The sequence below is a fragment of the Maribacter sp. PR1 genome, from assembly GCF_028464145.1.
GTDB lineage: Bacteria > Bacteroidota > Bacteroidia > Flavobacteriales > Flavobacteriaceae > Maribacter.
The window spans coordinates 1-57671 of the sequence record NZ_JAQPCG010000004.1; the positions used below are offsets into that span (position 1 = coordinate 1).

Annotated in this window: 56 protein-coding genes and 1 tRNA gene (1 of these 57 running past the window's edge); 26 read left to right on the plus strand and 31 right to left on the minus strand. The window is 40.1% G+C overall.

Going from position 1 to position 57671, the window contains the following annotated elements; all coding sequences use genetic code 11:
* The 6 genes from PP182_RS08855 to alaS all read right to left on the minus strand — a co-directional run.
* On the minus strand, positions 1-2838 hold a 2838-nt coding region (locus PP182_RS08855), incomplete at its 3' end, for a cadherin repeat domain-containing protein (RefSeq protein WP_272650900.1).
* Positions 2839-2846: 8 nt separating this feature from the next.
* Positions 2847-3356, minus strand: a complete 510-nt coding sequence (locus PP182_RS08860; protein ID WP_272650901.1) for a hypothetical protein — start codon at positions 3354-3356, stop codon at positions 2847-2849.
* Positions 3357-3854: 498 nt separating this feature from the next.
* A complete protein-coding gene (locus PP182_RS08865; RefSeq protein WP_272650902.1) occupies positions 3855-4457 on the minus strand; it encodes a Crp/Fnr family transcriptional regulator in 603 nt (200 codons plus the stop codon).
* Between the two features lie 354 nt (positions 4458-4811).
* Complete coding sequence (locus PP182_RS08870; protein WP_272650903.1) at positions 4812-5423, minus strand: DUF4230 domain-containing protein; 612 nt, start codon at positions 5421-5423, stop codon at positions 4812-4814.
* Position 5424: 1 nt separating this feature from the next.
* Complete coding sequence (locus tag PP182_RS08875) at positions 5425-6393, minus strand: GSCFA domain-containing protein (RefSeq protein ID WP_272650904.1); 969 nt, start codon at positions 6391-6393, stop codon at positions 5425-5427.
* 55 nt (positions 6394-6448) lie between these two features.
* A complete protein-coding gene (gene alaS, locus PP182_RS08880; RefSeq protein WP_272650905.1) occupies positions 6449-9067 on the minus strand; it encodes an alanine--tRNA ligase in 2619 nt (872 codons plus the stop codon).
* Positions 9068-9171: 104 nt separating this feature from the next.
* Here alaS and PP182_RS08885 point away from each other — a divergent pair, with 104 nt between their 5' ends.
* Genes PP182_RS08885 through PP182_RS08910 form a run of 6 tightly spaced genes read left to right on the plus strand, consistent with a single transcriptional unit; the run spans position 9172 to position 12818 of the window.
* Complete coding sequence (locus PP182_RS08885) at positions 9172-10149, plus strand: M23 family metallopeptidase (protein ID WP_272650906.1); 978 nt, start codon at positions 9172-9174, stop codon at positions 10147-10149.
* Positions 10149-10478 carry a MerR family transcriptional regulator gene (locus PP182_RS08890; RefSeq protein WP_272650907.1) on the plus strand — a complete coding sequence of 110 codons (330 nt, stop codon included), beginning with the start codon at positions 10149-10151 and terminating at the stop codon, positions 10476-10478. Before PP182_RS08885 ends, PP182_RS08890 begins: the two co-directional genes overlap by 1 nt.
* Positions 10479-10493: 15 nt before the next feature.
* Positions 10494-11093 carry a LemA family protein gene (locus tag PP182_RS08895; RefSeq protein WP_272650908.1) on the plus strand — a complete coding sequence of 200 codons (600 nt, stop codon included), beginning with the start codon at positions 10494-10496 and terminating at the stop codon, positions 11091-11093.
* 5 nt (positions 11094-11098) lie between these two features.
* Positions 11099-11536: a TPM domain-containing protein gene (locus PP182_RS08900; RefSeq protein ID WP_272650909.1), complete on the plus strand. Its 438-nt coding sequence runs from the start codon at positions 11099-11101 to the stop codon at positions 11534-11536.
* A complete protein-coding gene (locus PP182_RS08905; protein WP_272650910.1) occupies positions 11517-12299 on the plus strand; it encodes a TPM domain-containing protein in 783 nt (260 codons plus the stop codon). Before PP182_RS08900 ends, PP182_RS08905 begins: the two co-directional genes overlap by 20 nt.
* Positions 12300-12359: 60 nt before the next feature.
* On the plus strand, positions 12360-12818 hold the full coding sequence (locus PP182_RS08910) for a hypothetical protein (protein WP_272650911.1): 459 nt from the start codon (positions 12360-12362) through the stop codon (positions 12816-12818).
* 32 nt (positions 12819-12850) lie between these two features.
* On the opposite strand, the gene der is transcribed toward PP182_RS08910, so the two are convergent.
* The 4 genes from der to PP182_RS08930 form a co-directional block, all read right to left on the minus strand.
* Positions 12851-14155 carry a ribosome biogenesis GTPase Der gene (der, locus tag PP182_RS08915; protein WP_272650912.1) on the minus strand — a complete coding sequence of 435 codons (1305 nt, stop codon included), beginning with the start codon at positions 14153-14155 and terminating at the stop codon, positions 12851-12853.
* A 123-nt stretch (positions 14156-14278) separates the two neighbouring features.
* On the minus strand, positions 14279-15175 hold the full coding sequence (locus tag PP182_RS08920) for a PglD-related sugar-binding protein (RefSeq protein WP_272650913.1): 897 nt from the start codon (positions 15173-15175) through the stop codon (positions 14279-14281).
* Positions 15176-15371: 196 nt separating this feature from the next.
* Positions 15372-16256 carry a GTPase Era gene (gene era / locus PP182_RS08925; protein WP_272650914.1) on the minus strand — a complete coding sequence of 295 codons (885 nt, stop codon included), beginning with the start codon at positions 16254-16256 and terminating at the stop codon, positions 15372-15374.
* Entirely contained in the window at positions 16243-17607 is a 1365-nt protein-coding gene (locus PP182_RS08930) for an alanine/glycine:cation symporter family protein (RefSeq protein ID WP_272650915.1), read from the minus strand. The genes era and PP182_RS08930 overlap by 14 nt, the downstream gene beginning before the upstream one ends.
* A gap of 157 nt (positions 17608-17764) precedes the next feature.
* Between PP182_RS08930 and PP182_RS08935 the strand changes: the two genes are divergently transcribed.
* The 5 genes from PP182_RS08935 to PP182_RS08955 all read left to right on the plus strand — a co-directional run bounded on the left by PP182_RS08935 (position 17765) and on the right by PP182_RS08955 (position 24933).
* A tRNA-Met gene (locus tag PP182_RS08935) sits at positions 17765-17837 on the plus strand.
* A gap of 42 nt (positions 17838-17879) precedes the next feature.
* Complete coding sequence (locus PP182_RS08940; RefSeq protein ID WP_272650916.1) at positions 17880-19160, plus strand: tyrosine-type recombinase/integrase; 1281 nt, start codon at positions 17880-17882, stop codon at positions 19158-19160.
* 453 nt (positions 19161-19613) lie between these two features.
* Entirely contained in the window at positions 19614-20987 is a 1374-nt protein-coding gene (locus PP182_RS08945; RefSeq protein ID WP_272650917.1) for a hypothetical protein, read from the plus strand.
* A 172-nt stretch (positions 20988-21159) separates the two neighbouring features.
* Positions 21160-24309 carry an HsdM family class I SAM-dependent methyltransferase gene (locus PP182_RS08950; protein WP_272650918.1) on the plus strand — a complete coding sequence of 1050 codons (3150 nt, stop codon included), beginning with the start codon at positions 21160-21162 and terminating at the stop codon, positions 24307-24309.
* A 3-nt stretch (positions 24310-24312) separates the two neighbouring features.
* Positions 24313-24933, plus strand: coding sequence for a hypothetical protein (locus PP182_RS08955; protein ID WP_027066318.1), 621 nt, complete (start codon positions 24313-24315; stop codon positions 24931-24933).
* 43 nt (positions 24934-24976) lie between these two features.
* On the opposite strand, the gene dgt is transcribed toward PP182_RS08955, so the two are convergent.
* From dgt to PP182_RS08995, 8 genes are all read right to left on the minus strand, one after another.
* A complete protein-coding gene (dgt, locus tag PP182_RS08960) occupies positions 24977-26338 on the minus strand; it encodes a dGTP triphosphohydrolase (RefSeq protein ID WP_272650919.1) in 1362 nt (453 codons plus the stop codon).
* Between the two features lie 283 nt (positions 26339-26621).
* The gene (locus tag PP182_RS08965) at positions 26622-26825 is read right to left on the minus strand and encodes a hypothetical protein (protein WP_027066316.1); all 204 of its coding nucleotides are present in this window, start codon (positions 26823-26825) and stop codon (positions 26622-26624) included.
* 6 nt (positions 26826-26831) lie between these two features.
* Entirely contained in the window at positions 26832-27860 is a 1029-nt protein-coding gene (locus tag PP182_RS08970; RefSeq protein ID WP_272650920.1) for a relaxase/mobilization nuclease domain-containing protein, read from the minus strand.
* Positions 27857-28198: a plasmid mobilization protein gene (locus PP182_RS08975; protein WP_272650921.1), complete on the minus strand. Its 342-nt coding sequence runs from the start codon at positions 28196-28198 to the stop codon at positions 27857-27859. The genes PP182_RS08970 and PP182_RS08975 overlap by 4 nt, the downstream gene beginning before the upstream one ends.
* Before the next feature lie 172 nt (positions 28199-28370).
* On the minus strand, positions 28371-28856 hold the full coding sequence (locus PP182_RS08980) for a hypothetical protein (RefSeq protein WP_272650922.1): 486 nt from the start codon (positions 28854-28856) through the stop codon (positions 28371-28373).
* Complete coding sequence (locus PP182_RS08985; RefSeq protein WP_272650923.1) at positions 28853-29635, minus strand: hypothetical protein; 783 nt, start codon at positions 29633-29635, stop codon at positions 28853-28855. Before PP182_RS08985 ends, PP182_RS08980 begins: the two co-directional genes overlap by 4 nt.
* Before the next feature lie 29 nt (positions 29636-29664).
* On the minus strand, positions 29665-30702 hold the full coding sequence (locus tag PP182_RS08990; protein ID WP_272650924.1) for a nucleotidyl transferase AbiEii/AbiGii toxin family protein: 1038 nt from the start codon (positions 30700-30702) through the stop codon (positions 29665-29667).
* On the minus strand, positions 30695-31321 hold the full coding sequence (locus tag PP182_RS08995) for a DUF6088 family protein (protein WP_272650925.1): 627 nt from the start codon (positions 31319-31321) through the stop codon (positions 30695-30697). Before PP182_RS08995 ends, PP182_RS08990 begins: the two co-directional genes overlap by 8 nt.
* 42 nt (positions 31322-31363) lie before the next feature.
* Between PP182_RS08995 and PP182_RS09000 the strand changes: the two genes are divergently transcribed.
* Entirely contained in the window at positions 31364-31597 is a 234-nt protein-coding gene (locus PP182_RS09000; protein WP_272650926.1) for a hypothetical protein, read from the plus strand.
* A gap of 18 nt (positions 31598-31615) precedes the next feature.
* Here the strand turns inward: PP182_RS09000 and PP182_RS09005 are convergent, their stop codons facing one another.
* From PP182_RS09005 to PP182_RS09065, 13 genes are all read right to left on the minus strand, one after another.
* The gene (locus PP182_RS09005) at positions 31616-31855 is read right to left on the minus strand and encodes a hypothetical protein (protein WP_272650927.1); all 240 of its coding nucleotides are present in this window, start codon (positions 31853-31855) and stop codon (positions 31616-31618) included.
* 102 nt (positions 31856-31957) lie between these two features.
* On the minus strand, positions 31958-32290 hold the full coding sequence (locus PP182_RS09010) for a hypothetical protein (protein WP_272650928.1): 333 nt from the start codon (positions 32288-32290) through the stop codon (positions 31958-31960).
* A gap of 10 nt (positions 32291-32300) precedes the next feature.
* Positions 32301-32663: a hypothetical protein gene (locus PP182_RS09015; protein ID WP_272650929.1), complete on the minus strand. Its 363-nt coding sequence runs from the start codon at positions 32661-32663 to the stop codon at positions 32301-32303.
* 30 nt (positions 32664-32693) lie between these two features.
* Positions 32694-33473 carry a PRTRC system ThiF family protein gene (locus PP182_RS09020; RefSeq protein WP_272650930.1) on the minus strand — a complete coding sequence of 260 codons (780 nt, stop codon included), beginning with the start codon at positions 33471-33473 and terminating at the stop codon, positions 32694-32696.
* The gene (locus PP182_RS09025; RefSeq protein ID WP_272650931.1) at positions 33463-34170 is read right to left on the minus strand and encodes a hypothetical protein; all 708 of its coding nucleotides are present in this window, start codon (positions 34168-34170) and stop codon (positions 33463-33465) included. The genes PP182_RS09020 and PP182_RS09025 overlap by 11 nt, the downstream gene beginning before the upstream one ends.
* A 3-nt stretch (positions 34171-34173) precedes the next feature.
* Entirely contained in the window at positions 34174-35214 is a 1041-nt protein-coding gene (locus PP182_RS09030) for a hypothetical protein (protein ID WP_272650932.1), read from the minus strand.
* Positions 35215-35250: 36 nt separating this feature from the next.
* Positions 35251-35469: a PRTRC system protein C gene (locus PP182_RS09035; protein WP_272650933.1), complete on the minus strand. Its 219-nt coding sequence runs from the start codon at positions 35467-35469 to the stop codon at positions 35251-35253.
* Positions 35469-35957 carry a PRTRC system protein E gene (locus PP182_RS09040; protein ID WP_272650934.1) on the minus strand — a complete coding sequence of 163 codons (489 nt, stop codon included), beginning with the start codon at positions 35955-35957 and terminating at the stop codon, positions 35469-35471. The genes PP182_RS09035 and PP182_RS09040 overlap by 1 nt, the downstream gene beginning before the upstream one ends.
* Positions 35958-36244: 287 nt before the next feature.
* Entirely contained in the window at positions 36245-41251 is a 5007-nt protein-coding gene (locus PP182_RS09045) for a helicase-related protein (RefSeq protein ID WP_272650935.1), read from the minus strand.
* Positions 41252-41257: 6 nt separating this feature from the next.
* Positions 41258-41623: a hypothetical protein gene (locus PP182_RS09050; RefSeq protein ID WP_272650936.1), complete on the minus strand. Its 366-nt coding sequence runs from the start codon at positions 41621-41623 to the stop codon at positions 41258-41260.
* A gap of 10 nt (positions 41624-41633) precedes the next feature.
* The gene (locus PP182_RS09055) at positions 41634-41951 is read right to left on the minus strand and encodes a hypothetical protein (protein WP_272650937.1); all 318 of its coding nucleotides are present in this window, start codon (positions 41949-41951) and stop codon (positions 41634-41636) included.
* A gap of 4 nt (positions 41952-41955) precedes the next feature.
* Positions 41956-43215 carry a hypothetical protein gene (locus tag PP182_RS09060; protein WP_272650938.1) on the minus strand — a complete coding sequence of 420 codons (1260 nt, stop codon included), beginning with the start codon at positions 43213-43215 and terminating at the stop codon, positions 41956-41958.
* A gap of 13 nt (positions 43216-43228) precedes the next feature.
* Positions 43229-44023: a M23 family metallopeptidase gene (locus PP182_RS09065; RefSeq protein ID WP_272650939.1), complete on the minus strand. Its 795-nt coding sequence runs from the start codon at positions 44021-44023 to the stop codon at positions 43229-43231.
* Between the two features lie 98 nt (positions 44024-44121).
* Here PP182_RS09065 and PP182_RS09070 point away from each other — a divergent pair, with 98 nt between their 5' ends.
* From PP182_RS09070 to PP182_RS09135, 14 genes are all read left to right on the plus strand, one after another.
* On the plus strand, positions 44122-45333 hold the full coding sequence (locus PP182_RS09070) for a hypothetical protein (protein WP_272650940.1): 1212 nt from the start codon (positions 44122-44124) through the stop codon (positions 45331-45333).
* Positions 45334-45452: 119 nt separating this feature from the next.
* A complete protein-coding gene (locus tag PP182_RS09075) occupies positions 45453-46265 on the plus strand; it encodes a hypothetical protein (RefSeq protein WP_272650941.1) in 813 nt (270 codons plus the stop codon).
* Between the two features lie 138 nt (positions 46266-46403).
* A complete protein-coding gene (locus PP182_RS09080; RefSeq protein WP_272650942.1) occupies positions 46404-47693 on the plus strand; it encodes a hypothetical protein in 1290 nt (429 codons plus the stop codon).
* A gap of 45 nt (positions 47694-47738) precedes the next feature.
* The gene (locus PP182_RS09085; protein WP_272650943.1) at positions 47739-50204 is read left to right on the plus strand and encodes a type IV secretory system conjugative DNA transfer family protein; all 2466 of its coding nucleotides are present in this window, start codon (positions 47739-47741) and stop codon (positions 50202-50204) included.
* Entirely contained in the window at positions 50204-50602 is a 399-nt protein-coding gene (locus PP182_RS09090; RefSeq protein ID WP_027066295.1) for a hypothetical protein, read from the plus strand. The genes PP182_RS09085 and PP182_RS09090 overlap by 1 nt, the downstream gene beginning before the upstream one ends.
* 245 nt (positions 50603-50847) lie before the next feature.
* On the plus strand, positions 50848-51522 hold the full coding sequence (locus PP182_RS09095; protein ID WP_272650944.1) for a ParA family protein: 675 nt from the start codon (positions 50848-50850) through the stop codon (positions 51520-51522).
* 2 nt (positions 51523-51524) lie between these two features.
* Complete coding sequence (locus PP182_RS09100; RefSeq protein WP_272650945.1) at positions 51525-51965, plus strand: hypothetical protein; 441 nt, start codon at positions 51525-51527, stop codon at positions 51963-51965.
* A complete protein-coding gene (locus tag PP182_RS09105) occupies positions 51962-52318 on the plus strand; it encodes a hypothetical protein (protein WP_272650946.1) in 357 nt (118 codons plus the stop codon). Before PP182_RS09100 ends, PP182_RS09105 begins: the two co-directional genes overlap by 4 nt.
* A gap of 7 nt (positions 52319-52325) precedes the next feature.
* Complete coding sequence (locus tag PP182_RS09110; RefSeq protein ID WP_272650947.1) at positions 52326-52607, plus strand: hypothetical protein; 282 nt, start codon at positions 52326-52328, stop codon at positions 52605-52607.
* 2 nt (positions 52608-52609) lie between these two features.
* Positions 52610-52933 (plus strand): DUF4133 domain-containing protein, encoded by a 324-nt coding sequence (locus PP182_RS09115; protein ID WP_272650948.1) that lies wholly within the window; start codon positions 52610-52612, stop codon positions 52931-52933.
* A complete protein-coding gene (locus PP182_RS09120; RefSeq protein ID WP_272650949.1) occupies positions 52918-55509 on the plus strand; it encodes a TraG family conjugative transposon ATPase in 2592 nt (863 codons plus the stop codon). The genes PP182_RS09115 and PP182_RS09120 overlap by 16 nt, the downstream gene beginning before the upstream one ends.
* Before the next feature lie 10 nt (positions 55510-55519).
* Positions 55520-56149, plus strand: coding sequence for a hypothetical protein (locus tag PP182_RS09125; protein ID WP_272650950.1), 630 nt, complete (start codon positions 55520-55522; stop codon positions 56147-56149).
* Complete coding sequence (locus PP182_RS09130; RefSeq protein ID WP_272650951.1) at positions 56149-57063, plus strand: type IV secretion system protein; 915 nt, start codon at positions 56149-56151, stop codon at positions 57061-57063. The genes PP182_RS09125 and PP182_RS09130 overlap by 1 nt, the downstream gene beginning before the upstream one ends.
* A 7-nt stretch (positions 57064-57070) precedes the next feature.
* A protein-coding gene (locus PP182_RS09135; protein ID WP_272650952.1) for a hypothetical protein crosses the window boundary here: on the plus strand, positions 57071-57671 show its 5' portion. Its footprint extends 26 nt past the window's final position; only the first 601 of its 627 coding nucleotides appear in the window; its start codon is at positions 57071-57073; its stop codon lies beyond the right edge, outside the window.

Below are 57671 nucleotides of genomic sequence, written 5' to 3' on the forward strand. Positions count from 1 at the left end.
CGTATTGTCGCCCGTTCCGTCACCATCCGTATCGGCATCCTCGTTCTCGTCCAACGGGAAGTCGTCATCCGTGTCCGGGGTACCATCGTTGTCGTCATCGGTATCCGCATTGTCGCCCGTTCCGTCACCATCCGTATCGGCATCCTCGTTCTCGTCCAACGGGAAATCGTCATCCGTGTCCGGGGTACCATCGTTGTCGTCATCGGTATCCGTATTGTCGCCCGTTCCGTCACCATCCGTATCGGCATCCTCGTTCTCGTCCAACGGGAAGTCGTCATCCGTGTCCGGGGTACCATCGTTGTCGTCATCGGTATCCGCATTGTCGCCCGTTCCGTCACCATCCGTATCGGTATCCTCGTTCTCGTCCAACGGGAAGTCGTCATCCGTGTCCGGGGTACCATCGTTGTCGTCATCGGTATCCGCATTGTCGCCCGTTCCGTCACCATCCGTATCGGTATCCTCGTTCTCGTCCAACGGGAAGTCGTCATCCGTGTCCGGGGTACCATCGTTGTCGTCATCTTCATCGCATACGTCACCCATACTATCACCGTCCGTATCGGTTTGATCTGCGTTGGCAATATTGAGACAATTGTCAGACGAATCGTTTATGCCATCACCATCTTCATCCGTATCATCTTGTATTGTGATTGTGAAACTCTTTTCAAAACTACTTCCCTCTGAATCAGTTGTCGAAATTCGTACGGAATAAGAAGATTTTGTCTCATAGTCAAATACTTCGCCAGCCTCCAGATTGCTTCCGTTTATAATAAAGGAAGTATTATTATCATCACCTGACCCTGATACAAATACATAGGTATGTGAGTCAGTTGCATCGGCATCTATCGTGCTCAATGAACCTACTACTTGATTAACTGTATTATTTTCCTGAATTGAAGTTTGGGAAATTGTGATGTCCACTGGTGGATTGCTTACATTCAATATTGGGTTCACCGTAAATTTGTAATACAATCTGCCAAAGAGATTACCTGCTCCCCCATCTATGGTCCCACTGCTTAAACATTGCATATAGACCCTTTGAAGACCTGTACCCGGTGGATTTCCAGGAGCTTCTTTTAAAACTACATAATAATCCTCATTGGCGTCTAACACCGTATTGGTAGAAAAAGTAAACTGAACCTCGGTTGCAGAAGTATTCGCCGACATAGTGATTGTCTCGGAGGTACCTAGTAGGGAGTTGAATTTTACGCCGGGACTAGCAGAAGCTGGGTCATTATCCGTTTCATGCAATTCAAGAAACAAATCATAGGCATTATTGAGGTCAGTATTGTCCAGTTTTAAGGTAACCGTACTTAAGATTCCATTTTCCGTAGGTACAAGTGTCTGCCATGCTCCGTACCATCCAGTACTACAGTTCCCCGTCGTATCCGAAATTTCAGATTCTATTGAACTTGTACCACTTTCATTGGTCAATTCAATATAAAAATCGTCAGCACCATTTGGAACAGTAATTTCAACAGTTTCTGCATCTAACACATTAAATGACGCATTAAGACCATTAATAGTAACGCCGCTTGTTGTTAAGAGATTAGCACCTGAAATTGTCACCGTTTCCCCATAGGCCGCAGTTTCGGGTGTGAAAGAGTTTAAAACTGGAGGTGCCTCCTTCGTATGAAGATCCTCACTAATAATTTCAGTAAACACATAATCCACTCCATCAAAATACTCGGAAACAAAGTAAAAATCGTAATCTGTGTAGGCGGATAGCCCCGTTAGACTAAATACATGTTCCACATCTGCCTGCATGACGGCATTTCCAGAAGTTAACACAGAAACCCCATTATAGTCCACACCGGCTTTTATCTGGGCCTCGCTAGGTGTAGTAGCCCCATCTGGAACCAATACATAGTATCCCGTACCTGCCTCTGCTGTAGTTGCTGCATAATCGGCGGATTCGTATGAGATATTATCGAAGGCCCCAATGGCAGCACTAGCCACTCTTGCGATAATCTCGTCGATTTCAGGTAGGGTGCCCGCTCCATAATACCAGATAAGCTCATCGCTTTCATTGACACCCAAATCATCAAAACGCACATAAAGAGCATAAGAACCATCACCGGTTTCAGTGATAAGGTTACTTGCAGGGTTTTGATTCGTGGCATTCGTAAAACTGCAACATCTATTAATCGTGGAATATGCCCTATCTGAATTACTGAAAAATAGAATAGCTTCTTGCGCAGTGGATATTTTGATTGCCTTTGCCTGATCGGTCATGGCCGATATGGCCACAAATTCCTCGTCAATCAAATTTCCCCGGGTTTTTGTTGGTCGATCTGTTCCCCCAACATAATCATCTCGGGTTCCGACCCATAACCTAACGTTAGAAGCGGGAGTTCCACTGATATTGGTGATTTTAACTTTTATCCCAATGTAGCCTTCAGGTTGCAAGAGTTCATAAATATTTTCTACTAAAAACGATTGGCCATTTAGAGTAATGTTGCCTGAAGTTTTTATTTGGCCGTATCCATCCCCAGTGGTAGGATTTGTTACTGTAAAATTACTATAATCAAAGGTTTGGCTGTTAAATGCAGGATTCACTACCATGGATCCATTTGTATTCCAATTATTTGTACCATCCCCACCTACAGCCCATTGTATATCCAAAGGATAGCTGCTGTATGTTAGCTTTCTATAGGTAGATCCATTATAGTAAAATGGCTGTTCCATATTTCCTGCTGAATTAATGGAGTTTTGACTACCGTTTCCTATTCTTAAACGATCGTTGTTCAATATTCTATTGGTTTGAGCCAACAGACTGGTCACATTAAAAAACAATCCAAAAAGCAGAAGAATACCGATTTTTGTAAAATTTGCTTTCATACTTTCTTTTATAATTTGTTGGTTAATAACCAAGCTAGGTTTTGCTTGGTAAATTGAAATTCGGCGTTTGCGTTATTCTCAATACGTCCATTCTTTTGAGAAAGGTAAATTCGGACCAAGGCCTTGTCATTCTCAACATTCAATGTATGAATCTGAACTAGGGGAAAATCGCCAATATTTTCAACCTGATTCTTTTGTATGACTTCAATAGGAATATTGTTTATAGTGAAATTCTCTGGCAGATCTAACACAACACCATGATCTAGCAGATAAATTTGTGATACCTCATTTAAGTTTAATTCTAATTTGTTCCAGATAATTTCATCTGAAATAGCTTTGGATAAAAGTACTTTAGTGGTGTAGTTTCCACCACTCTCCTGTGCCGATAGCTTCTGTACCCAAACAGATAGAACTAAGATAAAGGGTAGTAAGATTTTTTTTGGTTTTAGATTCATAGGGTTAAGGAATTTAGGGTTGGCCGATTTTTTGATATATCGGCATAGAATTAATTTTGGCATTACTTTCTATTTTAGAATATTAAATATCAATTGGTTAGAATTATTTTTCGATTTTACCTTTGCCCATAAGGTTTTAAAAAAGGCGTAAGAAATCCCAGGTCCCCTATTTGGGACTTTTAAAATTTATGGTATCTACATACCATTAGTCAATAAATTTTCAGGATTATAGTATAATGGTCGAGGTTACTTTATCATAAAATTTTTAATTGGTCGGTCTATAATTATATAGACATAATTTTTGAACAACATTATCGCTCAATAAATTAATTTTGATTTTGTCTTGTAAGAAAACGGCTATATTATTATCTTATTATAATATAATATTGTAAGAATTGACAAATATCAATTTAATGTATTTTCCTACTTTTTAAAATTTTGGAAAATTCGGTAAGTAGATCTTGCGTGATAATTTCAACCAATTGATAATCATTTATTTAGTCTCCAATAAAAACTAGAATATCGTTCATCTGCATACTTTTTCCGATGAATGGCAATTTTTTAACTTCCAACGTATTTTTTCAATAATCGACTTAACGTTTCTGGTCTCATGGCCAAAAAAGAGGCTAAATACTTCTTTGGAATACGATTGGCGTATTCTTTTTTACTATGTTCGATAAAGTAATTTAACCTATTTATTGCGGTTGGAATTCTGGCTAGCAATACTCTATGTTCCGAAAGTTTATAATATTTCTCCAACATTATCCTACTTATATGATTCATTTCAGGAAAATGACGAAGACAATACTGATAATCCTCATATTCTATGTAATCACAATAGGTCTCTTCTAAACACTGGATATTCTCCAAGGCCTGTCCATTTTCAAAAAATCCTGTTATCGACGTGAAAATTTCATTCTCACTATCTATCCAAGTGGTTATTTCATCTTCCCCGCTATTGAAAAAACCTCTCACCAAGCCTTCTTTAATCAAATATAATCTTTCGCATTTCCCCCCAGATTTAACGACCAATTCGTTTTTTTGAAAGTGACAACTCTTTATTTTTTTACTTAGAAAAGACCTTAATTCTTTTCCCATAGGGTAGATAGCGTTCAGAAAAATAATAATGTAAAGATTTTTTTCTGCTGAGGAAGATGCGGACATTGAAAAATAAGACTAAGTTATTTATATCAAAAATACATTAAACCTAAAATAATGCAAGGAAATCTTTGTGGTATAAAAACAATCGAAAATTAAAAAACAATTTAATTGTTAGACAAAACCTTTACCTGTATGTACCTCTGTTTCACTTTATTTGGGATACCAAAAGATAAACTCAGATTGTAACTCATTTGACTTAGAGTTTCTATAAAAGTTTTTTAAAGGCTATCTTTAGGATATAAATTATTGTTAAATCAGAGCACACGCTACCGCATACGATTTTGACGAGAATATTTTAGAAAACCTCTCGAAAATCTCATAAATAGAGGTTTTAACTAAACTCATAACTCGAAGATATTAAGGCAAAATATTGAAGTCGGTGGTGGATTCTATATTCCTATCCTGATAGACCAGTGTCCAACCCAAACTATTTGTTAACACATAAAATTTTTGAAGTTCGCTTAACAATCTGTTCTTGGCATTTGTTCTTAATGTGGAGGCTTCCACTTTTTTTAGCAGTGCATTTTTTACATTTCGTTTTATGGTATTATAATCCCCCGCATCAAATTGATTAAGATAATCGGCGGTGACATCGTAATACTCAAAGTCGGGATTTAACTTAATTTCAGGTTCCGGAATGCTTTTGATTGTTAAGGTTTTGGCGTCCTCATCCAGTTCAAAGCTCACTTTACTTAAGTCGTAGGATATACTAACATCCGCATTAACCACAACAAGAGCTTTCTTCTCTGCTGTAATTAAAGGGCCAAATAGTTCTTTAGAGTCCCTATAATTATAAACTTCCGCAAAATGCCCTTCAGTAACAATAAGTTTGGATACATTCTCAACCTGTTGCTGTATCAACATAGAGTTTTCCTCAAGAATAGCTTCAGATGTATTTTCGTCACCACAAGACTTGACAATAAAAACCACTGCCAAGGTAATTAGGACTCCATAAATAAATCTTTTCATATTAGGAGGAATTGCCAAAGTTCATAAAGGGGTACTTACTTTTAATATACGCAATTTTTTGAGTGAGCGACTTTAAAAACTTTTGATGTGCTTCAGACCCTACATCAAAAGGCCTATGGGCTAGACCCTTTTGGATTTCCGCTACTTGCTCCATAACCTCCTCCACATCCTTGGAAACCAAGACCTCTTTAAATTTTTCCCATATATAATCTATAGCCAAGGAATTGGGATGCACCATATCTCTTTCATAAAAACGATAATCCCGTAGCTCATCCATCATAATTTCGTAACTCGGGAAATAAAAACCTTTAATACCCAATGGTAGAACGCCGAGCAATTCGTGGACGGCCGTAATTAGATGTGATTTACTTCTTTGGTTCTCAACAAACCCATCTTTTAAGTGCCGAACAGGAGAAATGGTAAGCACAATACTGGTATCTGGATTTATTTCTTCAATAGCACTTGCTATACTCTGAAGACTGCCTCTAATTTCATCTATATTAAGCAGGTGTTTACCAAATTCCTTTTGTGGTACCTTATGACAATTCGCTACAAATTGATTGCTTTTCTCGTGTTGATACACCCATGCGGTACCCAGAGTTATAAAAACATGGGAAGCTTCCCTTAAAAACTGATTTGTTCGGGTAAGGGCTATATTTAAATTCTTCAATAATTCCTCCTTAGAAGCCGAACTTAGATTCGAATGCGCATCAAAACAATGCCAGCGGCCATTTAATCGGAAGATATCTTCTTCAAGATACTCATATTTATTCAGTGCTTTTTGAAGCAAATTATCAATGGCCAAGGGATTGAAAAGAATCCCAAAGGGATTCTGTAAGGTCTGAAATTGGTAGTAGTCCAATTTTGCTCCCATATTTTGTGAAAAACAAGACCCGAGCATAAGTATTTTACTGGAATAATCTAATTGACCTGAAATAGGTTCCAAAGGTATTTGGGTCTGAAGTTTCATTTTATTTGATTAAATGGAAGCCGGAATTATATTTTTAAACTAAGCTCCCAAGGAATTAACCTAAATATCCTTTGGCCTTTTCCAAGGCTTCTGGAATCCCTGCTGGATTTTTGCCCCCGGCAGTAGCAAAAAAAGGTTGCCCTCCTCCTCCTCCTTGAATGAATTTACCCAATTCCCGAACAATAGAACCCGCATTCAAGCCCTTCGAGGCTACCAATTCTTTAGAAATATAACAGGAGAGTAGTGCTTTACCCTCTTTTTCTGTGGCAAATACCAAAAATAAATCGGAATTATTCTGTCCCATTTCAAAACTCAAATCCTTGATACCAGCGGCATCCAGATCGAGTTTTTTCACTAGAAATCGGACTCCATTTTTCTCCTGCAATTCATTTTGCAGATCGCCTTTAAGATTTTTGGCCTTGTCCTTGAGCAATGTGGCGATTTGTTTCTTTAATTCTGCATTCTCATCCTGCAGGTTGGTTACCGCCTTTACAGCGTCTTGGGGATTTCCCAAAACCCCTGTAATTTCGTTAAGGGACCTATTGCTCTCTGCATAAAAGTCCTTTACGGCATCACTGGTAATCGCTTCTATTCTACGAATCCCAGCCGCCACAGCCCCCTCCGACCTGATTTTGAAATGCCAAATGTCCGAGGTGTTTTTTACATGCGTTCCTCCGCATAATTCAATGGATTTTCCAAACCGGATAGTCCTAACCGCATCCCCATATTTTTCACCAAACAAGGCCATTGCCCCATCTTCCAAAGCTTCTTTCACAGGTACATTGCGATGCTCCTCCAATTGTAAATGTCCCGAAATACGGGCATTCACAAAGGATTCCACGGCTTCCAGTTCGTCTTTTGTCATTTTTGAAAAATGGGAAAAATCGAAACGTAGATATTTTGAATGCACCGCAGATCCCTTTTGTTCCACGTGGGTTCCCAATACTTCTCTCAGGGCCTGATGCAGCAAATGGGTAGCCGTATGGTTTGCCTCGGTTCTTCGGCGTTGTTCGCTATCCACTACGGCCTTAAATGTACCCTCAAGTTTTTTAGGAAGGTTTTTTGTAAAATGTATGATCTCGTTATTTTCCCTTTTCGTGTCGATAATGTAGACCACATCGCCATCCGAAGATTCCAAATAACCTTTGTCACCCACTTGTCCACCACCTTCCGGATAGAACGGGGTTTTATCTAAAACAAATTGAAAAAGGGTTCCATCTTTTTTAGATTCAATTTTTCTATACTTAATTATACTTACATTTTCAACCTCCAATTGATCATATCCAAGAAAGTTTTCCCCGTTATATTGATGTAAAATAATCCAGTCATCTTTTGATATTTCTGCAGCAGATTTAGATCTATTCTTTTGCTCTTGCATAGCTTTATTAAAGCCTTCTACATCGATAGAAATACCATTTTCACTAGCTATCAGCTGAGTTAAATCCAAAGGAAAACCATAAGTATCATACAATTCAAACACCTTGTCACCTTCAATTTTAAGACCATCACTAAAATCCATCATAGCACTTAATCGGCTTAATCCTTGGTCCAAAGTTTTCAAAAAGCTGTGTTCCTCTTCCTTGATAACATTTTTAATGAGTTGCTTTTGCTCCCTTAGCTCCGGAAAAGCTTCACCCATGCTTTGGGTAAGTACATTTGCCAAACGATACATAAAAGGCTCCTTGGTATTTAAGAACGTGAAGCCATAACGTACTGCTCTACGCAGTATTCTTCTTATTACATAACCCGCTCCCGTATTACTGGGCAACTGACCATCTGCGATAGAGAAGGCTACCGCCCTAATATGATCTGCAATGACGCGAATGGCTATATCCACTTCCTCGTTTTTTCCATACTGGGCATCCGTAATTATTTCTATCTCCCTTATCAATGGGGTAAATACATCCGTGTCGTAATTGGATTTTACATTTTGCAATACCATACAAAGTCGTTCAAAACCCATACCCGTATCCACGTGCTTGGCAGGTAGGCTTTCCAAAGAGCCGTCTGCTTTGCGATTGTATTGCATGAATACCAGATTCCAGATTTCCACCACTAAAGGATGGTCCTGATTTACCAAACTAGCGCCTGAAACTTTCGCCTTTTCTTCTGCGGAGCGAATATCCACGTGAATTTCTGAACAGGGGCCACAAGGACCTTGGTCTCCCATTTCCCAGAAGTTATCTTTCTTGTTGCCCATGATAATTCTATCCGAAGGAACAATTTTGTTCCAAATAGCATATGCTTCATTGTCCTTATCCAATCTATCGGCATCCTGACTTCCCTCAAAAACAGATACATATAGACAATCCTTATCTATTTTGTAAACCTCTGTCAATAACTCCCAAGCCCAGGTAATAGCCTCTTCCTTAAAATAATCGCCAAAACTCCAGTTACCCAACATCTCAAACATGGTATGATGATAGGTATCCTTACCTACCTCCTCCAAATCGTTGTGCTTACCACTTACACGCAAACATTTTTGAGTATCTACTACCCTAGAATTTTTAGGGGTATTAACTCCCAAGAAAAATTCCTTGAACTGGTTCATCCCTGCATTGGTAAAAAGTAACGTGGGGTCATCTTTTATGACCATAGGGGCAGAGGGTACAATTTTATGTTTTTTTCCTTCAAAAAATGCTAAGAACTGCTTTCGTATTTCCTTGGAATTCATCTAAAATGCTAAGCTTTTACAAATTTTAACTGTTTGTAGAAAACAATTTTTATATTTGTTTGTTATGTTAAAAATAAACCACAAAAATAGGATAAAATCCCTTCATGTCTAAAGTAAAGTACTATTACGATCCGGATACGCTTTCGTACAGGAAAATCGAGCCAGAAAAATCCAAACGATATAGAAATATCACATTTTTCTTTTTAGGTTCTTTTCTTTTTGGACTTCTGGGATTGATTTTACTTTTGAATACAAATATCATAAATACCCCTCGTGAGCTTTCGTTACAGCGAGAGGTAAAAAACTACGAACTCCAATTTGAGCTCCTCAATAAAAAAATGGAGCAGATTGAAGATGTTTTGGCCAATATTGAGGACCGGGACAACAATATTTATCGCTTATATTTTGAAGCCAACCCCATACCTGAAGAACAAAGACGTGCCGGTTTTGGAGGTATAAATCGGTATAAATCCTTGGAAGGTTTCAATAATTCCGAAATGGTGATTGCCACTACACAACGCTTGGACATCATTAAAAAACAAATGGCAATCCAATCCAAATCATTGGATGAAATTACCAAGTTGGCCGAGGAAAAAGAAAAACTTTTAATGTCCATTCCAGCCATTCAACCCATTAATAACGAGGACCTCACCAGAATGGCTTCCGGTTACGGTTGGCGTTCGGATCCATTTACCAAAGCTCGTAAAATGCATTACGGCATGGATTTTACCGCACCTAAAGGAACTCCTATTTATGCTTCGGGAGACGGAAAAGTAACAAGAGCGGACAATAATTCCTCCGGATACGGAAAACACATCCGTATTGACCATGGCTATGGTTATTTAAGTCTCTATGGACATTTAAGTCAGTATAACGTAAAAAGAGGCCAGAAAGTAAAAAGAGGAGACCTAATAGGTTTTGTGGGCAGTACCGGACGGTCTGAAGCGCCTCATTTGCACTATGAAGTATGGAAAGAGGATGCTCGTATTAACCCCATCAATTTCTACTATGGAAGTTTATCTCCGGAAGAATTTGAAAATATGCTGAAATTTGCCAACCAAGAAAATCAATCCCTGGATTAATGCAAGTAGAGCTACCCGAAAAACGATATTATGGAATTGGCGAAGTTGCTCGTGCCTTTGATGTAAATACTTCGTTAATACGTTTTTGGGAAAAGGAGTTTGATGTGCTACAGCCCAAGAAGAATGCAAAAGGAAATAGAAAGTTTACTCCTCAGGACATCAAAAACCTGCAATTGATCTATCACTTGGTCAAAGAACGAGGTTTTACATTAGATGGCGCCAAAATACACTTGAAAGAAGAAAAGCAAAAAACGCTCTCCAATTTTGAAATCATTCAAAAACTGGAGCGGGTGAAAGCGGAGCTTATCAAAATAAAGAATCAACTATAAACAAAACACACGACCATGAAAAAAGGAATCATTGCACTTATTGTACTCGGGGTAATTGCCCTAGGTATTTACCAATGGGCCGTTAGTTTCAATAACACTGCCATAGCCCTAAAAGAAACCTCAACCAAAACTTGGGCCAATGTGGAGAGCTCATACCAAAGAAGAAATGACCTTATTGGCAACCTAGTTAAAACGGTACAAGGAGCAGCGGATTTTGAGCGTGGAACACTAACGGACGTTATTGAGGCAAGAGCAAAAGCAACTTCGGTAAATATTGACCCAACAAATATAACACCTGAACAACTGGCTCAGTTCAATCAGGCTCAAAGTGGGCTAAGCAGTGCCTTAAGTCGATTGTTGGTTACCGTGGAACGCTATCCCGATTTAAAAGCGAACCAAAACTTTTTGGAACTACAGTCTCAACTGGAAGGGACGGAAAATAGAATCAACGTAGCTAGAGACCGCTTCAACGCCACTGTAGAACCCTATAACCTTCACATAAAGAAATTCCCTAACTCTATTTTGGCAGGAATTTTCAATTTTGATGAACTTGCTTATTTCCAATCCGAAGCTGGTTCCGAGCAGGCCCCTGATGTAAATTTTGAATTTGATTAGTACCCATGTCCAGAGTAGAGGATTTTTTGACCCAGCCCGAAGAACAGGAAATAGTCGAGGCCATTCTGGAAGCCGAAAAAAATACTTCTGGGGAAATCCGTGTACATATTGAAGCTCATACGAGGTCTAACCATTACGAACGTGCCAAGGAAGTATTCCGTTTATTAAAGATGGATAATACAAAGGATGCAAATGGAGTTTTGATCTATGTCGCGGTCAATGACAAGAAATTTGTTATTTGCGGGGACAAAGGAATCGATAAAGTAGTTCCAAATGGTTTTTGGGACTCCACGAAAACCACCATTGAAAATCATTTTAAAAAAGGACATTTTAAGGAAGGCTTAATTGCCGGAATTTCAGAAGCCGGAAAGGAATTACAAGACCATTTTCCCTGGCAACCTAATGACAGAAACGAGCTTAGCAATGAGATATCTAAAGGCTAGCCTTAGTTTTTTATTCTTTTTTAGTTTTCTTCACGTCTGGAGTCAGTTTGAGATACCTCCAAAACCTGATGTAGAAACCAGTGTATACGATTATATAAATCTACTGCCAGCCGGGCAAAAGAGTTCCCTTGAACAAAAATTAATCCGATATTCGGACAGTACCTCTACCCAAATCGTAATGGCCATAATAGCCAGTACTGAGGGAGAAAACATTAACTATTTGGGTGCCCAATGGGGGCAAAAATGGGGAATAGGGCAAAGCGGAAAAGACAATGGTGTATTAGTTATCCTTGCCAGAGATGATCGGAAAATTGCCATCAATACGGGCTATGGAGTAGAGGGTTTCTTGACCGATGCCATGTCTCGCCGAATTATTCAAAATATTATAATTCCTGAATTTAAAAAAGGAGATTATTATAGCGGTCTTGATCTGGGGGCAGATGCTATTTTTCAAGTACTTAATGGAGAATTTACAGAAGACCGAAATATTAATGAAAATGACGCCCCTCCTTTCTCTTCATTTTTACCCTTTATTATTTTCTTTGTGATTCTATTCATTTTATGGAGTCGCAAAGGTGGGAATAATGGTCGCGGAGGTAGACGCCGGGGCTTAAGTCTATGGGATGTTATTATTTTAAGCAATATGGGACGTAGTGGTTCCTCTGGTGGCGGATTCGGCGGAGGTAGTTTTGGTGGTGGTGGTTTTAGTGGTGGATTCGGCGGCGGCGGATTCGGTGGTGGTGGAGCCTCAGGAGGTTGGTAAATAATCAAATTCCAAAGCAACCATAAGCCCTATAATCCATCTTTCCTTAAAATTCCAATTATGAAAAAGTACTTCGTACTACTTTTTGCCTTGGGTCTATCATTAGGATGTGAAGAAAATAAAATCGATTGTAGCTTGGTTCTTTGTGAAGGCCCACCCGTCTTTCTTTTTGAGGTTATGAACAATGATAAAAATGTTATCGAAAATGGTACATATTCCATTGATGATATAACTATTGACGGAACGAATGCCAATATTTTTATTTTAGTAATACAGACTTGGGAAACGGCCTCGGGCGAAAAAACGGGAGTTGTACTTGACAATAACAGTTGGGAACCAAAAGTTTATAAAATCAACTTAAACCTAGCTTCAGATTTTAAAATTCCCATAGAAATAGATATGGGCTTAAGCGAAGCCGAAAGTTGTTGTGGAGGTATTCCCCGAGTAAATGGTATTGTAATCGACGGAGAGCGTCAACCGTTGAATAATGGAATTTTTTTTACTATCGACATAGAGTAATCTCGGCCTATTGTCAACAATTACTAATAAACTTATTTCTTCCTCATAAAAACTGTCATAGGAACTCCGGTAAAATCAAATTCCTCCCTAATTTTATTCTCAAGGTATCTTTTATAAGGGTCACGAACATATTGAGGCAAATTGCAGAAAAAAGCAAATTGTGGATATGGTGTCGGTAATTGCGTACAGAATTTAATCTTTACAAATTTTCCTTTGTAAGCCGGTGGAGGATAATTTTCAATAATTGGTAGCATAACGTCATTAAAATGCCTTGTCTTTATTTTTTTACTCCTGTTTTGATATACTTCCACGGCAGTTTCAATGGCCTTGTATATACGTTGCTTGGTCAAGACGGAAATAAAAAGGATGGGGACATCTGTAAATGGTTCAATGGCCTTTTTGATTCGTTGGGTATACTGCTTCATGGTATTGGTCTCCTTATCCTCAACCAAATCCCATTTATTTACCAAAATAACAATACCCTTATTATTTCTTGCAGCCAGCCAAAAAATATTCTCTACCTGACCATCGAAGCCCCTAGTGGCATCAAATAATAGCAGACAAACATCGCAATGTTCAATTGCACGAACAGAGCGCATTACAGAGTAAAACTCGAGGTCTTCCTTAACCTTTGATTTTCTCCTTATACCAGCAGTATCGACGAGATTAAATTCAAACCCAAATCGATTATATTTTGTATCAATACTATCCCTGGTAGTTCCAGCTATATCCGTAACAATATACCTTTCTTCACCAATCAAGGCATTAATAAAAGAGGATTTACCGGCATTGGGCCTACCCACAACCGCAAATCTAGGAAGTTCACTTTCATCATTTTCTACCTCCGGTAGTTTTTCCACCAAGGCATCCAATAATTCTCCTGTACCACTACCGTTAATACTGGACAAAGTATAAAAATCCCCTAATCCAAGGGAGTAAAATTCAACAGCATCTTCTTCCCTCATGGCGTTATCCACCTTGTTCACGGCTAAAAAAACGGGTTTATTAACACGCCTAAGAAGTTTGGCGACATCCTCATCCATTCCGGTTACCCCAGTTTCTACATCGACCATAAAAATAATGGCGTCCGCTTCCAGAATGGCCAATTCAACTTGTTTATCTATTTCTTGTTCAAAAATATCGTCACTACCCAAAACGTACCCTCCGGTATCGATAAGGGAAAATTCTTTACCGTTCCAGTCGCTCTTCCCATAATGTCGGTCACGAGTGACTCCGCTAGTAGCATCGACAATAGCCTCTCTTCGCTGAATCAAACGGTTAAAAAAAGTAGATTTTCCTACGTTAGGTCTTCCCACAATAGCAACAATAGCTCCCATAACTTTATGTTAGGGTACAAAGGTAGTTTTTAAGAATTAATCAATAATAAAAATTGAAGATATATTGAATTAATAGCTGCAGCCTAATCGAAGTATGAAAAAGAAAAATAATCAAGTAAAAAATTAATCAGAATTTTTACTTAAGCTAAGTTCCAGAAATAAATTATTTCGATTGATTTTTCTTACAAATATAGCTGGACTTCCAATCCATAATTCGCCATCAGGCACGTTTTTAGTTACAAGACTTCCAGCTCCAATCATTGAGTTTTGTCCTATGGACACACCCCCTAAGATTGTTGAATTAGAACCAATAGATGCACCTTTCTTTACCCATACATTTTGAAATTCGGACGGATATTGTTTGGATCTTGGATATTTATCATTAGAGAAAGTGACATTTGGACCTATAAATACATCGTCTTCTATTCTTGATCCATCCCACAAATAAACTCCACATTTAATAGTAACATTATTACCGATAACAACATCGTTTTCGATAAAAGTATGGCTATTAATATTACTATTTTCTCCTATTTTAGCATTTTCTAATATTACACTAAATTGCCAAACTTTCGTCGATTTACCAATTTTCTCAGTTTGAACATTTGCTAACGGATGTATCAAGGAATCCACCTCTTTGGTCTGACCTATTTTTTCAGCTTTAACATAATTCGAATCAGTAGGTAAGACTTTTTTATTTTTTGAATAGGATTTTTCTACTTCGATCAATTCAATTGTAGTAAGAAAATTAAAATCAGGTATTATTTTTTTGACTCTTTCAATTAATTTTTTAACAATAAATACATCCTTGAATCCAATAATACCACCATAAATTTTATATTTTTCAACTAAAAATTGTAAATTTTTTACATTTCCCAATATTGGATAACCATTTACATAAGTACCCATTTTTTTAAATGGGTCAATAAAACCGATGACCTTGTATTTTCCTTCTTTTTCAATACAATCTAATACGGCAATACTATGTCCAGAAGCTCCAAATATGACTATATTTTGCATTTCATCGAATTTTTTAAACACTTTGTCGATAATCAAAGATAGCCAAAGTTCAATATCATCAAAGAATTAAGGTCATTTTTTCGATAAAAATTTTAACCCATATACACGAAATTTCATTATCTTAATATATGATTCTTCTCTAAATACCTCAGCAACAAAACAAAGGAAGAAATTAGCGCTAAAAATAATTTAGATATTAGTTATTGTAGCCAAATCGTTTTAACTGTCGACTGTCGTTTCTCCAGTTCTTATTTACTTTTACGAAGATTTCAATATGGACTTGTTTATCGAAGAATTTTTCCAAGTCCTTTCGAGCTTCTACCCCGACTTTTTTCAAGGCACTACCCTTGTGCCCAATGATTATACCCTTTTGGGTTTCACGTTCCACCATGATTATAGAACGGATTCTTATAATCTCTTCATCCTCAAGAAATTCTTCGGTCTCTACTTCAACCGCATATGGAATTTCCTTCTTGTAATATAATAGTATTTTTTCCCGGATAGTTTCATTTACAAAAAACCGTTCCGGTTTATCGGTCAACTGATCTTTAGGGTAATAAGGTGGTGATTCCGGTAACAATTCTAAAATACGTTCAAAAACTCCTTGAACATTGAAATTTTGAAGTGCAGATACAGGGTGTATTTCTACAGAAGGAAGTTGTTTTTGCCAGTACTGCACCTGTTCTTCCAACAATTCTTGGCTCGCTCTGTCAACCTTGTTTAAAAGTAAAAGCACAGGAATTTTTGAATTCTTTATTTTATCAAAAAACCGTTCATCCTTTAAAGCCTTCTCCCCAATTTCCACCATATAGAGAAGTACATCTGCATCTTCAAAGGCCGACTTTACAAAATCCATCATGGATGATTGTAAATCATATGCGGGTTTTATGATACCGGGGGTATCCGATAAAATAACTTGAAAGTCATCACCGTTGACAATTCCTAAAATACGATGTCTTGTAGTTTGTGCCTTAGAGGTAATTATAGATAATTTTTCACCAACAAATGCATTCATCAAGGTTGACTTACCCACGTTTGGATTCCCAATTATATTTACAAAACCAGCTTTATGATTTTTCATTCTTTAATTTTTCAAAATAAATTTTAGCTGCAGCGTTTACCTTTGGCGCCAGTAAAAGTACGGCAATCATGTTGGGTATTACCATCAAGGCATAGGACAAATCAATTAAATTCTTTACAAGCTCTAAAGAAGCAACGGCTGCAAAAACAATCATTACTACAAAATAGACATTGTACCATCTCCCAATTCTGGCATTTGTCAAAAATGATAGACATTTAACCCCATAATAGGAATAGGTGAATAAGGTGGATAGTGCAAAAGCGGAGACTATAACCATCAAAAGTTCATCACCAAAACCAAACAAGGTCTTTTGAAATGCATTTAAGGTCATAACGATACCGCTTCCCTCCTCAAGATAAGCACCGCTAAGAATAATGACCACAGCAGTAAAGGTACATACTAGAATGGTATCAATAAAGGGTCCAAGCATGGCAACCAAACCCTCCCTTATGGGCTCATCGTTTTTTGACTGACCGTGATACATAGGTGCACTTCCCAGTCCAGCCTCATTTGAAAACATAGCTCTTCGAACTCCTATAATAACCAAGCCCCAAAATCCTCCAGTAACAAGTGTTTTAAAATTCCAAGCTTCCGTAATAATCATCTTTAATGAAGGTAGAACTTGGGACGCATTCATGACCATGACGATTATAACCGCAACCAAGTAAACCATAACCATGAAGGGAACAATCGCTGTTGCAACCTTGGCAATCTTTGCCAGACCACCGAAAATTACAAAAGAACTAACAATAGCTAACACAAAACCGATGGTTAATTTCCAGTTAAAATCACTCATTTCCATTATAGTTTCCGATGGCTCTATAACACTCATAAAGGTTTCCGTGAATTGATTTGCGGTAAAGACTCCTAAAAATCCGAAAAGACCCGCCAAGGCAAAGAAAATGGCCAAAGGTTTATACTTTTTACCCAGCCCCTTTATTATGTAAAACATTGGGCCTCCCTGTAAATGACCTTCTGAATCCTCGCCACGGAACATAATGGATAAACTACAGGAATAAAATTTAATACACACGCCTATTAAAGCAGTCATCCAAATCCAAAAAACAACACCGGGACCTCCATCATGGATGGCTATCGCTACTCCAGAAATATTTCCAAGTCCAACAGTGGCCGCTACAGCTGCCGATAAAGCCTGTAAGGAACTCACATCACCTTTTGCGTTTTTGTCGTCATATTTTCCTCGAGTTACAGCTAATGCGTGCCCAAAAAACCGATAGGGCATTAATTTGGAGTAAAACATTAAGAACAATCCTCCTCCAATTAAGAGAATAAACATAGGCCATTCCGTTCCTGAAATTGCCTGGACCAAAAAATCATTCAATTGCTCCATATATTCTAAAGTAGCTATTTAAAACGAAAATATCATTTTGAATATTAACAGAGGCCACGTAACGCAATTAATAATTTTCTTTTCTTAAGAATATTAAAATCAAAGTGGTTCTTATTTGGAAATTACATCAAAAGAATTGTATCTTTGTCGTCCATATCGCGGGATAGAGCAGTAGGTAGCTCGTCGGGCTCATAACCCGAAGGTCACTGGTTCGAGTCCAGTTCCCGCTACTAGACAACCCATTGATTAACAGCTTTTTAAAACTGTTGTCAATGGGTTCTTTTTTTGATATATTGCAAAGCGCATACGCTACCGCATACAAACACGGATTGGAAAGGAAAAAATATACGGAACCGAAAATATATCATGGCGGGGATAATTTCGACCTCTCCAAAAGGTGGTATGTCTACTACTCCTTCGCCAAACCCGACCTTTTAGACAAACTCGGAAATCCCGTGCTGGTTCGCCAGACACCGGTTACCATGAGTGTCAATAAAAATTTTAAGACCAAAGCGGAAAGGTTATTGCATTTAGGAATCATCAAGGAGGTTTTGCTGGAAATGTTGAAAGAAGGATATTCTCCTTACAAGGACAAGCTTAAGCTAAATTCAAAATCCTTGGAATATACGGCGGGAGCGGCACTGGATTATGCGTATGGCATAAAGCTCAGTGAACTTTCAGAAACTTCCGTCAAAGATTACAAAAGTCGATATGGCAGGTTTAAAACTTATTTGGATAAAAAAAATCTACTTGACAAAAGTATCCTCGGCATTACCAAACAGACCGTAAACGATTATCTCCAAACTATTGTCAAAGCGTCAAGTGCAAGAAATAGAAACAATACACGTATTGTATTGAGTTCCCTATTTGGTGAACTTGAAAATAACGATGTCATCCCAAGAAATTTTATCGAGAACATCAAGGTACTTAATACCAAATCGGTAAGCCATAGGACTTATTCCTTAGAAGTTTTGGAAGGTTTGTTTGCCTACATGAAGAAAAACGACCCTATTCTGTTGCTTTTCATAAAGTTCGTTTCCTATAATTTTTTACGTCCAATTGAGGTATGCAGACTTAGGTTAAAGGATATTTTCCTTTCTCAAAAACTATTGCGTGTCCAGGCAAAGAACAAACCGGAGAAGACTAAAATCATACCTGATATCGTTCTTCGCGAAATTCAGGATTTCGACTTCTCTGTACAAAATCACTTTTTGTTTACTCCTACCGGCATTGGAGAATGGGAAGCCACAGAATCAAGTAGAAGGGATTATTTTACAAAACGGTTCTGGAAGCTCAAAAAGAAATATAACGAATATCTACTCAAAACTGGTAAAACCCTGCAATTGGGAAGTGAATATACCATCTATTCCTTTAGGCATACGTTTATCACGCTGCTTTTTAGGAAGCTTAGAAAAGAGTTTACGTATACCGAAACTTGTGATAAGTTAATGCTGATTACGGGCCATTCCACTCTAGATGCGCTTAAGGCTTATTTGAAGGATATTGATGCAGAGCTTCCGGAAGACTATAGTGGTTTGTTATCTTTAATTTGAGGCAAAAGATTGTAGAACAAGGTGATTTTCCAATCAGTAAATGCTTCTTGCCTTGTCCAAAGTTTTTCATTGTTGTTATCATGAAAAACTTTTTCGCTTAGAACTGATCCACGGAGATGTTTTATTCAGTTCTCCCTGCAATATTAAAGGAGAATTAGGATACCCTGATTATACATAATGTGAAAAATTCTTAAATCCCATTACCATAGAAGTGAATTAAACTCTTTAAAAAAAGCGGATTTTGTAAGGAGTATCACTTTCGCAAAGTATATTTGAGCTAGTTTATCACAATTTTTCAATCATTGCCATAAGGCATAATGTAAAGAGTCCATTTAAACGCTTACAGGAGTAAACTATATCGGGTTTCCCTTGTCTACAAATACTTGGGTTTTAGAACACAAATTTCAACTAAATGGAAAAATAGAATTTATGTAAAATTCAAACATAACAATTGTGTTAAGGATACCCATTAAAGAATTAGATGTACCCCAATATGACGACGATCATGTGATTCGGTCATGGAAATGGTTTATGTCGTTTATGTCCAAAAAAGATTGGCAAAGAAGAAAAGCTGATATCGAGAATAAGATAGCAGTCCATTTTAAGGCTACACAACCTTTTTCAGAGCCTATTTCAGAAGGAACTTTATTAGTTGAAAAAAACGATGTAATTGGTTGGTATCTATATCTTTTGGATATGCTGATCAATGAACCACATAAGTACGAATACTTTCAGGGATCCAGAATTGTCCCGATTTTCAAACGTTTTGGACTAGACTTCGAATTATTGAAAAATATTGGAGGAGTCGAAAAGAAAATAAAAGATTTGATAAATAAAAGAAAATCAGAAGCCGATGCTTTTCTTTTTGAAATTATGACAGCACTTCTTTGGGCCAGAAATGGATATCAAGTAGCCTTTCTTGATGAAAAAAAAGCCGGTAAAACTTCGGACATCATAGCTAAAAGAGATGAAGAGACCTGGAGTATTGAGTGCAAAAGGCAATCAAAGACTTCCGACTACACTTATAGGGAAAATACGAAAAGACAAAAGATGGTTTCTTATATCAGCAAAACACTCTTAGAAAGAAACATTTTACTGGATATTGAATTTCATGTAGAACTTGAGAACCTACCCGATACTTTTTTAAAAGACCTATTGGAAGAAAAGCTAAAGAGGCCAGTTACTGGAAAAATTGTTTCAAATACCAAAGTGGATATAGAATTATCATTTGTTGATATGTTCAAAATAAAAGAGCATCTAGAAAATAATTCCGTTAAAGATTATTCCCCTATGCTACATAGTTTGATAGGAAAAAAGCCGATAGACAACAAGGGATTTACATGTGGTATAGCTGCCGATTATTTTAGAATTGGAGAAGGTGACGTTAATAACTTATACATATCATATATCAGTAATGCTTTTGGTGTTTATTGTAGCTGTGATGCCAAGGAAGCCTTGTGGGCCAAAGCCAGAGACATTAAAAATCAGGTGCATAAAGCAATGCAACAATTCAATTCTCAAAATAATGCCGTAATTCATGTGGGCATGGAGACATTTGACGGCCCCCAAGTTGAAAAGAAAAGATTTGATAAGATTAAGAGTACAATAGCACAAATAAGCACCGAGAACACTAATTTAAAATGGATTTTTTGTAGCTTTTTTCAAGCATATTCGAGACCTCACGAATATTATATTTTTGACGAGACCGTTTCAACGATATCACCATACTTAACGCCAAAGCCACCTCTTGATACACGTTTGATGATTGTACCCGAAGATGAAAATACCGAAGATGATTTGAATCATTGGGATAGGCCGTTACCATGATAAGAATTCATGTTAGTGATGGGTATATTATAGCCTCCCCTCATCAATCCATAAATTTGGATATATTCCAACCTTTAATACATCATCGATTGTCAGAATCGCAAAATCATTTGTACCTTTAGATTTAATTTAGTAAGTAACTAACTCTCGGGTTTTTTGGACGACCTTCGCTATGATCGATTTTGATATAATAGAAAATCTAGGCTTGGACAAGGCCGTCTCTGTTACGTCGAAATCGAATCAAATTTCTGATAGTCAGTCAGTTGTAATTAATCAAGTAAAAGATTTCGGTATTGATGAGATTTACTTCAGCACCGACGAAAATCATAATAGTTATCCTGCGGTTTTTTTAAAAAGGGTTCAAAAATTTGATGACCGAGCTCTTCGACAAGTTGCAATTGCTCAAAAAAAAATCTGGAACTTCAAAAAGGTTATTTTTCTATACGTTTATTCGGAAACTGAAATTCGTATTTACAATTGTGCGGAAAAACCTCTTTTGATCAAATCAGATGATTTTGATTATAAGAAAGAACTAAAAACACTCGAAATAGAGTCTTACAAGTTCTCGGATAAAGCCAAGCTTCAACAACTTCAAAACCTTTTTTCCACTATTGCCATTGATACAGGTATCATATGGACATTGGAAGAAGCGTTCGAGATTAGAAAGAAAATAAGCCTGCAACGAAGGGTCGATAAATACCTTGTAGAGAGCCTTACATATACTGCTAGGCAACTACAGGGAGAAGGATTGGACGTAAACCTTATCCATAAAATAATAATGCGTTCTCTATTTCTTCTATATTTAGAAGACAGGGGCGCAACTGATGAGAAATTTTATTCGAAAATAAAAAAAGGAGCAAAGTCCTATTTTGATATTCTGGACGATGCAGATAAAACATATTCCCTTTTCAGGAAACTGGAAGAATATTTCAATGGTAATGTTTTTACTCTAGACAGCAATGAGTCAATTTCTAGGGACCATCTAAAAATTATACGAAAGTGCTTTATCAACGGCAATGATAATTCTTTACAGCAGAATCTTTTCGAAGACTTACGTCTTTTCGATTTTAGTATTATTCAAATAGAATTATTAAGTGAAATCTACGAGAATTTCCTTGCCGAAATAAACCCAACTTTAAAGCAAGATACAGGTACGTATTATACACCACCTTCCCTAGTTGAACTCATATTGAATGAGAAATTACCGATTTCTAGAACAGAAAAAAAATTCAATATTAAGGTATTAGACCCAACTTGCGGCTCGGGTATTTTTTTGGTTGAAAGCTTTAAGCGTTTGGTAAAACGCCACGAAAATGCCAAAGGAGAAAAACTTACGGACTTCAATGCGCTGAAGAAGCTATTGACGGATAACATCTTCGGTATAGAGATACACCCTCAGTCCATCAAGGTAGCGGCTTTTAGTCTTTACCTGGCTTTGGTGGACAACTTGAATCCCAAGACGATTTGGCAGAACAAGGACTATCGTTTACCCTATTTGATAAACGACCCTTTGGATGATACCTTAATAGAACAAGGTGGTAACTTATTTCGTAGCGATACAATTCAGAAAAATCCCGAAGTAGAGAAAATCAATTTTGATTTGGTGGTGGGAAATCCGCCTTTCGGTACAAAGAACTTGTCCCAATCTATCCGTGATTATAGTGATAAGCACGGTTTTGCCAAGGAGATGGTTCTTCCATTTCTACATAAGGCGACAGCCTTCTCCGAATACGGGGAAATTGCTTTGATTTTTAATACCAAAATACTCACCAACACTAAAATAACATATCAAAATTTCAGGAAGTGGCTATTCAATGAGTGCTATGTGGAGAAAATATATAACTTCTCAATTTTAAGGAATGCACCTAAAAATTTTGGAGGTCAATTGTTCGGTTCGGCTACTGGTCCAATAAGTGTTGTTTTTTATCAAAAAAAAGCACCCAAGAAAAAATCGAGTACTATTGTTTACTATGCGCCTAAAACTTTTATTAAATCTAATGTAATTGAAGGTGTAAGCATTGATAGTTCAGATTTAAAGTTTTTACCGCGCAAAGAATGTGAAAAGCAAGACACCAAAATTTGGAAAGTTGCAATGTGGGGCGGATTGTCCGATTTTAGACTTATAGAAAAATTAAATTCTAAATCTTACCAAACTATTGAGCAATTCAATAAAGAGCATAGTATTGAATCGGGTGTTGGATTTCAACTTCTGACTCAAAAGAAGGATGAACCCAGACATTCGGAGATATTGTCCGAGCTACCTTATTTAGATGCCAGTTCAATAGAAAGGTTCTACACACAAAGTTCACGATTGAAAGGCATAAGAGATTCTGTTAAAACACCAAAATCAATATCCTTTTACAAAACGTTTTACAATGTAGATGATATCGATGATATTGAAAATTTCTCTCACTTCAGACGTCTTGGAGATATTCAAGCATTTGTAAATACCCACATAGTTGTCAAAAAAGGATTAGAAAAGAATAGTGTTTGCTCATCCTTAATCGATGTAGATTGCTCTTTTAGAGATGGTGTTTACGGTTTTTATTCAAGTAGTAATGATAATTTGATTCTTAAGGTTCTAAATTCATATTTCAATTCCAAGCTAAGTAGTTATTTCTTATTTATGACCATTTCTTCATATGGTATAGAAAGGGAACAGATTATGAAGAACGAATATCTTTCAATCCCCATTAATCTTAAGGAATCTGAGATTTCAAAAATTCTGAAGTTATCCGAAAAGTTTATCAAGAAAATCAAAGGTTTGGATTTTTGGAATATTGAAGAAAAGCGAAATCAATTGATAACTACTTTCAGTAAAACTGTAGAGGGTATTATCAATAAAAGTTTTGGATTGAATGAAGATGAAATTAACCTTTTAAATGATGCTTTGGACTACAGCTTAGATTTGTTTCACTCAAAAGCTAAGTCAAAAGCCCTGCATCCTGTTCGCAGTATTGAGGACTATTCAAAGAAAATTAGTGAAAGATTAAATCAGTTTTTAAATAGGCAAAACCTATTTGCGAATGCTACAGTATTTGATACAAGTCATTTTTCGCCTTTATTGCTAATGAAAATTTCGTTCGAAGAAAATGAAAAAGAAGTTTTAAAATCTCAAGAGAATGTAACACAGGAATTACAAAAGCTGGACAAGCATTTATGGACTAAACAAAGCACAAATATTTATTTCAGGAAAAAATTAAATTACAAAACAGGCAACGAGATTTTTATTGTTCGACCCAATCAGAGGCGATTCTGGACTCAATCAATGGCGATTGAAGATGCTTCAGAATTAATACTGGAAATCCTTAATGAAGTATAATAAATGGGATTAAACAAAGTTATAGTTGCCAGCTTCAAAAGAGGCTTTGAAGAAAAATGCTTTCGGCTGATAACAGAATCTTATGTTTCAGCTATGGAAACTAAAGTCATCAAACTAAACTGGGATGAAAATGACATTACTTCGGAGTTACACGATCACGTAAAAAAAAATCCACTTAGATTAAAGTGGAGTATTGTTACGAATGTTGAGCAGCACTTACCAAAAGATGAAATCAAAAAAGAAAAAGGCTTTGCTGCTAAACTACCTAGAATAGACCTTAGATTGGTAACCATAAATTCATCCTTAGAGTATGAATATCATATGGAAGCCAAAAATCTTGAGGAAAATGATTCAGGTTTAAAGCGACGTTATATTGATACTGGAATCAACAACTTTGTTTCAAAAAAATATGAAAATGGATGCCTACTTGGATATGTACTTGATGGGGATTTGGAGAAAACGGTAGACGGAGTTAACAAGCTTTTAAAGAAAGACCACAGGGAGCCTGAATATTTAAAACATCGAACCTCTGATTTACACGATAAATATTACGAATCAGAACACCCAGATAATTTGCTTATAAAGCATTTTATGTTTGATTTCGCCTCTTTACATAGTGCTTAAGGAAAATGAAGGGCTGTTCTTTTTTAAAGTGCTAGGTGCAATTTTAGTTCCGCATACCAATCTCAATCCCCTTAATTTTTCTATATAATTCTGTTGCATAGATGTCCGTCATTCCAGAGAGATAATCAACTATGCCCATCACTTTATCGTAGTTGGATTCGCTTTCAGTTCGATATTGTTTGGGTATTAAGATGAGAGCTTTTTTATCGGATTTCTCTTTTTTCTCTTTTAAGATTGGATATACAAAATGATTTAACAGCTCATACATTACATTATAACCGGCATTCTCTATTTCTACAACTGAACGGTCGTTGTAAATATGCTCTACAGAAAAATCTACAATTTGTTGAAGTGCGTTACAATCCTCAGCTATCATATCGAATAATGCCTTGTTATGTTTTCCAGCCACAATATTATCAAAATGCAGTTTATAAAATTCAAAAGCTTTAAATATCAGACTATTTATGGATTTAGCTCTTAAATAACTAATTCTTTCGTTTTTATCACTTATGGTAATTAGTGTTTTATCAAACTCCGAGACATCTTCAACGCCTAAACATCGAATTAAATTATCGAGCAACCCCTCACAATGGGAAGTTTCAATAATTCTTAGCCTCTGCGCATCTTCTAAATCTATAATATAATAGCAAATATCGTCGGCAGCCTCTACTAACCATACAAAAGGATGGCGTAAATATGATAAACCTGAAACTGACGTATCGATAATCATTCCCGTTTCTAATGCAACTTTTTCAAATGTTTCTTTTTCTGACTGTAAAAACCCAAACTTTTTTCTGTGCGTAAAATCGTTATTCCTAGCAGTAGATTCACAGGGATATTTTGCTATTGCCGCTAAAGTTGAATATGTAAGCCTTAAACCTCCTTTTGGTTTTCCATTTAGTTGCTGTGTTAAAACACGTATTGAATTTGCATTACCTTCAAAATTTGTTAAATCAGAATATTCTTTATCACTAAATCTTGATTTTAATTCCTTCTCATTTTTTTTGAAAAAACTGACCATTGCATCCTCTCCCGAATGGCCAAAAGCTGGATTTCCAATATCATGACACAAGCAAGCGGAAGACAAAACATTTTTTAAATGATTTCGATAGAAAGGCTTACTTTTTGAATCTAAATCATTGGCATAGATGTCATAAATATACTTTCCAACAAGTGAACCCAAAGAACGTCCTACTGAAGATACTTCTAGTGAGTGTGTTAATCTATTGTGCACAAAAACACTCCCAGGTAATGGAAATACTTGTGTCTTATTTTGAAGACGTCTGAATGCAGATGAAAAAATGATTCTATCGTAGTCTTTTTGATATCCAGACCGTGGGTCATCATTATCCTCGGGTTGGTCAACACCTGTACGTTGGGAAGAATATAGTTTGTTTAAATCCATATGTTTTTTTCAAATTGCACCTAAAATTTGATATTTGAAACCTAAAATACTGATTTAACAATTGACTTGAAGAGATAAAGCAACTTTTTCATACGCATTGCCAGATTCTTTAGAAATCATAAACCATTTGGAGAAGATTAGATTTAGGGCTGATGTTAATACATCGAATTGTACTTCCTGAGGCCGCACTTGGATATACTCTTTACAGATCGCACCTTTTGTTAAGAGTTAATTGTGCAACCAGATTTTTAAATTCTTCCTTAAAAGTACAAATAACGACCTCCTATTTATTTAAGTGTAGCTTACCCATAGAAAGGAATAGGTTTCTATAATGTTTTTTTAGTTTTTCTTTTTCAGTCATGGGTTTGGGTTTATGGTCAGGACATGCCTTAGCTATCTTCTGGGATAGAATAGCTTCCAAATCCTCGACGGACAAGCTATCCACCAGGGCATTTAACAATTTATCGCTGACCAAGCCTCCTTCCATAATATGCTATAATCTCCTTTTTTTTCTCTTCTTCCTTCGCTTCCAGCGGTCAAAATCCTCCAACTCCATTTTGAACGGCGTAAAAGGATCGTCATCTAAGTCATTCTTTTGAGTGCCTCCCAAATCGTATTTTGGTTTTTCACTAATTTGGATTGTCCCTCCCGCAGCATCTTTTGTTTCTCCGCCAACGTTCCTTGATGAGCCTGTATCTTGAGCAACAGCTCCTTTATTTCCTTGTTCTGGATGATTATTTTCGAGAATAACTGTACGGTCTCTGATTTGTTCATAATCGATTTGTTTTATGATGTTGTTCCATGAATATTTTCGTCCCAAACTGCTCCCCTTATAAATAATCCCCTCATATCTGAAGGAGATGCCTGAGACCCTTCCTGTTGTTTTGCTGATATTGAACTTTGGGCGAATATCCCTAGACCGCAATTGATGGATGAACTCCTCTGTATTATTCGAGCGTTTTAATGCTTCGCCCAATTGCTGTTGAAGTATACTTTTGATTGGTGCGTTACCGGTTCGAAGCGATTTTTCAATCTCCTTTTGAGTGAGTGCCGCCCTTCGCTCCAAAGTTGTGTCCGGTAGCTCTGAAAGACCATACTTTATTTCCAGTTTTCGTACCAAACGTTCACTACGCTCATAGTCCTTGCTATCGCTGACCAGCTCTCCTGAGAGCTTTACCCTGTTGGCAACGATATGGATGTGTTGGTGGCTTTGGTCATCATGGCGGTACATGATATATTGGTTGTCATCGAATCCCATTCCGTTGAGATAATCCAATCCCATTGAAACGAATTCCTTATCGCTCATTTTTTCATCCGGCGGAAGGTTCAATGAAACATGATATACTGCCTTGCCCAGCCTAGGGCGTAGCTGCCTAATCACGTTGAACTCTTTGGTCATTTCGACCGCAGTGTCCAAATCTATGTTGGCATCAAGCACAACGGCCTGGCCCATTTCCACCTTTTTTTGATTGTAGGCCAACAGTCCGTAGAAATCCTTGCCCTTTATCTGTTTAGCTATCATTTGTTTTTAATATTCGATTTCAATTCTTGTAAAAGATGCCGTAGCTCTGCCAATTGCCGATATAAGCTTTCTGGCGAGTGCATTCGCAAATGGGAATTTCTCGTAAGCTGGTTGATGTTGTTGCCGATCCGGCTTAGTTCGACGAACAGTCTTCTATCTTCCGGTGTCACTTTGGTTCTTGGTAGCGGTCTGCCCGTAACCTTTTTTCGGATGTAATCCGGTATGCCCATGCCCAACGTTGCCGCATTTCCCGAAACGATTAAATATTCGTTGACCGTCATGCGTACATTGACCCGTATCGCTTTCAATGATTCAATATCCTTTTTTGGACGTGCCATAATTCAGGGGTTTGGGGAGGATACCCAACAAGACTCGCGAACGAAGTGAGCGGTTTTTGCTTGCAAAAACATGGCTTGCTACGTGACCTCCGATTAACTTAGGGCTAACCTACGGCAAGGCTATAAATAAAATGGATAGCGGTGTATATGGATTTATGTACACCGCTCGGTGTCAACAAAGGAGAATTTCCGTATAGGTCTTCTTTAGGGAGCCGACGGCCTCTTCGATTTGGAAATAGATGTGGGAATAGGACAATAGGTGGGCAATGGCCACTTTGTAATTTCCCATTTTCAGCCCGTTGTTCTCATAAAAAAGACATGGGTCTTTAGGGTGTACATCTTCAGGGGTCATGAACCTTGTCAGGGAACGCTGCGAAAACTCGAATCTCTGGGAAGCCCTTCTGTGAATTCCGTCAAGGGTCAGGTCATTGGGATATTTCGGGACATCGTAATAAAGTTCTTCCAAGATTACGATAAAAGCCCTTCTACGGGAAAGTTTCGGCTTTTGTGAAGCGATGCCGATTGCTTTTTGAAGATCTCGTACCAAACGTTCGGCCAATATAACTTGTGATTGGGAATATTCCTTTCCATTGATTTCTGGATGTTCCTCCTTGGCCAAATCTTCCAGATACCTGAGTAGTTTTTCGGATGGAATCATAACTTTGGACCGCCCCTGCGTTTGTTTATGGTTGGAAGATTCTGCAAAGCATTTTTCAAGGTCGAGGCAAGTTTTTCAGACCGTAAGGAAAGGCCCAATAGGTGTTGTTGCGTTATCGAACCCGCCAACAAATAATCTGTTAGAGCAGACTTATCTGGCCACAGCTTGGACTTCACGATAAGATGCAGCAGTAGTTGTTCATGCGCATCGAGATTATAGCGGGAATTTTCCAATTCCTTGCCAAAATTTTTGAGATAAACCTCGGGACGCGGTTTCTGTTCTTTCACGGTTTTCTCCACATTTTCCCATCCGTCCTGTATTGATAAATGCGCGGCCAAATAAGCCATAGAGAATCGACCATATTCCCATTTTCGGTACGAGGTGGTCTGGTCTAACAGTTCCATTTCCACAAAATCCACTAGCAATTCATTGGTCAATGGATTTTTCAAATCATACTCAATAATCTGGAGTGCTTCCAACTGTAATTTCGCTTGACCATCCAGGTTGTTTATCAGATGTCTTGCAAATGTTTGGGATAGGTCGAACAGCGGTTGTTTACCTTCCAGAATTGCCTTTAACAGCAGTTCCCTTCGCTCTTCGGGGACTTCGTCGTAATGAAGTCCATACGTAAATACAGTCGCGATAAGGGTTTTCAATTGACCGTCGGAAAGCGTAGAGGTATTGTGGGAAGTGGAATTCAATTCATCCATGACCTCCCCGAAAGATTGTCGATCGATAGGCCGACTAAAATCCAGTACTTTATATTGGGTTTCCGACATGGTATAAATTTAATCAATGTAAATTGTTCTTAACTTTTTGGCAAGGGAAATTCCATTCCCACTTTCCAATCCAATGCATTCATCTTTTTTAAGAAAGCTTGAATTCCCTGTACCAACTTTTCATAGGATGGGGAATCCCCATAAATCATCTGCTCCTGCATTGTTCTGTAATCCGACCTCCATGCTTCTTCAAATTTCGATGATGGAATGGGCCGTATGTGTTGAGGCTGGTGGAAATTATAATCGACCCCACCAAGTTTCGTAAAAACAAATCTATGGTTTACGATGGTTTCATATAATCCTTGGTCATGGATAGCATTGGTCGCAAATTCCGTTTTCGATAATTGAAAAATATCGTATAAATGACGGCTTAGCCTGTCTACCCTTATTTTTTCCTTGGGACGTTGGAATTCCTCATGCAGTAGGAACAGTTTTTCCAAAAAAGTTCTTTCGGGGGTTACGGAGGGAACGGATACTGGAGGTTTGACAAATTCAGCATCAGGATATTGTTCATCCACAAAAGAGCTTATCGGTTTTACATCAAAAGGTTCTCTTAGGGAGCGGCAACCTAGTTCGACCTGCACCCTTGGCTGAATATATCCGGGAGATTTCGTGATATAAGGATAGTAGATTTCAATAATGCGCGGGTCTTGGTCACTTGATTCGGCAGGAACGATTTTGAAGTCGACATCCTTAAATCCTTTTTCTTTAAATCGCTCCTGTAGCTCTGGATAAAACTGCCCTGAAATATAAGAACTCGTTTCCTTCCTCAGCTTAGTGAGCTGTTTTTTTGACAGTTCCCCCGAATACCTAAAAAACCTACGGTCAACGGCCAAGTCAACATCTTCACTAAACCGTTCTATGAGTTTCCATGCCTTGCTTAGCGAGGTCCCGCCCTTAAAGACCAAATGTTCCGCTATCCCCATTTCAAAGATGACCTTCAATGTCTGGACCACCCACCAATCTTTTTCAACGGCAAAATCGGGGATTCCCGTTTTGTTTTCTACATTTTTATAGATAGCAAGCCTGTCGGCTGCAGGTATGTCGTAAAATCTCATTTTATTCATGCTCCAAGCTCTTTTCCATAATTTTCCGAATCCATGCCGGTGCTAATGCGATATCGTGAAGCAGGTCTTTTTGGTCTTCTTTTTTCAAAAGGGCCACGATTTTTGCTTCTTCCTCATCGGTCAATCGATCTTTACCGATTTCACGAAGGGCCTGTATCACTAATCTGCTTATATCTCCCTTGGCCGATAAGTTCTTGGGGGTGGTCTTCTTTAATTTTATGCTTCGTTTTCCCAGTTTTATCTCCCGAGGAGCTCCGTCGGTAAGAAATACGAGTTTCATAGGAACTTGTGTGCTAAGCCCCAACGCACTTAGGGCATATACCCCGGTAGGCACCAACCTGATCTTGTCCCTTTTGGCAATGGCCATTGCAATCTCCTCGGCCGTTGGCAACACCTCTCCCACGTATTTACTTATTATGGGACGTACATAAATCCCTTGGGCTACCCTTTTTATAAAGCCCTCTTTTTCTATTCTGTGAAGTGCCAAACGTATTGCTTCGGGCGAACCCAGTTCTCTGAAGTCATCAGGAAATACAAGTTCTCCCCTACCCTTTTTAGAGATGGACTTTTTAATTTTGTACTCAACGCTCTCCATAGATACAAATCTATTTTGTAACAAATTTAGTAAATTTTTGTTACAAATAAGTTTAATGCCACCATTATGGAAACAAGGTCGAACGGAATAGCAAAAAAACAGTCTGAACGGATAATACAAAAGGAAAGGTGTGGAATCCCCGTAGGGGACTTCCATACGTTTCCGTTCCGTTTCGAGGGGGTTGTGCGAAAGCAAACCGTTCGGCCCCGACATCCCGCAGGGATTTCGGGGCCGAACGGTTTGCTTTCGCGCAACTTCCGCAGAAACCATGGGAAGGGAGAGAAAGAAACGGGACGATAATAGTGAAAGTTTCTATGGTCAGGAATACGACCTCGGCCATTTTTTGGCGGTATGATATCCCCATGCGGATATTTCCAATACCCCGAAGAGCCATATCAGATCCTTAATAAAGGGTATGCCGACCATAATGAAAAGAAAGAGCAAAAACGGGATTCTCAAAAAACGTTTGAACCTAAGCAATCCTTTAATAATAATGGCCATGAAAATGATAAAACCTAGAAAGGGTAATTTTTGATATAGAATTTCAAGTGATAGCATAATCTTTTAATTTTAAGTCGAATCTGTTTTTATATTCAAGGCTGACAAAATCCTTACTTTATCCCTGATTTTATTTGTTTAAGTAGTTTGAACTTTAGGAATTCATTTATAAACCATTGATTTTGATTTTCCAAGATTACCTAAAGCCCTAAGGGCTACAATCTTTAGTTTGCATGGAAAAAAAGTCTTTTTTGAAATCCCTGTTCGTATAAAGCCTATAAAATCCCGATCCGCATACTCTATTACCTTTACACCATAGAATTCATGGTCTGTACCGAAATCCAATGGTTTTCCTTTCAATTGTATTAAGCGGTAGAGGGCTTCGAGTTTTTCCCCTTGTAATCGGTTTCTATCGTTACGGTAGACGAAATCATGGATTACCCAATAGTGTTCTTTTTTAAGAAAAACCTTCTCATTTGTTTCAAAAATTTTCATAATCGGTAACCTATACTATTCTTGTTGCTTTTAGAATTACATTTTTGCACATTTCAGCCTGATCCCTTGCCGCCCCCTGATAGGATTCGGGCAATTCGGAAATACAATTAAAAAGGGTGTTTTTGGCTTTTTCCAACGCTTCCAAAAGATTTTTGGATTCGACCATTAAAAGGGCATTGGCATTGATTTGTCCTACTGTCAAAGAATAGGGGCATTCGGCTCTGTCCAACGGAAGTTTTGCGATAGTGTTGATATGGTTTTCTGATAATCTGTAATCCGTTATGATTTCTAAATACCTGTGTTCCGAACCGTTGGTAAAAATCGTAGCATTTTCCCTAATAGTCCAATTTCCTTTTGTTCCTTTAAATTCCATTTTTGTTGTTATTTTTTTTACTAAAAAAAGTCAGACCCCTATCGAATTTACCTTGCCCGATTCCAAATTCACGAACGCCCCGTGCTTCTGTATCTGCTTATGATACAACAACCGAAACAGACAATCGGACGTATGTGCGACCAATACATCGTTGATAAACAGGGATTGCTCGTTCAGCTTATCGGAGTAGGTACATCCCTCTCCCTGTAAGTTTGGTGTATCGTGCGTATCCAAATCGGGAAAGAAGTCAATGATGTTTTTTAGTTTATCCGCCATTTCAAAATCTTCCCGTTCCATTTTCCGTTCTTCATCGAAAAGCGTTCCCAAAACAAATTGCCCCGTATTTCTGCTGTTGCCCATATCCAACCAATAGAACATGGTGTCGTAATCTGTACCTTTATGGGGGTACTGAAATGATTTTGCCAATCGCACGCGAAAATTGGCATTGTCTACACAAGTGATGATGATATTTGCTCGAATATCCTTGCCACTTGACAATGCATCCATGGGAATACCCTGCCATTGCAGTCCAAAAGCCATGTTGACCTTATTGACTGCTTGGAAGACTTTATATTCCCCTACGTCAGATAGGGTGTACAATTGTCGCCCAACATTATTGGCTTCCACTCTATCGGAATCATAGGCGATTACATGAACCCCTGGGTGTCCTGTTTGCCGTAGGGCATAATCTATCCGTGCCAATCTTGCGAGCATCAACGAACCAGTACCCCCAACTCCGATCAATGCAATTGTAATGGGATGTGTTGGGTTGTAAAAATAGTTGGGTGCAAAATGGATTCTAGTTTTCATAAAGTTGGTTTAAGGTCATTTTGGTCGCTATCAATACCCTGTCATCGAAGGATGGTTTCCCGAAATTCTGTTTCATGACGTTTATGATATTGCCATCGACCAAACTAGTATGGTGCGTTTCGGTAAAAACAGAGCGGAAAAACTGTTGTTCGACAAATCCCATAACATCCTCATAGTAATCAAAGCCGTCATAATCCATAGAAGCATTGCCCATACAAACATTGCCTTGCTTACCCGTATTCAGCATCGGAGCATGGTATAAGACGGTATCGTCCGTTAGAGTGTCCTTTCGTTTTATGGCGAATATCTTTAATGAGTTTCCCTCTAGTTTAAAGACCAGTTTGGGCAAGGGGTATTTGCCTGACGGGATACCCGTTTTGGTCTCAAAATAGAGCATCCGTTGTTTGGGATGGGCGTACCATATCAATTGAAAATTGCCCTTGAAATCGAAGTGTATCAGATTTTTCGGAAGCATTCCCTTAAATCGGAACTTTATCAGTTCGCCTTCCAAGCAGGTAAAGATGTTTCGGGCGGTGTCCTTTGTCAACGGCATTCCTGCGGTCAACTTTGTTCCTGCTACTTCGTGATACGAAAAATAGTGGTCGTTGCGGTAATAGTTATCTTCCTTGGCATGCCCGATAATTGCAAACTTTGGTAGGTAATGGTCGGTTGCCTGTAATACTGCTATTCGTTCCATGTTTTAGAGTTCGTTTAATAGTTCGTTCAGATCGCTGATAAATTCTTCCAATCGGTTCAATCTATAAGGAATCTCTTCATCAAAAAGTTCGATATTGCCATCTTCGGCAATGGTATGTTGATAGGAGGAAATAATATCGTAATCGTTCGAGCAGTCGTTGAGCATTTGGATGTACCCATTGGAAAATGCGCTATCGGTACGATCGACGACTAGAAACGATTCCCAATGCTCGAACACACAATCATACTCGTCCCTGACACTCAACTGAAAAGGCACTTGAAAATCAATGTTTTCGGCCTTTAGCAATAGTTCTTTGATTTGCTTGTAAATCCGTTTTCGGGGGCGGTATTTATCTAATAAAGCTTTCCAATCCCTGATTTCGTAGCATTCCAAAAAAGTCCTGTACCTCGCATAGAAGGTTGTGGAGTGGTTCTTCATGATTTTCTTGTTGTCTCTGTAGTTCTCAACATCCTCGAAAAGAAATTCCCATAACCAACCGATTCTTGATTCATATTTTGGGAACAGACCCCCATAGGGTAGGCTCTTGATAAAGGATAAAAGGATGTGATAGAGTTTTCGGTTTCGATGTCTCAGTTCGATAACAGGGCGAATCGGAATCAAATACACCGTACTGCGGTTGGTGATGAACCGTTTCAGTATCAGCCGTAAATGTGCATCGTCATGTAACACTTCGATATGATCGATATTGCCTTTTACATAAAGCCTATTCGTACAACGAAGTATCAAATCGTCCAGACTATCGGAAACCGAGAATTGCCAATCGTCGATATTACCCGCAAAATTTCGGGTTACGTTAACCAATAATCGAGCAAGTGCCTTCTTGTCAATGTCGAATTCTTCACTTACCAAGGGTTGGGCAAGAACTGGCGCAACGCTTATGTCAGAAATGGAAAAACTTTCGGTAGCAGTACTTTGGGTCTTTGCGTTCCCCTTTGGTAATGTTTCTGTTGTACCGCCCGAAATAATCGGTCGTGGAACGGTGCGAGTTCTTTGGATGGGTTCGATCTGTATTTCGGTGTGCATTGTTCTTGTCTCAAAAATTCGTCTACGTTCATCACATCATCCTTTGGTTCCTGCCAAGGTCTTAAAGTGGATTTCATGGTAACCATCTACAATACCCTTGTCCATGATATTGGCGTTGGTCAGTTCGGCATACAACTGTGCGTAGTGTTCCATGACCTGCTCGTGGCTCAATTCGTAATCAATGTCGTCCAACTCAATGGAGTTATTGTTCCCGTCTTGGTAAACGTACTTTCGTGTGATAGTCGCTACTTCCATTATCTGAACAGATTTGGGGATTCATATACTTCCATGTCCTTGACGACCCTCTGCGCTTCTTTGTGGTTCGTGTCTATCTTCAAAATTGCTTTGGCAAGGTCGGTCGCCTTTTTGTGGTCTTCCATCGGGTTAAAATCCTTCTCCTTTAAAAGCTTTTTTAACTCGGTCGCCTTCTTGGAAACGGATTCCTTTTTCTTTTTGGCCTGTTGGGTCTTTTGTTCGGTTTCCTTCAATGCTTGCTCAAAAGCAAGGGTGTTCCTGAATAGGGAATTGGTCTGTTCCAAAGGTTTTTGGAGGATTTGAAAGAATTTTTCGTCCACTTCTTCAATCGTTCCTCTAAGGGTAAGTGGTTTCAGGGTTTGAAGTGCCTTGTCCTTCGCATTCGTTTTGGGCAGAACAGATACGCTGACCGTCTCATCATCGAACAGAATGCTGATGCCGTACTGTTCGATACCCATCTGTTTTAAGGTCGAAAAAAAATTGCTCATCTTGAAGTAGTATTTACTTGTTATACAGTCATTTAACTACTTTCAAGATACGCCCAAACCTTCGGCAATACCCGAAAAACCGGACAAAATTCCACCCTTGACTTCTTTCTCCCTATCCACAAAAAAGCGCCCCGAAGGGGCGTTGGAACTATGGTCTATATATTGGAATTGGGCAGGCTTGCCGAACTAACCTGAATCTCAGTTGCACTTTAAGGGTGTTCGAAGTATTAATCGATCATAATCTTGTCAAGCTTGAAAAGGACTATAGGCCTAGCATCAATTTATACTTAACCCGCCCGTTTTCGTTTGAGCGTTTTAATTTCATCTTTTAAAACCTGCATTTTCGCGATCTTGTCATCAGGAAAACCGACGGCCGTTTTTTTACGATGGGTTTCCAAAGTACGTAGGTTATAGTTCAGATCAAATTTTTTAGATTTGATTTCACGCTGTACCTTCTGACATAACTTGATAAGTTGCATGGCCACTTTTTCAGGGTCGAAGCGCTGCTGCTTTCTACCTGAAATGTGTATATTTTTAAACTCCAATCTAAAAGAGTAAAGATAATGCTCGTTTGAAGGTACATAGTCCGCCTGAAAAGCGAGATTCGCATTTAACGATGGAAAATGGGCGACCCTCTTGTGCTTTTGAACGTTCAGATTTAGCTTTGACCGTTCTACGATCGTGAAACCTAGATGCTTAATAAACTCCTTGGGGGCCTTGGTCGCTAGTTCTTTGGATACAAGAACGGAATTTGAAATTAGATCGTGCAATCCTTCTTTTAATCGGGACGAATCCTCGAATGCATCTTCATCTATCGGTAAGTTGAAAGTTTGTATTACTTTTTGTGCGCCTTCAAGCTCGACCAATTGTGAGACGATTTCTTTGTTCTCCTTTTCGATCCGTTCAACGGCCTTAAAGGAATTGGCCTTGTTGAGTTCGTGCAATCGCTTCTGCGACTGCAAAAACTTGAGATCGTCGGAAAGCTTTACCAATTGAAACTGGTCCATATCCCCAATAAGGGCGGCCTGCATCTGCTCGTAGGAGAGGCTTTTGTCATCGGGTACCAAATCATCATAAACACGTTTGTTCGGGTCGGCTTCCCGAATCTGTTCCCGAAACTTTTCTTTATGTGTATTGAGCGAATAGGAAAAGATATCGGTGGAATCCTTGATGCCATAGAACCGTTCTACTACCGTATTGCCATAAATTTGCGCCACTTCATTGCCCTTTCGTAGACCGCGTCCGGCCCGTTGGTCAAAAGCATCGGGGGAATAGGGAATATCCATATGAAAAATACCGACGACCCTTTTCTGAATGTTGGTGCCAGTACCTAATACTTGGGTACTGCCCAGAGCCACCCGTATTTCGCCGCTTCGGATTTTCTGCTGCATTTGATCGGTTCTGTTCCTTGCCTTTTCCTCTTGTGCCAAAGCGATTTCATTTGCAGGGATGCCGTATTCTTCAAGAAGTATCCCGCGCACCGTATCGTAGGAATTGTACTGGCCCGGTTTCCAAACGTTCAAGTCGGAGAATACCAAACAGACCCCTTTATGTTCCGATGTTTTTTTGTAAAGTTCGGCTACATCGCGACACAGCCTTTGCAGTTTGAACTGGTCGAGTTCCGTAAATTTCACGGCCATATTATCCTTGGCAAGTGGATCAATCAAAAGCGACCTATTGATGTTCAATGCGGTAATATGAGCGGATTTCATTTGCTCATCATCATATATGGGCAACTTGAAAAGTGCTTTTTGGTTTCGGTTCTTGGTAAATTCCAAGGATGCCTGCTTGAGTTCCTCGTATGCCGGAGTGGACTCTAGAATCACAAACTCCCTATCGGCTTCCAAGTCATGTGTCTTGAAATGTTTGTCTCGGCAGATGTGCGTAAAGGAATTGTACATCTTGCTCAATTCGGGGAGGTTGGTATAATATCGAAAACGGGCATGCATTCTAGGGTCCCCGAAGATATTGGGTTCAATACTTACACTTTGCTTCAAAAATATAGAGGCCCAGGCATCGAAATTAAAAATGTTCTTGCGTTTCAATGCCGATGGCGTCAGGTAGCGTTGATAGGCGTACAATTCCGTGACGGAGTTTTTTAAGGGCGTACCGCTATAAAAAAAGATATTATTGTCCGTTCCCATCCGCGCATGAACGGATTTGATACTGATCTCAAGGTCGAGGTTCCGTTGACTGTCCGAATGACTGTTAAGACCTGAAACGTTCTGATGCCGGGTCGTGAAACCGATATTTTTGAAATAATGCGCCTCGTCTATCATCAGAGCTTCGATACGCAAATCGGTCAAAGTGGTTTCGGTTTCCGTCGAACGCTCTTTTAACTTTTTCAGGGTGGCCTGTAGCTTGTCTTCCAAGTGTTCCTTTCTCTTGATCATCCCCTTTATCAATTTCTTGGATTCCTTCCCGTTTCCATATTGCTTCGCAGTTTCCAAATCCTGCTCTATCATCTCGATTTTTTCTTCCAAGGTCTCCAGAACAAAACCCCGTTCTTTCGGTATTTGCTTTAAATGTCCATGTTCGGCGATAATCAGGTCAACGGATTTATTGTCTTTTATAGTGCGTAAGGTTTTGGGGCGTTTGCTCTTGGCCATATTCTTGGAACTCAACCGTAGGATGTTCAGTTCAGGAAAGTTGGCCCTGATTTCCGCTTCGATTTGCGGGGCTACACTTTTTAGCGTGAGTAGCATAGTACGCTCACTTTTCCCGTGCTGTTTCAATTTATAGCCCAACATTGCCATAGAAAGGGTCTTGCCCTTGCCGACCTGATGGTCGTTCAAGGCACTTCCCTTTGTGAGACCGAACAGGGTAGAATCGATTTGATGCTGATAGGGCGGGTACACCAAGGTTTCGGGAAACGTGAGCCAACCCTTGGGTACGGTAATATTGATGTCGGCCAAAAAAGCCTGGTAATAGTTATCCTCAATGGTAGCTTTCAGTTCTTGGCGCCCTTCGATAAAGGATTTGAAATGGAGCTGTAGTTCCTCGTACAGATTTTGGGCCATCAAGGTTGCGTCCTTATCCAACTTTCTAATGGTCTTTCCTGAACTATCCTTGTAAGAAGTGAAAATGACGGGATACCTGTTTTCCGCGAAATGCTGTAATATTCTTTTGTAACCCGCCTTGACCTCATTATGCAGTACTACACTAAAACGTTCATGGGCCTCCAGATTATAATCCCTTGGAAATAGGAGCGTCAAAGTTGAATTGAACTGACCGACGTTGATTCGCACTTTTTCGTTTATGAGTTCCTCTAAAAAAGATTCCTTTGCGGTAATCGGGATAAAATGGCTTTCGAAATTGAACTCGATGTCGTTCAGATCCAATTTAACGGGCAACAGATCCGATAAGGTCCGCTCCATTTTAGCCGATTCGATTGCGTACGGTGGAGGATTGTTCTTAAGGTAATCGATCTTATCTTGGATGTAGCCGCTGGAAAAGAGAAAATAGGGAACCGTTCTATATCCGATTTCGGACTGCGGATCGGGTTCCAAAAAAAACGAACGGGTTTCGAGCGCGGTCAACAACAGGTCCTTTTCATTGGTCTTGAACGCTTCCGCTATTTTTGATAAATCGATTATCCCATTTTGGTCGAACTGGTAGCGGGCCATTTCTTCAGGATTCTCAAACCGTTTTTCTTCTGGCGCTGTATGTAGTTGCTCGCTGGTTTCCGGTATCTGTTCCTCTACCCGTTTTACGGGTTTCGATCGTAAAAATCGTTGCAGGGTAAACTCGGGGTTTTTACCATAGCTTTGGCCTTCCAATTTTTTCTCGAACTGTTGACGGATCTGCTCAAAGTAATGGTCTTCTTTCAGGAAAATGAGGTGTTGTTTCAACGAACCCCACTTGAAATGGAAAGTGTCCAACTGGTAATCAATATCCTGAAAGCGTTGGGTAATATACTGTTCCGAAAGTCTGCCCTTATCTATATTCAGGTTCAAAAGCACCAGGTCGTTCCGCATTCGGGCGTAATCCTGTATCAGCTCCGTGATCTTGTTCGGCACCTTCCTAAAGCTATAAGGGTCCGTGTAAAAGAATACCGCTCCCTTTTTGTCAAAGTTGTAGCTGCCAAAAAATAAGCGGGTAAACTGTTTGGCATCGTTGTCCTGCAATTTTATCGGCACGGGACCAACTTCCAATTCAGGAACTGTGGCTACTATAGGTTCCTCTTTATCGATAGCTGATGCTTGGGTAATGGTTTCCTGAACTTTTTGGGTCGTTCGAGGTGGAGCGATTTGTACAAAATCGAAATTATTGGACTGCCGTTCCAGAAACTCCGACAAGGATGTACCATCAGGTTCGATTACCATACTCGGTCGGTTATGGAAAAAACCAAGTTTCGGACTTCCGTTGACCTGTTCGGTATGCTCCTTAAAGAATTGATTGGTCATAAAACTTTGGCCTTCTATTTCAATGGTATCGGTTTCGACAAATTGCATTTCAACTTTGGAAAGGGCGTTTTTGTTCGTTGTCCTTCGATAGACCAATAGATCCGATACGACCTTTGTCCCTTCTTCGGAGAACAAATCCGTGTTAAAACGATTGGCCAGGAGCAAATCGTTCTCCATTAAGATCCTTTGTCTGAAATCATTATAGGCACTTCGTTCGGCAAAGGCCGAGGAGGTAATCAAGGCCGTAATACCCCCTGGTCGTACCATTTTAGGGGCGTGTAGATTGAAATAATTGCCTACGTTCTTTAGTGTGGGTTCGGTAAGATAATCGTGGCGGTAGGCCTTGGTGATCGGTATATCCCCAAAGGGAATATTGGTCATGACCAAATCAAATTTCCCCTGTTTTGCATGATTCAAATAGAATTCCTCGAAAGGGATGTTGAGCATCGTTACATTCGGACTTTTGATATTATTGGCCTTTAAAATTTCAAAGGACAGGATATTCGGTTCCAAGGCGGTAATTCGGGCATTGGGGAAGGCTTTTTTTAGCTGCTGAACGTAGGCCCCGTTTCCAGCCGAAGGTTCCAAAATGGTCTTTGGATCGAAACCATTTTTTTTCAGCAGATTGATCTTATACTCGATTACGGTTTTTGGTGTATAATAACTGGTCAGATGGTATCGTTTCAGGGAATCGAGAATTTCTTTCGAGGTTTCCGGAAATGCTTTTTCAATAGTTTGCAAGAGCTCATGTCCTACTTTCTCCTTTCCTTTTGGAGGATAGAACAATAGCTGCCCCAATTTTGCCAAGCCACCATTATTGATATAAAAATTACCGGGATTAGCAGCTTTTATCGTATCAAGAATGCGCGTCAAAATATCATTTTGCATCGCGAATTATTGAAGGGTTTTTACAATAGCTGCCCGTCCTACGGGCCCTTTTTCATTGAGCGCACTATAGATATTCAACAGTTCGTTGTTGGCGTGTTCAAGGGCGATCGGCCCGGTATGCCCATCGTCGAGAAACTGTTCCTGTAATCGGCCATGAAGGATATGGGCATTGATGGCGAAATCCAGTCGGTACTCGGCAGCGTCAAGATGTGCGATCAGGTTGGGGTATTCCTCCAAGGCGTGATAGCAAAAATGAAGGTCGGCGGCACATTCGTCCATGGCGAGTTGACGTTCCCAGTTCTTGATGGTTTCAAAATGTTCCGCTCTGAAAGCGATAACGCTATCGGTAAGTAAAAGTTCTTCTTGTGTCATTGTATTGATTTTATAAAGGTTCCTTTAATTTATAAGTTAATTCCAAATCAGTTTCTCGACTTGCTAGAGGACTGTTAAGCTCGATAAGGCGGTCGTACAGCATATTCTTGAAAACCATTACCGTGCTCAATTCAGCGAAACGGTAATCGATATGACACTCTTTTTCGGATAGGATGGTGAGCTTAAAGGTCTTTTCATCCGTTGCTTCGGGGTCATGGATTACCATATCGGTAGATATGTCCATTAAATCCGTGATACTATCCATATAGAAAATATCGTTCAGCATAATATGCCCTACCGTGTCGGTAATCTTGATTTCAAATAACATAGGTTCAAATTGAGATTTTAAAAGCTTTTTGTTTGTGCGACCTTGCAGTTTCCGATGCAATGGCACGTTCGCGGAATGCCCTATACAGTGCATAATAATGAGGGTAATTGGCCTTTAGCGATGCAATCGGCCTATACTCTTCCAGCTTTGGTCTTTGGCCATTTTTCATCAAGGCGTAAAATGTCTTGTTGGAACCATAATGTCTATTAAGTGCTAGTACTATTTTCGTACCGTGAACGGGAATGTCATCCGTCTTGACGAAAAAGTCCTTCTTCTTTATTACATCTTTTACAATCCTATATTTTAGATGTTTGGAAACGTTTTTGGAGTTCAAAAAATCGTCAAGCGCAGTCCATTGTTTGGGAGTGCCCTCATAATTTTCTCCCGCCGTCGCTTTTAAGAATAGTTTGTCATTGAAGGTTCCAAGTGATAAACCTATTTTAGTTTCGGCAAAAGGAGTAATCGATCTTTCCCCAAGAAGGGTGCGGAATTCTTCAGTTGAAAAGTAAACTCGGTTCCGGTCATTGCTCACGGCAAGATAGGGTGCCAAAATCACATAATCCTTCCGGATAACGGTCGGCACGAATAATCCATTCTTACCATCTTCAATACGTATGGCCAGCCCACGGGATAATTGCTCGGTAATATCGGTCGGTGGTGCAATGCTCTGAATTCCGTTTTGAAGGAACTTATTCTGCGAATACATGGTTTGCAAAGCAGTATTGAAAAATGCTAGTGATTTCTTTTGGATGGTTTTATCCAGATACGCCACGTCTTTATGAAAATATCGATGTTTCATAAAGAGTTTATCGGATCGGGACGGATAAATACGTTCTACAAGTTTCACGTATTCCGAATTGTCATTGGCATACCAAACTGGACAATTGTTCACTTTGTTGTAGGATAGGTACTTTTTGCTTTCCGACTTGCAGTACCCTAATAGAATGGACATCAAAGCAGTATCGCCTTCCAAAATGGTTATACGTCCTACCGGAGTGATCGTTCGGTCTTTTTGAAACAATAGGTCTTTGCTCTTTAAGCGCGCTAATTGTTCTTTCAATGCTGTATTGATGAAACCGGAGTCGGCCAACTCAAGATTTCGAACATAACGTAACTTTTTCAAGTCGTTCAGCTCATCGGTAGGATTGACCTTATATTCGAACTTCTGGAATGTATTGAAGCTAGGGTCAAGAAAACGGGACACCAAGTTTCGGACTTTGTAAAAAAGCTTGATCAGACTGCGTGGGTCAAATTTTATTTGCATGGCTTTTAATCGCTTAAAGGTTCTTCAATTTCAGGTATACTTCATACTTCAAATTGAATGAGCCTGTTGGGTCTATCCGCTTACCGTTCTTAATGATTTCGTAGTGAAGATGCGGACCGGTTGAAATACCGGTACTACCTACGGTTCCAATAAAATCGTGTGCGCCAATGGCCTCCCCTTCGGTAACCGAAACCGATTCCATATGGCCGTAAAGGGTTTGGAAACCATGGGAATGGGAAATCACGATATGGAGGCCGTGACCTTTTGGGCTGTTTTCGATACGTATGACCCTTCCGGCAGCGGTAGCATAAATCGGAGTGCCTTTTGCCGCGGCCAAATCGACACCAAAATGTTTTTTGGAAATCCGGTGTACAGGATGGTAGCGTTTACCATATGGACTCGAAAGGACGTAATGTTCCCGAAACAAAGGAACTGCCGAGGGAACGCTATCCAAAATTTTTGGAAGCAACGGAAGGAAAGGCTTTATTAGTTCCATTTGTTGGAAATTCTCCATCTGGACGAACAGTTCGCTTAGTTTCAGATATATTATGTCATCGGTCCGCGGCTCGTTTTCAGAAATTTTGGGATGCTGCGTCAAGGCACCAAGGTATTTCGGTCCTTGAACATCCCCGTAAAAAAAGCGGTTTGCCATAAAACAGAGAAAGAACAATCCGACGAAAATCCAGTAGGCGGCATTCTGTGGGGTAAAATAATCGACATCGTTTGAATTGGTCACACCGCCCACTTTTAAGGCGTATCCCTTTATCCATCCGACACTCGTTTTCCTAATACTTTTCCACCAGGCCATAGTTTCTCTTTTCTAAATTTTCGACCAAAAGTTTTGACATTTCAACAAATTTATTATATTTGCTGTAATAATTGCAAATATATGTAATTTTTACACACATGAACAATAAGTGGCGAAAATTTGACGAAACCCTTGACTTGGTTTTTCTATTGGAACATTTTGGATTGGCCGAAAAGCGGAAAATGCGGAAGTATATCAGCTATGGCACCCATAGTTCCAGTTACATAGTTATCAGCACCGATCTGGGTTATCGGTACTATAGACCGAACGCTCCCGAAAAGAAGCTCACTCCATTTGATTTTATATTGGAGCGTATTTCACGCAACGATACAAATACCAAATTGGGGCTTTGGTCAAGGGTCGATGAGTTCTATACTTTCATAGATAAGAAACCTGACTTTTTTTTGAACGATACATCTAAAAGTACATTGGAGACCGTTGCGCTCGATTACAATCATTTCAATGATTTCGATTCGGAGTTCTCATTGACCGCGCAATCAGCTCGGTCTGTATCCTTGCAAATCTTCGAGGATAGGATATTCGAAAATTCCAAGGGCCAATTATATTTTCCATATCGGAATCTCGCCAACAACCTTACGGGGTATGTCACGGAAAAGGGAGGCAAGCTATCCTTGCTCGCCGAAAGCGATATATCCGAATCGGTTTGGTTCAGTAAGGTGCCCAAGACCATAAAAAATCTGGTCGTGTTACGAAACCCAATGGAGGCCTTGGCATTTCAACGCAGGTTTGAACTTGAAGATGTGATTTTCCTGGCACTTTCCGATATCAACTATAGAAGTTCTAAAATACTCCTGCAAATCTTAAAACGTACCAAATTGAAAAAGATGGTGCTGAGTTTTACGGGTTCCTCAAAAATCGAAGGTTATATACAGGATTTGATGCTGATCTCCTTTATCAACGATTCCCACTTTTTAGTCAGGGTCGACAAGGAGCATCTTACCGTGAAATTCCACCCCGAGGGACAGAAACCTTTGGCGAAACTGCACAATGAAATCCTGAAATACAACGGTGGTCTGACGAAGGAATACCTGAAATTCAACAAAATTACCGACCAGTCCCTACTCGATAGAAAGAGTATCGTATTGAACCAGGAGAAGGAGTGGGTAGCTTGCCGAATTCCCTATGAGGTAAATGCGCTCCGCTATTTTCTTTGGAGCTATTATCGTAATTACATGCATAAGATCATAGAAATAGTAAAACCGACAAACGCCAATTGGGCAATAGAGTATGAAGAAAACGGGGCCTATACCGGCACCGAAAAATTAAAGGCCTTTAAAATGGCCGTATAAAAAAAGGGGGCGCTCCCGCCCCCTTTTATCCTTAATTCTGAACATGAAAAATGGAAATCTCATGCTTAGAATTGTAAAGTTAACAAATGTTTATTAATCCTTAATTTAAAACTTGAAAAATGGAAAATCAAGCAGAAAAGGTTTACGTAAAAGTGAACCAAAAGTGGCAACGGGCCACAGTAACCGGTAAGCAAGACGGCAAGGTGTCCGTTGTGACCAATGACGGGCAGTCGTTCAACCTGCCCACCAACAGCAAGTATTTTGAACCTATCGGCTCCAAAGAGCAAAAATTCGCTTACGGCGATGTCAAGGAACAGTTGGAGGGGCAATATATCAGTTACGCAAAGCTCCCAGAAAGCGTGCGGGATAATTTGGCCGAGGGGAAAGAATATTTTCATGAATCCACCTATATTTCGGAAGGGGAACTCAAAGAGGGCGCGAAAATGGTACAAATGGTATACGACCGTAATTTGGGTACTCGCTTGGATGTTCAGTATCGAAGGAACGAGGCGGTTACTTTGGACAAGGCATCGGCTTACAACCATAGTTTTACCGCTGACGAATTCCGGCGTATGGTGGAGCAAAAAGAGTTCGTAGTTTTTCAAGGAAGAACCAACGACGGAGAAGTGTTCCAAAAACTGGCTTATTATGAACCGAGGATACAGGATATCCGAACCAAATCCGCACTTTCTACCAACACGTATTTCTATGGAGAGAAATTGACCGTGAAACAGGCCGATGCACTTAACAAGGGCCAAGAAATCGAAATGGTCATCAAGAGCAAGAAACATGGTGTCAAGCCCTATCTGGTGTCCTATTCTCCACGAAGGGAATCCTACATTACCAAAAATGTCGAGTTGTCGAAAGCCAAAACCATGGAGGTACATCAGGACGAAAAAAAAAAGCCCCGCAGCCGAGGCATGAAAGTCTGATGGATTAACTGCTGGTTAAAGCGAAGGCCGTTCTTTCTGGACGGCCTTTTTTCACAAACTAACTTAATATACCCTAATATACCCGAGATATACCGTAGTCCATCGGAGAGATATAATGTCTTCCTCCACCAAACAATTATGATAAACTATTCCGAAGACCCTTTACACTATAAACAGCTGATAGCCCAAATCAATGAGGAGATAGACTTTTCCGGCTATTTGACAGCACAGGGTTATGACCTTTTAAAAAAAAGTACGGGTTCGCAAGAATTCAAAAAGAATGACGAGCGTATCGTATTACAGACCAAAAGGCATCCGGTCACTTATTTCAATCGTAACGACGGTTCGGACAAGGGACGTTTTTTTAAGTTCATACATATGCGCTCCGGAAATTTCTATGAAGCCATAAAATCTGGATTAGGGGCTATTAAAGAAACCTATCCGGCTGCAAATACTCACACGCATCAAAAGATCGTCAAGACTTTCAAAAGCCTTGAGGAACGTTATAACATCAATCCTTTGACCAAACCGATTTATTTAACCGAGGGACGCCAACTCAGTATGGCAACGCTTCATTCCGAGGCATTCAAGGGCAGAATCTTCAGTGCCTTTCATATCAATGATATCGGAGGCCGTATTGCGAATGTCGCCCTTCCGAAATATGGAACGGACGGCAATATCAAAAATTACACCTTATATAATCGACCGTACCGGGACAGAAAAGACGGTAAAATAAAGAAATTTCGATTATTCCTGAATGAGCGGTATGAATACCTTTTTGTTTCAAATCCAGAGGTCAAGGCGGACAAGGTGGTTTGTGTAGAAAGTGGCTTTGATGCATTGGCGTATCATGAACTACATGGTCTTCCAAAGGCCTTTTACATTTCGATGTCCGGCCATATCGATAATCGCAAGTTGGAGCAGTTTTTCCAATGGAATACCTTGGTTGGAGGGGCCACTAATCTACCGATTCATTTAGCATTTGACCATGATATCGAAGGAATGCGCTACGACCTTATGGTTGTGAGGAGTTGGATCAATCGACGGTCGGACCGCGTATTTATGGAACTTGATTGGAAGCGACCGAATATGCAAATTAAGCTGAACTATCATTCCGGCCCTCTGGCCGAAATGGAGCGGGATGCGAACTTTATCAATGAACAGATCGCCAGTGGTCCGGAAGGGCTGGCGCTGGTTTTTGAAAAGGCGATCTGCTTTAAGGACAAGGTGGTTTGGGAACTCGATCTTGACAAAATACAACGGTCTCCAAAAGCATCAAGGGACTATTGGAAGAGGGCAATCGGTATCCTTTCCGAATGTTTTACAAGGGGCACTATTAAAATAGATAAATCTCCTAACCAAAAAGATTGGAACGATGAACTGATTTCGGTAAAAAAAAAGTCCCGTTGTCAGCTAGCCCATCTCTAACGAACAAGATGGAAGAACAACAGAAGAAACGCAAACGGAAAGGATATGCAAGATAAAAACAAGGGGTACATGGGAATGTACTTGTCCGCTTTCTACTTCGTCATTATCGCCTTTCGGGAATATTATGCGCTGTATGTTTATCACTATGGTCAACAACCTTTATTGGATAAGACCTACGCGTATTTCGTTCGATCCGGGTTACCTACCAAGGGTATAATGGCCCGTATGCTGTTATTAGGTCTTTTGATGGGCGGAATCATGATATACCGGCCCATAAAGAAGGAAAATATCGACCGCACAAAAAGTGTTGTAGGGTTTATAATTTCCCTAAGTATCCTTTTTATATCAGGTCTTCCTTATGGAGCTTCCTTGAGCGACATGTATATTACTTTGATGCTTCTGACCTGCGCTTATATGGGCCTGATGACCTATGGTATGCGTTTGTTCCAGTTTCTCGATTTCATGAACCTGGCCGTCAAAGACCCGTTCAATGATGCGAACGAAACTTTTAAGCAGACCGAGGAGCGAATCGATACGCCCCACTCCGTGAATATTCCGTATGCTTATACCCACAAGGGGAAACAACGAAGAGGGTGGATCAATTTTGTCAATCTGTTTCGATCTTTGCTCGTTATCGGAACCCCGGGCAGCGGTAAGTCTTTTTCGGTAATCGAGGAAATCATGGCGCAGTTCATCGATAAGAAATTCGCTATGGTCATTTACGACTTCAAGTTCGACACCTTGACCCGTAAAGCCAATGGATACTTGCAAGAAGCCAAGAAAAAGCAGGGGGATAATTCTGAAACGCCTTTTCCAAAATTGTACCGAATTTGCTTTGACGACCTGAGAATGACCCATAAAAACAACCCTATGGATCCCTACAGACTAACGAATCAATCCGATGCCATCGATACCGCCGCGACCCTTATGAAGAACTTGAACCCGGAATGGATCAAGAGGCAGGACTACTTTTCTCGAAGTGCAATCAGTTATACCGGAGGCTGTATCTGGTATCTTAAGAAAAAATCCGAGGAGACCGGAAACTATATCTGTACCCCAGGCCATTTGACCATACTGACAACGGTCAAAATCGATATACTAATGGAAATCATGACCAAGGACGTCGAAGTGCGACAAATACTTGTACCCTTTCGTGACGCGCTCGAAAAAGAGGCCATGGAACAATTATCGGGTCAGACCAGTACCGTTCAGATAAGTCTTTCCAGTATGGCGACCAAAGAAATTTTTTATGTGATGTCCGGCAATGACTTTAGTCTTGATGTCAATGAACCAAGATATCCTAAAATCGTATCGCTTCAGAACAATCCCGAGCGAAAGGAAGTCTACTCCGCTCCTTTGGGCCTGTATATGAACACCATTCTAAAACAGGTCAACAAACCGGGCAAGCGCCCGATGGCCCTTATCATCGACGAAGTGCCAACGTTGTTCATTATGTTGTTACGGACTATTATCGATACCGGTCGGGAAAACAAGATTGCCACTATCTTAGGTCTACAAAGCGTAGGGCAGCTTATCTTGGACTATGGCAGGGAATTGGCCGATGTCATTTACGCCAACTGCGCCAATGTTATTTGCGGTGCGGCTAAAGGGGAGACCGCACGGCGATTGAGCGAACTTTTTGGAAAAATACATCAAGAACGAATTTCAAAAAATACGAGCAGTTCCGATGTGAGTACCAATTGGAGCACACAAATGATGGAACTTTTGCCCAAAAGTAAGGTGGCTTCAATGTCGACGGGTCATTTCGCCGGGATTTTGGCGGATACTTTCGAGCATCAGATACCAGAGAAAAAATGTTATGGCCAGCTACTTCCGGATATTGAAGGAAAAGAACGGGCCATGAAACATGAGCTACCCATTGTCAACGATTTCAGACCTGCGGATTACAAGGAACGTTTCGATGCGGAAATGAAACTTATCCGGGAACTGGAACTTCCGAAAAAAACCAGTCTACTTTTCGCGAGAGAAATCGGTTACATCGAGTTTTACGGAGCGCATCTGGACAAAGTGGGCAAGAGTAGCTTTACCAACGGTACCAAACGCAGAATCTTTAAAAGCGTGGTCAAGGAACTTCGCCTTTTCGAATACAAGAGTTCAATTTTAGAACTTTTAAACGAAGGTGCCGGTTCCCTTAAGTGGGGAAAGCTGTTCGGACACATTATAGAAGAGTTTTTGGTGCAAACGGAAATGGACCGGGTAGCTCAGGCGAAATTTGATCAGATCATCAACGAAGTCGACGAATTGGTCAAAGAGGAGTATAAGCGCAGTACCGGAAAAGAACTAAAGAGTGCCATATTTGACGAAAAGAAAATAAATGGTGAAATTGCAAAGTCGTTAAATAATTCGGAGACGGAAGTTGCCGAGTTTATGGATAACTTTGAAAAAGAATTGGAAGACCCCGAAATGAGCATTTTGGCCGACTTAGAAGAAGAATCAGAAAACATTTTTGAGGAGAAATTTTCCTCTCATCCCATAGAAAATTTTGAATAATGGATATTGAATCGATAATTGCACTAGACTCTAAAGACCTTGGATATATCGGGGAACGCTTAAGGGAAATACGACTTGAACTCGTCGAACTCGACGATATCGAGGACAAACGGTTCAGCGCGTTCTCCATTACCAATTTGAGCGAATACCTGAACATGGACCGCGCCACTTTGGCCAATGTCGAGCGAGGATCTTCGATGGTCAATTCGATAAAGATCATTCTCTATTTCTATAGCCTAGGGTACAATCCCATATGGATTCTTTTGCCCGACAATGAATTTATACAAAAGCGGAAGCTTGGGGAGAATATGGTCTATCAAGAAGGCCTTCAAGAGAAATTCCTTGAATTGGAAGAGCGCGTATCGGATGCCATAAAGGATTTTAAATCCGAATTATAGCATCTTTTCGCAGCCCTTAAGTCGATTCGCTTTAAGTTTCTTATAACAGTATAATCCCCTCCTTCGAATACCTACAAAGCAATGGTCATTGCTATATAGCAATATAGATACAATGCGTTATAGCTGTATAGCAACAATGCTATATAGCCTTATAGCATCATAGCACTATTGCATCGAATGCCCATAGTACCATATGGCCATATGACACTATAATCATATGACCATCTAATTTTAAAAATATACCTATGGAAACTAAAATTATCTCCTGTACGGGTGAAAAGGGCGGTTGTGGCAAAACGACCCTGAACATTATCCTGGCCACCAATCTTTTCCATTTGTACGGTAAAAAGGTGGTATTGATCGATATGGACAATCCGCAGTATTCGGTCTACAAAAAGCGGAAACGGGATTTGACACAAATCGGTGCGAACGAAACAAAAATCTTTCCCGTGGAACGGGCGACCGTTCATACCTTGGAACCGTTGATCAAAAAGTATTATGGCGCCGTGGATTTCGTTATTATCGATTTTCCGGGAAACCTGAACGAAGAGATGGTCAGGGGCCTCTTGTATGTTGAACACATTTTCATTCCCTTTTTTCTCGACGAATTGGAAATCGATAGTACGGCGGTATTCTATAAAACTTTGCGGAAGAACTTTCTGGGCAATGACAATAGGGTGCTACGTTCCGTCAATCTTTTTTTCAACCGTTATGAACTCGTCAAGGTCAATAAGTTCAACGCCGTCCGGAATACCCTGGCGGGCGCGGGAATGCCCATGATGCGACAAGTGGTCATGGAGCGAACCATTTACAGGGAGAAATATCGGAATACGCTCGTTCCCATCCCCTTATCTAAAGAAAACGGAGAACGGGGGCTTAAGCGATTTATGGAAGAAGTACTTGAAATATCAAAAAACTGAATATGGGAAAGAAGTTAAACGTCAAAGATTTGCTCGAATCAGCGATTTTGGACAATATGGATACACAAAAAGAAGTTAAAGGTCTCAGGGATGAGCGCGACCCGAACATGGAAAAGAATAATTTGACCGGCAATGATTCGGAAAATTTCAGACCGCAACATTTGGTTAAGGATAGTTTTCCCACGTCTAACTTAAATGAGAGTGAACGAAAAGAGGTAGCGGATTTCGAAATGTTTCTTGAGCAGGATCGGTACACCGATAAGAAGGAACAGTACATCTTCAGGTTGAGCAAGACCTGTTTCGAAGATTACGAAAAACTGGCAAGTGCCTATAATTATAAGTTGAACAAAAAGGTGTCCCGCAATGACATTATGCGAAAGGTCTTGGAACTGTATCATGAAAAAAGCATTATAAGATTAAAAGATATTATCGATAGGATTTGAATTGGCAATGGGAACATATCGTCTACGTGGTCATCTGTACTTTAGGGTTACTTTGGTACATGGTGGTCTTTGTCATACTCAAACGAAATAAAAAAGAAAAGAAAGTTCAGGAAAATGATTCATTTGTGCAAAAATCTTCTATATTTGTAAAAAATACATCTTTAAAGGAAAAAGATATGGACCAATTACTCAACCGTGTCGATGAAAACGAAACCAGCTCAGAGCTGTTGGATATTTTCAATGCTTCCGATAAGGATGTTCAGAATGAATCCTTAATTCCAGAACATGAAAAATTTAAGATTATCAAAAATTCCGAACCGCCGCCGGAAACGGAGGTGGACGATTCCGTGTAGTTATTTCTTGACTTTCCTTATTACCCTTGCCTTCCATCAACTTGGCTATGCCCAAATCGACGAACTTGTCGACCAGGTCAACCAAGCGGAACAGGGTACGGTCCAGATCGGCAACAGTATTTTTCGGATCATTAAGGTTGCCGCTAGCGTTCTCTTGGGAATCGCGGCCATTGCCTTTCTGATCATCAGGGAACAGAATCAGGATATGGCACGTAAAGTGGGCAATGTTATTTTGGGGCTGGTCATTTTCTATGGCCTTATCGAGATTGGGGAAAACTTGGCCGGGTAGCGATGGAAAACAAGCTGGTAAGAATCCCAAAGGCCCTTCAGAAGGATGTCTTCTTCTTCGGGCTACGCGCTAAATATGTGGACCAAGCCTTCAAGGGAACGTTTCTGTCCCTGATGTTGGGGCTGTTCTTGAGTACGTTCGTACCTACTTTTCTCAGTCTAATACTTTCCTTTTGTGCCGCGGCACTTTACATCGGGCTGATGCTCTTCTATTCCAAAGCATACGGTGAAAACGGTTTTATTAAATCCCGAGCGGACAAGAAAGGCCCGGATGCCATCAAGGGTCATGTGAACAAAAAACTCCTCGTGCTATGGAAAAAACGGTAAATCTATTGGACGCTTTTCCCATTTATGGGTACGAGGCCCCTATTCTGGTGTCGAAAGAAAAAGGTTGTATCAGTATTCCGTTGGAATTGGAGCTTCCGGAAATCTACACTATGGATGGAAAAGACTATTTGAACCTGAACCGGATAGTCTCCGGCATTCTGGAAATAATGGGGGAAAATTGCCTGTTGCACAAACAAGATCTTTTCTACGGGGAAACCTATGCCGTTGACCCTTTACGCATGAAACGCGATTTTTTCGAGACGCAAGATGAACTCTACTTTAAGAATAGGCCTTTTTTACGGCACCGTTCCTTTTTGGCGATACACAAGGTACCCAAGAGCTATATTGGCCGAACACCCCTAGGTGTCAATTCTTTTTTAAAAAAGGAACGCGGTTTCTATGGGAAAAACCCGTTACCCGCAGAATATCTAAACACCGAGGTCATGGCAGATTTTGAGGCCCGTGTCGGGGCCGTAAACGACCTGATAAACGATTCCGGTTTGATAGGCTCGAAAATATTGGGGTATGAAGACCTTTTCGAATCGGCCGGGTACTACGATAATTATCTGGAAGCAAGCTACCAAACGGGTACTGGCAGGGATGTTGATTTCTCAGGGAACACCTTGCACATTGGAGACAAACAGGGGCAGTACTTTACGCTGGAAAACTTGGACCAATTTTCAAAAGAGGATATGGCCTTTCATGAGTACTTCGGAAAATACACCATCGGTGAAAACCTTTTCCCCATCGGGAACCTTTTCTCTTTGGGCTTTAAGATCCCACACGAACATATCATCAACCAATACATCTATATTCCGGAGAAGGAAAAGGCCATGGGCAGGCTAAGGTCAAAGGCCAAACGCCTGAACAAATACGCTACCAATCGCAAAGGGGACAAAAACAGCACCTATCGGGACCAAATCTACGAGTTCCAACAATCGATACTGAACGACCACAAGGAATTGGTGTATTACCACCTGAACGTACTGGGGTTGGCCGATTCCAAAAAGACCTTTCGGTCGATGTGCAACACCGTAAAATCCGCATTCGGAAAATTGGGCATCCATGCCAAGGAAAATTCCGTGGATCGCAAAAATCTATTTTTCGGGGGCATTCTCGGTAACGGCATCGGTACGAGTATGGAACTGTACAGTCCGTTCTCCTCCGAAATGGCTTCCAGTCTATGGTATTTCGAAGGAGGTTATAAAAACAGGCTTCACGGTCCACACGGGCTGCGTATGGTCGATAGGGCCACGGGACAACCTTTACTGGTCAGTCTCTATCGCGACCCGGAAAAAAAGAACTGGATTTTTAACCGGGGGATGCTCATCGCATCGGGATCGGGCGGAGGGAAGACCTTCTTTACAAACGCCTATCTGTACTCTGAATATCGGGAAGGTGCGGAAATTTTGATTCTTGAAAACGGAAATTCATATGACAAGCTAGTGGATCAACTGAACGGGGTCACAATAGCGAACGACGACCAAAACCCGTTTACCTTCAATCCCTTTATACTCGATCCTATAGATGTTGTCGTTAAGGATGGCAAGAAAACCCTGACCGAACATAAACTGACCCAACTTATCGCTTTGGTGTATTTACTATATGGCCGTAAGGATAATGAAGCAGGGGATACCCATGATAGTGCGGTAGTCCGTACGATCATCGAATTCTTGGTTCAGGGATATTATCAGCATCAGTTTTCTAATGGTAGTTCCGACGATTCTTTTAATACATTCTACGACTACACACATCAAAATTTGAAAGCCCTAATGCAAACGAAGGGCATCCGAGATGAAATATTCGATCCCAATCTGTTCTTATTGTTGCTCAGCAAATACGCTCACGACGGACCGAGGGCCTATCTCTTGAATAGCAGGGATAAAAGAATAGCCCAACTGAGCCAGGAAAGATTGGTCTATTTCAAATTGGAAAATCTGGTCAATAATGAAGAACTTTTCCCCATTGTGGCATTTTTGATGATCGATGTGTTCGACAAAAAGTTGAAGGATCCGAAGAAACTTTCCCTCAATAAAATATTGGCCGTGGACGAGGCATGGAACCTGTTCGATAACCCCATTATGGCCCACTATTTCGATGCGATATCCAGAATGGCAAGAAAGTATGGAGGACAGCCCATATTCATATCGCAGAAGGTCGACGATTTCGTAAAATCAAAATTTATCGGCAAGACCATCGTGGTTAACAGTCATATCAAAGTGCTGCTCGACCTTGGTGAATTCGCCAACTCCTTTGATGAAATCCAGAACATATTAGGCCTGAACGCCAAACAAAAGCAACTGAACCTTTCCGTCAACAAGGATCTGCCCATAGGCCGAAAACTAAGGGAAATGGCCATTTGTTGGAAGGAACGAGTCAAGGTTTTTGGACTGGAAACATCCTTACCGACCAAATGCCTGTTCGAAACGAATCCGAACGAAAAAGCAAAAATCAATAGGCTGCATGAACAGCACGGTTATGATTGGGAACGGACCGCGATCGCATATAAACAATTGGAGATGGAACAAACCGATAGGGATTTGAAAACCCTGAACGGAAATAGTAAGAACACTTAAAACCAAAAAAATGAAAAATCAAAGACTAAAAATGGCTATTGCTATATGTTTTATAGGGATACTCCCTTGTTTGGCAACCGCGCAGATTCCGGTGACCGATGTAGCGGCGAACGCACAATTGGTACTGCTCAACTCAAATGTGGCGACGCTCAATTCGCAATTGGCAACGTTGAACGCGACCATGGGCAAGCTATTAGCACAGATGGAACGCAACGTTACTGCCAATTCCAGTTCCTCCAAAATCTTAAGTCAAGACCTGAGCGCGAAAAGAATGCCCGCCAGCTATGTCATGGGAAGTCCTGAAATGAATGAACTCTACGAACTAAAGGATAAGATCATAGCCTCCTATAAGGGTACGCAGAAGAACCTGCGAACCTTTACCAACTTGGAAAAAGTGGAAAAGAAGAGGGCTGCCAAGACATTGGCGGATGCCGTTTTACAGGTATCCTCCCTTGTTTCCCAAGGTTCACAAATTGCCTCCACCGGTGAAATTATCGAATCAGCGGACAGGTTATCGGCGCTCAGATCGATTTTGGAAAAGATGAACGGGTTATTGGACGATGTCATCAAAGTCAACACATCCCTTCTACAAAAAAACGAACATCGTAAAGCCGTCCATTCACTTATAAAAACAAATTAATGTACGCCTTACAATCAAGTTCGGGCTTTCGGATAACGGTCAATTCCATATTCGACCAATACATCGGCGATGCTTTTGCCAGTTTGGGGCCTACGCTGAGCATCGGATTCGGAATGGCGAAAATCGGTTTGGGCATTTTTGCCCTTACACACTTTGCAGGTAATGATCGAGCGGATGTTATTAAGGCGTTGAAATGGTTTCCCTTAATGTTCATTTTGTTCAACTATTCGGAATTCGCACACGCCATTTTTGAATTTTACAATAATCTAGGTTCATCGTTTGTTAGCACCCAAAAAAGTTGGGATACCATCGGACAAAAGATAGCTTTGGCGCAGATCGATGTAGCTGCGAACAACCTTGTGGAATGGAACCTGTTGAGCATGGACATCGATGGGCTACAGTCGTTCGCCCTTACGGGACTGGCCGGTTCGATAACTGCGTTCGCACATATTATCTCCACCTTGATATTCATAGGCATCAAGGCATTGGCCACCATTTATCTTTTCATCCTCATCATTTTCGGGCCTATCAATATCGGACTTTCTTTCATTCCCGCTATTTCGGGACTCTGGAAAGCATGGCTGCAAAAGTTCATGAGTATCTGTCTTTGGCTGCCCATGCTCTACGTGGTGGATATGTTCATGGTCAACCTTGTGGACCAGTTGGTCGATCATTTGCTTCGATACGGTTCCTATGATCTGGGACTGATCTTAAGTTCGTCCATGTTGATACTGATGACCTCTTTTTTTTATATCAAGGCACCCACTTTGGCAAATTTTGTGGTCCAGGGCCTTAATATTTCAGGAGGTGGAATCGTCGCCAAACCGAAACATTACGGTAAAAAAGCGATTCAAACGGCTATGGATGTGAAAAGTGGAGGAGCCACCAAAGCTGTCCGCACATTAATACAATAATCAACATATGGAAGGAAAATACGGGATAATCAATGACATCGCCCAGAGCAGAAGGCACAACAATAGATTGGTATACAGTTGTTTGGCAGTGATCGTTATCGTTTTCGGCATGGCCACCTACTATGTAATGAGGGCGGATCAGCGCGCCAAGAACAACGCCTATCTGCTTCATGGAGGGCAAAGGTTGCCCATGGCCCCCATTAGGGATGTCAAGGAAAATCTGCAAATACTTTGTGAAGGCCATCTTTACAATTTTCATGAGCTCTTCTTTTCCTTGGAACCTAATTTGAAGCTAATTAAAAGGGACATTGAAGGAAAGGCATTACACATGGTCGACTGGTCAGGCAACCGTTTATACGCCCGTTTGGTCGAAAAAAAGTACTTCCATGATGTGGCAATGCGCGACTATCGCTACTTTGTGGAACTTGATTCGATTCATATCGATTATGGAACCTACCCGTTTCCGTTCACATTTTACGGCAAACAGGCCATAGAAAAAGGCAAATCAACGACGTATAGGAACCTCATTACTAGAGGACAATTAAAAAAGTCGGGAGTTACCCCAAACAATTTAAACGGTATAAAGATTATTGACTTTCAGGTCGTAG

Excerpts from the sequence above, each read along its gene's own strand:
- PP182_RS08860 (WP_272650901.1), bottom strand. The coding sequence starts at position 3,356 with ATGCCAAAATTAATTCTATGCCGATATATCAAAAAATCGGCCAACCCT.
- PP182_RS08865 (WP_272650902.1), bottom strand. The coding sequence starts at position 4,457 with ATGTCCGCATCTTCCTCAGCAGAAAAAAATCTTTACATTATTATTTTT.
- PP182_RS08870 (WP_272650903.1), bottom strand. The coding sequence starts at position 5,423 with ATGAAAAGATTTATTTATGGAGTCCTAATTACCTTGGCAGTGGTTTTT.
- PP182_RS08875 (WP_272650904.1), bottom strand. The coding sequence starts at position 6,393 with ATGAAACTTCAGACCCAAATACCTTTGGAACCTATTTCAGGTCAATTA.
- alaS (WP_272650905.1), bottom strand. The coding sequence starts at position 9,067 with ATGAATTCCAAGGAAATACGAAAGCAGTTCTTAGCATTTTTTGAAGGA.
- PP182_RS08885 (WP_272650906.1), top strand. The coding sequence starts at position 9,172 with ATGTCTAAAGTAAAGTACTATTACGATCCGGATACGCTTTCGTACAGG.
- PP182_RS08890 (WP_272650907.1), top strand. The coding sequence starts at position 10,149 with ATGCAAGTAGAGCTACCCGAAAAACGATATTATGGAATTGGCGAAGTT.
- PP182_RS08895 (WP_272650908.1), top strand. The coding sequence starts at position 10,494 with ATGAAAAAAGGAATCATTGCACTTATTGTACTCGGGGTAATTGCCCTA.
- PP182_RS08900 (WP_272650909.1), top strand. The coding sequence starts at position 11,099 with ATGTCCAGAGTAGAGGATTTTTTGACCCAGCCCGAAGAACAGGAAATA.
- PP182_RS08905 (WP_272650910.1), top strand. The coding sequence starts at position 11,517 with ATGAGATATCTAAAGGCTAGCCTTAGTTTTTTATTCTTTTTTAGTTTT.
- PP182_RS08910 (WP_272650911.1), top strand. The coding sequence starts at position 12,360 with ATGAAAAAGTACTTCGTACTACTTTTTGCCTTGGGTCTATCATTAGGA.
- der (WP_272650912.1), bottom strand. The coding sequence starts at position 14,155 with ATGGGAGCTATTGTTGCTATTGTGGGAAGACCTAACGTAGGAAAATCT.
- PP182_RS08920 (WP_272650913.1), bottom strand. The coding sequence starts at position 15,175 with ATGCAAAATATAGTCATATTTGGAGCTTCTGGACATAGTATTGCCGTA.
- era (WP_272650914.1), bottom strand. The coding sequence starts at position 16,256 with ATGAAAAATCATAAAGCTGGTTTTGTAAATATAATTGGGAATCCAAAC.
- PP182_RS08930 (WP_272650915.1), bottom strand. The coding sequence starts at position 17,607 with ATGGAGCAATTGAATGATTTTTTGGTCCAGGCAATTTCAGGAACGGAA.
- PP182_RS08940 (WP_272650916.1), top strand. The coding sequence starts at position 17,880 with ATGGGTTCTTTTTTTGATATATTGCAAAGCGCATACGCTACCGCATAC.
- PP182_RS08950 (WP_272650918.1), top strand. The coding sequence starts at position 21,160 with ATGATCGATTTTGATATAATAGAAAATCTAGGCTTGGACAAGGCCGTC.
- PP182_RS08955 (WP_027066318.1), top strand. The coding sequence starts at position 24,313 with ATGGGATTAAACAAAGTTATAGTTGCCAGCTTCAAAAGAGGCTTTGAA.
- dgt (WP_272650919.1), bottom strand. The coding sequence starts at position 26,338 with ATGGATTTAAACAAACTATATTCTTCCCAACGTACAGGTGTTGACCAA.
- PP182_RS08965 (WP_027066316.1), bottom strand. The coding sequence starts at position 26,825 with ATGGAAGGAGGCTTGGTCAGCGATAAATTGTTAAATGCCCTGGTGGAT.
- PP182_RS08970 (WP_272650920.1), bottom strand. The coding sequence starts at position 27,860 with ATGATAGCTAAACAGATAAAGGGCAAGGATTTCTACGGACTGTTGGCC.
- PP182_RS08975 (WP_272650921.1), bottom strand. The coding sequence starts at position 28,198 with ATGGCACGTCCAAAAAAGGATATTGAATCATTGAAAGCGATACGGGTC.
- PP182_RS08980 (WP_272650922.1), bottom strand. The coding sequence starts at position 28,856 with ATGATTCCATCCGAAAAACTACTCAGGTATCTGGAAGATTTGGCCAAG.
- PP182_RS08985 (WP_272650923.1), bottom strand. The coding sequence starts at position 29,635 with ATGTCGGAAACCCAATATAAAGTACTGGATTTTAGTCGGCCTATCGAT.
- PP182_RS08990 (WP_272650924.1), bottom strand. The coding sequence starts at position 30,702 with ATGAATAAAATGAGATTTTACGACATACCTGCAGCCGACAGGCTTGCT.
- PP182_RS09000 (WP_272650926.1), top strand. The coding sequence starts at position 31,364 with ATGGAAACAAGGTCGAACGGAATAGCAAAAAAACAGTCTGAACGGATA.
- PP182_RS09005 (WP_272650927.1), bottom strand. The coding sequence starts at position 31,855 with ATGCTATCACTTGAAATTCTATATCAAAAATTACCCTTTCTAGGTTTT.
- PP182_RS09010 (WP_272650928.1), bottom strand. The coding sequence starts at position 32,290 with ATGAAAATTTTTGAAACAAATGAGAAGGTTTTTCTTAAAAAAGAACAC.
- PP182_RS09015 (WP_272650929.1), bottom strand. The coding sequence starts at position 32,663 with ATGGAATTTAAAGGAACAAAAGGAAATTGGACTATTAGGGAAAATGCT.
- PP182_RS09020 (WP_272650930.1), bottom strand. The coding sequence starts at position 33,473 with ATGAAAACTAGAATCCATTTTGCACCCAACTATTTTTACAACCCAACA.
- PP182_RS09025 (WP_272650931.1), bottom strand. The coding sequence starts at position 34,170 with ATGGAACGAATAGCAGTATTACAGGCAACCGACCATTACCTACCAAAG.
- PP182_RS09030 (WP_272650932.1), bottom strand. The coding sequence starts at position 35,214 with ATGCACACCGAAATACAGATCGAACCCATCCAAAGAACTCGCACCGTT.
- PP182_RS09035 (WP_272650933.1), bottom strand. The coding sequence starts at position 35,469 with ATGGAAGTAGCGACTATCACACGAAAGTACGTTTACCAAGACGGGAAC.
- PP182_RS09040 (WP_272650934.1), bottom strand. The coding sequence starts at position 35,957 with ATGAGCAATTTTTTTTCGACCTTAAAACAGATGGGTATCGAACAGTAC.
- PP182_RS09045 (WP_272650935.1), bottom strand. The coding sequence starts at position 41,251 with ATGCAAAATGATATTTTGACGCGCATTCTTGATACGATAAAAGCTGCT.
- PP182_RS09050 (WP_272650936.1), bottom strand. The coding sequence starts at position 41,623 with ATGACACAAGAAGAACTTTTACTTACCGATAGCGTTATCGCTTTCAGA.
- PP182_RS09055 (WP_272650937.1), bottom strand. The coding sequence starts at position 41,951 with ATGTTATTTGAAATCAAGATTACCGACACGGTAGGGCATATTATGCTG.
- PP182_RS09060 (WP_272650938.1), bottom strand. The coding sequence starts at position 43,215 with ATGCAAATAAAATTTGACCCACGCAGTCTGATCAAGCTTTTTTACAAA.
- PP182_RS09065 (WP_272650939.1), bottom strand. The coding sequence starts at position 44,023 with ATGGCCTGGTGGAAAAGTATTAGGAAAACGAGTGTCGGATGGATAAAG.
- PP182_RS09070 (WP_272650940.1), top strand. The coding sequence starts at position 44,122 with ATGAACAATAAGTGGCGAAAATTTGACGAAACCCTTGACTTGGTTTTT.
- PP182_RS09075 (WP_272650941.1), top strand. The coding sequence starts at position 45,453 with ATGGAAAATCAAGCAGAAAAGGTTTACGTAAAAGTGAACCAAAAGTGG.
- PP182_RS09080 (WP_272650942.1), top strand. The coding sequence starts at position 46,404 with ATGATAAACTATTCCGAAGACCCTTTACACTATAAACAGCTGATAGCC.
- PP182_RS09085 (WP_272650943.1), top strand. The coding sequence starts at position 47,739 with ATGCAAGATAAAAACAAGGGGTACATGGGAATGTACTTGTCCGCTTTC.
- PP182_RS09090 (WP_027066295.1), top strand. The coding sequence starts at position 50,204 with ATGGATATTGAATCGATAATTGCACTAGACTCTAAAGACCTTGGATAT.
- PP182_RS09095 (WP_272650944.1), top strand. The coding sequence starts at position 50,848 with ATGGAAACTAAAATTATCTCCTGTACGGGTGAAAAGGGCGGTTGTGGC.
- PP182_RS09100 (WP_272650945.1), top strand. The coding sequence starts at position 51,525 with ATGGGAAAGAAGTTAAACGTCAAAGATTTGCTCGAATCAGCGATTTTG.
- PP182_RS09115 (WP_272650948.1), top strand. The coding sequence starts at position 52,610 with ATGGAAAACAAGCTGGTAAGAATCCCAAAGGCCCTTCAGAAGGATGTC.
- PP182_RS09120 (WP_272650949.1), top strand. The coding sequence starts at position 52,918 with ATGGAAAAAACGGTAAATCTATTGGACGCTTTTCCCATTTATGGGTAC.
- PP182_RS09125 (WP_272650950.1), top strand. The coding sequence starts at position 55,520 with ATGAAAAATCAAAGACTAAAAATGGCTATTGCTATATGTTTTATAGGG.
- PP182_RS09130 (WP_272650951.1), top strand. The coding sequence starts at position 56,149 with ATGTACGCCTTACAATCAAGTTCGGGCTTTCGGATAACGGTCAATTCC.